The sequence below is a fragment of the Bacillus methanolicus genome (assembly GCF_028888695.1).
Taxonomy (GTDB): Bacteria; Bacillota; Bacilli; order Bacillales; family Cytobacillaceae; genus Bacillus_Z; species Bacillus_Z methanolicus_B.
Window position 1 is genome coordinate 57,672 of record NZ_PNFF01000002.1, and the last position, 57,671, is coordinate 115,342.

Annotated in this window: 51 protein-coding genes, 1 tRNA gene, 1 other RNA gene and 1 pseudogene (2 of these 54 cut by a window edge); 10 read left to right on the forward strand and 44 right to left on the reverse strand. The window is 41.5% G+C overall.

Annotated features, from left to right (window positions below; all coding sequences use genetic code 11):
* Window positions 1-1,478 (forward strand): annotated as a pseudogene (locus C0966_RS12055) (APC family permease) (it extends 360 nt beyond the left edge of the window).
* 676 nt (window positions 1,479-2,154) lie between these two features.
* On the forward strand, window positions 2,155-2,562 hold the full coding sequence (locus tag C0966_RS12060; protein ID WP_274855877.1) for an LAGLIDADG family homing endonuclease: 408 nt from the start codon (window positions 2,155-2,157) through the stop codon (window positions 2,560-2,562).
* Between the two features lie 347 nt (window positions 2,563-2,909).
* Here the strand turns inward: C0966_RS12060 and ssrA are convergent.
* From ssrA to C0966_RS12130, 14 genes are all read right to left on the reverse strand, one after another.
* Window positions 2,910-3,240: a transfer-messenger RNA gene (ssrA, locus tag C0966_RS12065) on the reverse strand.
* Window positions 3,241-3,387: 147 nt separating this feature from the next.
* Window positions 3,388-3,855 (reverse strand): SsrA-binding protein SmpB, encoded by a 468-nt coding sequence (smpB, locus tag C0966_RS12070; protein WP_274855879.1) that lies wholly within the window; start codon window positions 3,853-3,855, stop codon window positions 3,388-3,390.
* Window positions 3,856-3,951: 96 nt separating this feature from the next.
* Complete coding sequence (rnr, locus tag C0966_RS12075) at window positions 3,952-6,273, reverse strand: ribonuclease R (protein WP_274855881.1); 2,322 nt, start codon at window positions 6,271-6,273, stop codon at window positions 3,952-3,954.
* Window positions 6,274-6,304: 31 nt separating this feature from the next.
* On the reverse strand, window positions 6,305-7,051 hold the full coding sequence (locus C0966_RS12080; protein ID WP_274855882.1) for an alpha/beta hydrolase: 747 nt from the start codon (window positions 7,049-7,051) through the stop codon (window positions 6,305-6,307).
* Window positions 7,052-7,197: 146 nt separating this feature from the next.
* The gene (secG, locus tag C0966_RS12085) at window positions 7,198-7,431 is read right to left on the reverse strand and encodes a preprotein translocase subunit SecG (protein WP_274855884.1); all 234 of its coding nucleotides are present in this window, start codon (window positions 7,429-7,431) and stop codon (window positions 7,198-7,200) included.
* 184 nt (window positions 7,432-7,615) lie between these two features.
* Window positions 7,616-8,914 carry a phosphopyruvate hydratase gene (eno, locus tag C0966_RS12090; RefSeq protein WP_274855885.1) on the reverse strand — a complete coding sequence of 433 codons (1,299 nt, stop codon included), beginning with the start codon at window positions 8,912-8,914 and terminating at the stop codon, window positions 7,616-7,618.
* A gap of 21 nt (window positions 8,915-8,935) precedes the next feature.
* Window positions 8,936-10,471, reverse strand: coding sequence for a 2,3-bisphosphoglycerate-independent phosphoglycerate mutase (gpmI, locus tag C0966_RS12095; protein WP_274855886.1), 1,536 nt, complete (start codon window positions 10,469-10,471; stop codon window positions 8,936-8,938).
* The gene (gene tpiA / locus C0966_RS12100; RefSeq protein WP_274855887.1) at window positions 10,464-11,225 is read right to left on the reverse strand and encodes a triose-phosphate isomerase; all 762 of its coding nucleotides are present in this window, start codon (window positions 11,223-11,225) and stop codon (window positions 10,464-10,466) included. Before tpiA ends, gpmI begins: the two co-directional genes overlap by 8 nt.
* A gap of 35 nt (window positions 11,226-11,260) precedes the next feature.
* On the reverse strand, window positions 11,261-12,445 hold the full coding sequence (locus C0966_RS12105; protein ID WP_274855888.1) for a phosphoglycerate kinase: 1,185 nt from the start codon (window positions 12,443-12,445) through the stop codon (window positions 11,261-11,263).
* Between the two features lie 151 nt (window positions 12,446-12,596).
* Window positions 12,597-13,604 (reverse strand): type I glyceraldehyde-3-phosphate dehydrogenase, encoded by a 1,008-nt coding sequence (gene gap, locus C0966_RS12110; RefSeq protein ID WP_274855891.1) that lies wholly within the window; start codon window positions 13,602-13,604, stop codon window positions 12,597-12,599.
* Between the two features lie 44 nt (window positions 13,605-13,648).
* The gene (locus C0966_RS12115; RefSeq protein ID WP_274855893.1) at window positions 13,649-14,680 is read right to left on the reverse strand and encodes a sugar-binding transcriptional regulator; all 1,032 of its coding nucleotides are present in this window, start codon (window positions 14,678-14,680) and stop codon (window positions 13,649-13,651) included.
* A 132-nt stretch (window positions 14,681-14,812) separates the two neighbouring features.
* Window positions 14,813-15,061 carry a glutaredoxin family protein gene (locus C0966_RS12120; protein ID WP_274855894.1) on the reverse strand — a complete coding sequence of 83 codons (249 nt, stop codon included), beginning with the start codon at window positions 15,059-15,061 and terminating at the stop codon, window positions 14,813-14,815.
* A 15-nt stretch (window positions 15,062-15,076) separates the two neighbouring features.
* Window positions 15,077-16,408 (reverse strand): RNA polymerase factor sigma-54, encoded by a 1,332-nt coding sequence (gene rpoN / locus C0966_RS12125; protein ID WP_274855895.1) that lies wholly within the window; start codon window positions 16,406-16,408, stop codon window positions 15,077-15,079.
* 212 nt (window positions 16,409-16,620) lie between these two features.
* Window positions 16,621-16,692: transfer RNA gene (locus tag C0966_RS12130), tRNA-Arg, on the reverse strand.
* A gap of 289 nt (window positions 16,693-16,981) precedes the next feature.
* Here C0966_RS12130 and clpP point away from each other — a divergent pair.
* Window positions 16,982-17,587 carry an ATP-dependent Clp endopeptidase proteolytic subunit ClpP gene (gene clpP, locus C0966_RS12135; RefSeq protein WP_274855896.1) on the forward strand — a complete coding sequence of 202 codons (606 nt, stop codon included), beginning with the start codon at window positions 16,982-16,984 and terminating at the stop codon, window positions 17,585-17,587.
* An 84-nt stretch (window positions 17,588-17,671) separates the two neighbouring features.
* On the opposite strand, the gene C0966_RS12140 is transcribed toward clpP, so the two are convergent.
* The 20 genes from C0966_RS12140 to hprK all read right to left on the reverse strand — a co-directional run bounded on the left by C0966_RS12140 (window position 17,672) and on the right by hprK (window position 35,912).
* On the reverse strand, window positions 17,672-17,929 hold the full coding sequence (locus C0966_RS12140) for an HPr family phosphocarrier protein (protein ID WP_274855897.1): 258 nt from the start codon (window positions 17,927-17,929) through the stop codon (window positions 17,672-17,674).
* A 71-nt stretch (window positions 17,930-18,000) separates the two neighbouring features.
* Window positions 18,001-18,951, reverse strand: a complete 951-nt coding sequence (gene whiA, locus C0966_RS12145) for a DNA-binding protein WhiA (protein ID WP_274855900.1) — start codon at window positions 18,949-18,951, stop codon at window positions 18,001-18,003.
* 37 nt (window positions 18,952-18,988) lie between these two features.
* The gene (locus C0966_RS12150; protein ID WP_274855902.1) at window positions 18,989-19,975 is read right to left on the reverse strand and encodes a gluconeogenesis factor YvcK family protein; all 987 of its coding nucleotides are present in this window, start codon (window positions 19,973-19,975) and stop codon (window positions 18,989-18,991) included.
* On the reverse strand, window positions 19,972-20,865 hold the full coding sequence (gene rapZ, locus C0966_RS12155) for an RNase adapter RapZ (protein ID WP_274855903.1): 894 nt from the start codon (window positions 20,863-20,865) through the stop codon (window positions 19,972-19,974). The genes C0966_RS12150 and rapZ overlap by 4 nt, the downstream gene beginning before the upstream one ends.
* Before the next feature lie 28 nt (window positions 20,866-20,893).
* Complete coding sequence (locus C0966_RS12160; protein WP_274855905.1) at window positions 20,894-21,352, reverse strand: NUDIX hydrolase; 459 nt, start codon at window positions 21,350-21,352, stop codon at window positions 20,894-20,896.
* Window positions 21,353-21,719: 367 nt separating this feature from the next.
* The gene (trxB, locus tag C0966_RS12165; protein ID WP_274855908.1) at window positions 21,720-22,670 is read right to left on the reverse strand and encodes a thioredoxin-disulfide reductase; all 951 of its coding nucleotides are present in this window, start codon (window positions 22,668-22,670) and stop codon (window positions 21,720-21,722) included.
* 111 nt (window positions 22,671-22,781) lie between these two features.
* Entirely contained in the window at window positions 22,782-24,287 is a 1,506-nt protein-coding gene (locus C0966_RS12170) for a tetratricopeptide repeat protein (protein WP_274855910.1), read from the reverse strand.
* A 192-nt stretch (window positions 24,288-24,479) separates the two neighbouring features.
* Window positions 24,480-25,130: a bifunctional phosphoribosyl-AMP cyclohydrolase/phosphoribosyl-ATP diphosphatase HisIE gene (gene hisIE, locus C0966_RS12175; RefSeq protein ID WP_274855912.1), complete on the reverse strand. Its 651-nt coding sequence runs from the start codon at window positions 25,128-25,130 to the stop codon at window positions 24,480-24,482.
* Window positions 25,127-25,885, reverse strand: coding sequence for an imidazole glycerol phosphate synthase subunit HisF (gene hisF / locus C0966_RS12180; RefSeq protein WP_274856827.1), 759 nt, complete (start codon window positions 25,883-25,885; stop codon window positions 25,127-25,129). Before hisF ends, hisIE begins: the two co-directional genes overlap by 4 nt.
* Window positions 25,885-26,616 (reverse strand): 1-(5-phosphoribosyl)-5-[(5-phosphoribosylamino)methylideneamino]imidazole-4-carboxamide isomerase, encoded by a 732-nt coding sequence (gene hisA, locus C0966_RS12185; RefSeq protein ID WP_274855914.1) that lies wholly within the window; start codon window positions 26,614-26,616, stop codon window positions 25,885-25,887. The genes hisF and hisA overlap by 1 nt, the downstream gene beginning before the upstream one ends.
* Before the next feature lie 100 nt (window positions 26,617-26,716).
* Window positions 26,717-27,355: an imidazole glycerol phosphate synthase subunit HisH gene (gene hisH, locus C0966_RS12190; RefSeq protein ID WP_274855915.1), complete on the reverse strand. Its 639-nt coding sequence runs from the start codon at window positions 27,353-27,355 to the stop codon at window positions 26,717-26,719.
* Between the two features lie 150 nt (window positions 27,356-27,505).
* Complete coding sequence (hisB, locus tag C0966_RS12195; protein ID WP_274855916.1) at window positions 27,506-28,093, reverse strand: imidazoleglycerol-phosphate dehydratase HisB; 588 nt, start codon at window positions 28,091-28,093, stop codon at window positions 27,506-27,508.
* A gap of 214 nt (window positions 28,094-28,307) precedes the next feature.
* Window positions 28,308-29,582 carry a histidinol dehydrogenase gene (hisD, locus tag C0966_RS12200; protein ID WP_274855918.1) on the reverse strand — a complete coding sequence of 425 codons (1,275 nt, stop codon included), beginning with the start codon at window positions 29,580-29,582 and terminating at the stop codon, window positions 28,308-28,310.
* 21 nt (window positions 29,583-29,603) lie between these two features.
* Entirely contained in the window at window positions 29,604-30,251 is a 648-nt protein-coding gene (gene hisG, locus C0966_RS12205; RefSeq protein ID WP_274855920.1) for an ATP phosphoribosyltransferase, read from the reverse strand.
* Window positions 30,248-31,432, reverse strand: coding sequence for an ATP phosphoribosyltransferase regulatory subunit (locus C0966_RS12210; RefSeq protein WP_274855921.1), 1,185 nt, complete (start codon window positions 31,430-31,432; stop codon window positions 30,248-30,250). Before C0966_RS12210 ends, hisG begins: the two co-directional genes overlap by 4 nt.
* Window positions 31,433-31,952: 520 nt before the next feature.
* The gene (locus C0966_RS12215; protein ID WP_274855923.1) at window positions 31,953-32,489 is read right to left on the reverse strand and encodes an acyltransferase; all 537 of its coding nucleotides are present in this window, start codon (window positions 32,487-32,489) and stop codon (window positions 31,953-31,955) included.
* A gap of 3 nt (window positions 32,490-32,492) precedes the next feature.
* A complete protein-coding gene (ppaX, locus tag C0966_RS12220; RefSeq protein WP_274855925.1) occupies window positions 32,493-33,137 on the reverse strand; it encodes a pyrophosphatase PpaX in 645 nt (214 codons plus the stop codon).
* Window positions 33,127-34,077, reverse strand: coding sequence for a nucleoside recognition domain-containing protein (locus C0966_RS12225; protein WP_274855926.1), 951 nt, complete (start codon window positions 34,075-34,077; stop codon window positions 33,127-33,129). The genes ppaX and C0966_RS12225 overlap by 11 nt, the downstream gene beginning before the upstream one ends.
* A 51-nt stretch (window positions 34,078-34,128) precedes the next feature.
* Window positions 34,129-34,950: a prolipoprotein diacylglyceryl transferase gene (lgt, locus tag C0966_RS12230; protein ID WP_274855927.1), complete on the reverse strand. Its 822-nt coding sequence runs from the start codon at window positions 34,948-34,950 to the stop codon at window positions 34,129-34,131.
* Between the two features lie 26 nt (window positions 34,951-34,976).
* Window positions 34,977-35,912: an HPr(Ser) kinase/phosphatase gene (hprK, locus tag C0966_RS12235; protein ID WP_274855928.1), complete on the reverse strand. Its 936-nt coding sequence runs from the start codon at window positions 35,910-35,912 to the stop codon at window positions 34,977-34,979.
* A gap of 242 nt (window positions 35,913-36,154) precedes the next feature.
* Between hprK and nagA the strand changes: the two genes are divergently transcribed.
* The 4 genes from nagA (at window position 36,155) to C0966_RS12255 (ending at window position 39,810) form a co-directional block, all read left to right on the forward strand.
* On the forward strand, window positions 36,155-37,348 hold the full coding sequence (gene nagA / locus C0966_RS12240) for an N-acetylglucosamine-6-phosphate deacetylase (RefSeq protein WP_274855929.1): 1,194 nt from the start codon (window positions 36,155-36,157) through the stop codon (window positions 37,346-37,348).
* Window positions 37,345-38,070: a glucosamine-6-phosphate deaminase gene (nagB, locus tag C0966_RS12245; RefSeq protein ID WP_274855930.1), complete on the forward strand. Its 726-nt coding sequence runs from the start codon at window positions 37,345-37,347 to the stop codon at window positions 38,068-38,070. The genes nagA and nagB overlap by 4 nt, the downstream gene beginning before the upstream one ends.
* Window positions 38,071-38,174: 104 nt before the next feature.
* Window positions 38,175-38,864, forward strand: coding sequence for an N-acetylmuramoyl-L-alanine amidase (locus C0966_RS12250; protein WP_274855931.1), 690 nt, complete (start codon window positions 38,175-38,177; stop codon window positions 38,862-38,864).
* A 136-nt stretch (window positions 38,865-39,000) separates the two neighbouring features.
* On the forward strand, window positions 39,001-39,810 hold the full coding sequence (locus C0966_RS12255; RefSeq protein ID WP_274855932.1) for a 5'-nucleotidase, lipoprotein e(P4) family: 810 nt from the start codon (window positions 39,001-39,003) through the stop codon (window positions 39,808-39,810).
* 97 nt (window positions 39,811-39,907) lie between these two features.
* On the opposite strand, the gene C0966_RS12260 is transcribed toward C0966_RS12255, so the two are convergent.
* From C0966_RS12260 to C0966_RS12285, 6 genes are all read right to left on the reverse strand, one after another.
* Window positions 39,908-41,014 (reverse strand): DUF4097 family beta strand repeat-containing protein, encoded by a 1,107-nt coding sequence (locus C0966_RS12260; protein WP_274855935.1) that lies wholly within the window; start codon window positions 41,012-41,014, stop codon window positions 39,908-39,910.
* A 41-nt stretch (window positions 41,015-41,055) separates the two neighbouring features.
* Window positions 41,056-41,370, reverse strand: coding sequence for a DUF4870 domain-containing protein (locus C0966_RS12265; protein ID WP_274855937.1), 315 nt, complete (start codon window positions 41,368-41,370; stop codon window positions 41,056-41,058).
* A 324-nt stretch (window positions 41,371-41,694) separates the two neighbouring features.
* Window positions 41,695-44,571: an excinuclease ABC subunit UvrA gene (gene uvrA, locus C0966_RS12270; RefSeq protein WP_274855939.1), complete on the reverse strand. Its 2,877-nt coding sequence runs from the start codon at window positions 44,569-44,571 to the stop codon at window positions 41,695-41,697.
* A gap of 7 nt (window positions 44,572-44,578) precedes the next feature.
* On the reverse strand, window positions 44,579-46,558 hold the full coding sequence (uvrB, locus tag C0966_RS12275; protein WP_274855940.1) for an excinuclease ABC subunit UvrB: 1,980 nt from the start codon (window positions 46,556-46,558) through the stop codon (window positions 44,579-44,581).
* Window positions 46,559-46,874: 316 nt separating this feature from the next.
* Window positions 46,875-47,108, reverse strand: a complete 234-nt coding sequence (locus tag C0966_RS12280) for a DUF2198 family protein (RefSeq protein WP_274855941.1) — start codon at window positions 47,106-47,108, stop codon at window positions 46,875-46,877.
* A gap of 145 nt (window positions 47,109-47,253) precedes the next feature.
* Window positions 47,254-50,490: an efflux RND transporter permease subunit gene (locus tag C0966_RS12285; RefSeq protein ID WP_274855943.1), complete on the reverse strand. Its 3,237-nt coding sequence runs from the start codon at window positions 50,488-50,490 to the stop codon at window positions 47,254-47,256.
* 187 nt (window positions 50,491-50,677) lie between these two features.
* Here C0966_RS12285 and C0966_RS12290 point away from each other — a divergent pair, with 187 nt between their 5' ends.
* On the forward strand, window positions 50,678-51,538 hold the full coding sequence (locus C0966_RS12290) for a TetR/AcrR family transcriptional regulator (protein WP_274855944.1): 861 nt from the start codon (window positions 50,678-50,680) through the stop codon (window positions 51,536-51,538).
* Between the two features lie 126 nt (window positions 51,539-51,664).
* Entirely contained in the window at window positions 51,665-52,447 is a 783-nt protein-coding gene (locus C0966_RS12295) for an alpha/beta fold hydrolase (RefSeq protein WP_274855945.1), read from the forward strand.
* Between the two features lie 17 nt (window positions 52,448-52,464).
* On the opposite strand, the gene C0966_RS12300 is transcribed toward C0966_RS12295, so the two are convergent.
* Complete coding sequence (locus C0966_RS12300) at window positions 52,465-53,301, reverse strand: hypothetical protein (RefSeq protein ID WP_274855946.1); 837 nt, start codon at window positions 53,299-53,301, stop codon at window positions 52,465-52,467.
* A 211-nt stretch (window positions 53,302-53,512) separates the two neighbouring features.
* On the opposite strand from C0966_RS12300, the gene C0966_RS12305 reads away from it, so the two are divergent.
* Complete coding sequence (locus C0966_RS12305; protein ID WP_274855948.1) at window positions 53,513-54,418, forward strand: DUF2935 domain-containing protein; 906 nt, start codon at window positions 53,513-53,515, stop codon at window positions 54,416-54,418.
* Window positions 54,419-54,538: 120 nt separating this feature from the next.
* On the opposite strand, the gene C0966_RS12310 is transcribed toward C0966_RS12305, so the two are convergent.
* From C0966_RS12310 to C0966_RS12320, 3 genes are all read right to left on the reverse strand, one after another.
* Window positions 54,539-55,021 (reverse strand): DinB family protein, encoded by a 483-nt coding sequence (locus C0966_RS12310; RefSeq protein WP_274855949.1) that lies wholly within the window; start codon window positions 55,019-55,021, stop codon window positions 54,539-54,541.
* 62 nt (window positions 55,022-55,083) lie between these two features.
* Window positions 55,084-56,277, reverse strand: a complete 1,194-nt coding sequence (locus C0966_RS12315) for a PDZ domain-containing protein (protein WP_274855950.1) — start codon at window positions 56,275-56,277, stop codon at window positions 55,084-55,086.
* A 343-nt stretch (window positions 56,278-56,620) separates the two neighbouring features.
* Window positions 56,621-57,671, reverse strand: the 3' portion of a protein-coding gene (locus tag C0966_RS12320) for a S41 family peptidase (protein WP_274855951.1). The gene runs 401 nt beyond the window's last position; 1,051 of the gene's 1,452 nt are visible here — the last part of the coding sequence; its start codon lies off the right edge, out of view — the gene reads right to left on this strand; the stop codon is at window positions 56,621-56,623.

A 57,671-nucleotide genomic window follows, 5' to 3' on the forward strand; every position in this document is an offset into this window, starting at 1 on the left:
GTTGCAGTAAGTATTAGTTCTGGAGTAGCCGCATTACTGTCTGCTTTTCCTGCATTACTTCCCTATCGTGTAGAGTTAGCAGTAATACTCGTCATTGTATTAATGATTATTAATCTAAGAGGTATCCGAGAGTCTGCCAGTATTTTTGCATTTCCAACGTATATCTTTGTTGCGTCGATCATTATCATGATTGGAGTTGGAATTTGGAAACTGCAAGCTGGAAATTGGCATCATTTAGCTATTCCGCATCATGCAGAGCACTTTTCCTTATTCTCTTCGTTTGGAACAACTTTTTGTTATTACGGGCTTTTGCGTCCGGTTGTTCTGCATTAACAGGTGTAGAGGCTATTAGTAACGGGGTTCCTACTTTCCGTGAACCTAGCACTAAAAACTCCGTTATTACTATGTTTTGGATGTCATTTCTACTAGGGATCATGTTCTTTGGGATTACATTTTTGGCCAATGGATTTGGTGTTGAACCAAAAGAAAATGTAACAGTCGTCTCCCAAATCGCAAACCATGTTTTTGGAAGTGGATTCTTCTACTTTTTTATTCAAATCTTTACCATGGTCATTTTATTTCTAGCTGCCAATACCGCTTTTGCTGGTTTTCCACAGCTTGTTTCTATTATCGCACAAGACGGATACCTCCCAGGAAATCTAACAACACGAGGAGATCGATTAGTATTTTCCAACGGTATTATCTTTCTGAGTGTATTGGCTATCCTTTTAATCATCATCTTCCAAGGAGAAACGCATGCACTCGTTCCACTTTATGCAGTTGGTGTATTCTTGTCTTTTACCATAGCACAATATGGACTGATCAAGTATTATCTAGAACGAAAATCACAACAGAAGGTTTACTCCAGAATCTTTGTTGTAGGGATTGGGACGATAATAACTGGAATTGTTACGATCATAACTGCTGTAACAAAATTTCAAAGTGGTGCTTGGATGGTAGTGGTGGCCATTCCTTGTATGGTGTTTTTATTTCATAAGATTCATCGTCATTACTCTGACTTAGCAAGTCAACTTAGTCTTCAAGGACAAGATCCTAAACAGATGGTGAAGGTTTCTCCTTCTAAAGTTATTATTCCTATCTCTAGTGTAAGTCGAATAGATATTAACTCTATCGGCTATGCAAAAAGTATATCTAATGATGTAGTGGCACTTACTGTGTATTTTGATGAGAAACAAAAAGAACGGGCAGAGAAAAAGTGGAGAGAGTTAGGGCTTGATATTCCCCTTATCACTGTTCATTCACCTTATCGAAGCTTACTAATGCCGCTTCTTGAATATATAGATACACTAGAGGAAAGTGAAAGAGGAAAGTATATTACTGTTCTCATCCCACAATTTTTTGTAAAAAAATGGTGGCATATATTTCTTCATAATCAAACAGCGTTTTTCTTACGTGCCATACTCTTATGGAGAAAGGATATTGTAGTTACTACTATCCCTTATCATCTTAAAAAATAACGAATTATAGATAATGCACACAAAGTATCTCTACTCCTATACATTTTTTATCTTCTGGAAAAAGAGGTTCTTCTAAAAAGCTTAAAAAGCCGATGTTCTTTTCAGAGAAACATCGGCTTTTCACTTTATGTATTTCAAACTGTATTAGACATAGGACTTGCGAAAAGTATAAACCACCTAAAGGAACAATATACCGTATACCATTCCGAAAATCTGAACAAAAACATGCACGTGGGCAAAATATTTAGTAGCATGACAATAAAAAGTAAAAATAAACAAGGAATTCCTTCAATTTTACCAATTCCACATAGTAATCCGATGGTCGATTTCCCCATGTTATTGAAACCTCTTTCGCAAAAAATTTAATTTTAACAAAACGTATAATGCTTGTTTTTAGTTCCAAACTCTTCAACTCAATTGCTCTGCTTAATAAGATGCAGCATAAAAAACCCCCTCCCACTACAGTTTAAGAGGAGTTGACATAAGTTCGTCTAAAAGTAGATGGTTAAATAAGTTGGTAATCCCTGTTCATTCAAAAATTTATTTTGATGAAAATAACACATTTGCGATTGCAATAATAAGCTGTTATCAATAAAATTTAATAGAACATTTGTTTTTATTAACTGTTATATCTTTTCATAAAAGTCGATAAAACATTTAAGGAGGGAAAATCAAAATGAACAGTTGGGAAGCCGCTTATATAGCTGGAATTATAGATGGTGAAGGCAGTATTACTTTAACTAGAATGCATGAAAAAGAACATCGTCGTCCATGTATTACGATTTCTTCAACAAATAAAGAACTTCTCACTTATATTCAAACTTTAACCGGAGGAGTCATAAACAATAAAAAGAATTATAATCCGGGTAAGCATAAAAATTCATACACGTTAAGTATTAAGAAGAAAGAAGATGTATTCTTTACATTAAAACATGTTTTACCATTCTTAAGAATCGATCAAAAAAGAAAGCGTGCGATGTGGATACTAGACCATTATGATCACGTTACACCGCGAAACGGAAAATATAACCCTGATTCGTTAAAAACAAAACTCGAGTTTGAGGATTATTTCTTTCAAATATAAAAAAAGACTAGCGAACGCTAGTCTGATCCACCCTATCACCCTATGTATGGTGGAGACGGTGGGACGTGCTGATCCATGCTTTCGTCATGGCACTGACTATATCTTGAACCTGTTGTCGCACAGGTCCTCCGGCGTGTTATGCGAAATATATATTTACCTGTAAACTTTCAGGTAGCATTCCGCATCCTAGTACTACCATCTCAACATGGCAGCCTATGAGTCGATACACGGCTGTTGGATTGCTCCACATACCGCTCGGTGTTGCCATATCGCCAAAAGAGCGACTTAGGTTTCACCGATAAAGCCGGATTTTCACTTGTGTGTTACCACACAAGGCGACTATTTACTAATCGAACCCACGTCCAGAGATATCGGCACTTAAGCTTCTACGAGTGTAGTCGGTATATTTGCGCTTCGCTGTCCCTTATGCCTACCGACAGGCGTCCGGGCAGCTAGCCTGGTTGTTCTCTTCCTTCATCCTCAGGCGGCGGAATCCGGCGTAGCCCACTAAGTTTGAGTCCGCTACCCTACCACATGGGCGATGGAGGGGCGAACAGCTGCGCTATATTAGGCAGCTAAAGCTAATTTTTGGTTGCCAGTTATTGGCTTTGACGTTTTTTACGAGGCCGATCCCCTCGACTCGCAACTTAAGCTCGACCTATCCCTGTCGAATCCGTAGCGTCCCCATTATAGTATTAGGAAGTTCCGCTCGTTGACGTTAGGAAATCAGTTATAGATGAGCTAAAGTTTGTTGTCACCTCTAGCGACAATTATTATTATAGCATACTTAAGCACAATTTCAATTGTAATGTCTTTCCACTTCTATTACATTTTTTGTCGTTCGCGGAAGGCGCGTTCAATTTCACGATTAGCTTCTTTCCTTTTCAAGTCCTCGCGCTTGTCATATTTCTTCTTACCTTTTGCAAGCCCGATCAATACCTTTGCATAGCCATTTTTTATATACACCTTCAATGGGACTAATGCGTAGCCTGCCTCTTTTGTTTCCCCAATTAATTTATTGATTTCACTTTTGTGAAGCAAAAGCTTGCGTGTACGTAGAGGATCGTGGTTATAACGGTTTCCTTGATCATACGGGCTGATATGCATATTATATAAAAACATCTCGCCTTTATGGATCCTTGCATACGAATCCTTTAAATTCACACGCCCGGCGCGAATAGACTTAATTTCTGTACCTTGAAGAACGATTCCTGCTTCATAAGTGTCTTCGATAAAATAATCGTGGTACGCTTTTTTATTTTGAGCTATTGTCTTTCCCTCGCCCTTTGGCATATGGTTTCCCCCCTCTTATCTTGCTCCATTTTATCAAAAAATAAATCCTGCCACAATGAATGAACGGAAAAGAGAGCCCGGGTACAGGCTCTCAATTTAGCGCCGCTTTTTCTTTTTATCCCGCTTAGCTTTTGGGGCGTTTTCATAAAATTTTTTGTTCTTTTTCCCTTTTTTCGGCGCCTTTGAGTTCTCCTCTGCTTTGCCTTTACGCGATTTTTTCGATCCGTTGCTTGCTTTGATAACACGCGGTGTTTCATTCCGTTCCCGTCGGCGCGTTCCTTTCATGCCGACAATTTCAAAATCAATGGACCGTTCATCTTTATTCACATTAACGACACGAACAGTAATTTCGTCGCCAATTCGGAATACATTTCCGGTCCGCTCGCCGATCATTGCATAATGGCGCTCATCATAGCGGTAATAGTCGTCCGTCATATAACTGACGTGTACAAGCCCTTCGATCGTATTCGGAAGCTCCACAAACATCCCGAAGTTTGTAACTGAACTGATAATTCCATCAAATTCTTGGCCGATTTTATCTTCCATATATTCAGCTTTTTTCAGCTCATCTGTTTCCCGTTCTGCTTCAACTGCTCTTCGCTCCATATTAGAAGAGTGTTCCGCAATATCCGGAAGCCTTGCATTCCATTTTTCCCTTGTTGCCGGGTCCATTTTTCCTTCAATTAAGTACGTCCGAATTAAGCGGTGGACAATTAAGTCCGGATAACGGCGGATCGGCGATGTGAAATGAGTGTAAAAATCAGTTGATAACCCAAAGTGGCCGAGGCTTTCAGGCTTATATTTTGCTTGCTGCATCGACCGAAGCATCACTGTTGAGACAACCATTTCTTCAGGCTTGCCTTGAACCTCTTCAATAATTTCCTGAAGAGCTCTCGGGTGTACATGATTCGCTGTTCCTTTTACAATATAGCCAAAGTTTGTAATAAATTCAAAGAAACGTCTAAGTTTATCTTCTTTTGGATCTTCATGGATCCTGTAGATAAACGGTACATCAAGCCAGTGAAAATGCTCGGCAACAGTCTCATTGGCCGCTAACATAAATTCTTCAATTAGACGCTCGGCAACAGAGCGTTCTCTTATCACAACATCAGTCGGCTTGCCTTCTTCATCGACAATGATCTTTGCCTCTTTAAAATCAAAGTCGATGGCTCCCCGCTTCATCCGTTTGTTCCGCAATATAGAGGCTAATTCCTCCATCATTTCAAACATTGGAACAAGCGGCTCATAACGCTGTCTGAGTTCTTCATCCTTATCAACAAGAATTTTGTTTACATCGTGGTAGGTCATCCGCTCGGTTGTTTTAATGACGCTTTGAAAAATTTCGTGGTTCACGACTTCCCCATCAGGAGTAATTTCCATAATACATGAAAGAGTCAGCCGGTCAACTTTTGGATTTAACGAGCAGATTCCGTTTGATAAACGGTGTGGAATCATTGGAATGACCCGGTCGACTAAATAAACGCTCGTCCCTCTTTCTTCCGCTTCCCTGTCAATTGGCGTGCCTTCCCGCACATAATAGCTGACATCTGCAATATGAACGCCAAGCTTATAGTTGCCGTTTTCAAGTTTTGTAACCGTAACAGCATCATCTAAATCCTTTGCATCTTCGCCGTCAATCGTGACAATCATTTCATCGCGTAGGTCTCGCCGATTGGCAATTTCGCTCTCTTCAATCGTTTCCGGTGTTTCGTTTGCCTGCTGAAGCACTTCTTCAGGAAATGATAGAGGCAATCCGTACTTATGAATGACGGAGAGAATGTCAACTCCCGGGTCATTTTTATGGCCAAGAATCTTGATAACTTCCCCTTCTGCACTTTTCCTTCCTTCAGGATACGTTGTCAGCTTCACGACAACCTTATGGCCTTCCACCGCACCTTTAGAAGCCGATTTCGGGATAAAAATATCGCTTGCAAACTTTTTATCATCCGGAATAACAAATCCAAAATGTTTGCTCTCAGAATACGTTCCAACAATTTGTTGGGTTCCTCTTTCAATAATCCGGACAACCGTGCCTTCTCTTCTTTGTCCGCTGCTTTCCGTTGAAACGCGGACGAGCACGGTATCGCCATGCATGGCATTATTCGTTTCGTTCGGCGGAATAAAAATATCATCCATGCCGGGTTCTTCGGGGATCACAAAGGCAAACCCTTTTGCATGCCCGGATAGTTTACCGCGGATAAGGTTCATCTTCTCCGGCAATCCGTAGCGGTTGCTGCGTGTTCTGACAACGAGGCCTTTTTCCTCCATAACAACAAGCGCCTTGACGAATTCTTTAAATGTCGTTGAATCTTCGATGCCAAAGGCTTGCTCAAGCTCCTGCACCGTCAATGGCTTATAGGCCTCATCTTTCATATATTGCAGCAGCCTGTCGATGTGCTGCTGAATCGATTCTTCCATCTTGTTCCCTCCCTTGCAAACATGTATTTATTTATTCCTGCCAATTTAGCTGTTCTAAAAACTGATAAACATCCTCGTGCAGCTGGTCTTTTTCTTTATCAAGCGTGATGACATGGCCGGAATCTTCATACCACTTAATCTTTTTGACATCTGATTGGACTTTGTTGTAGATGATATTGGCGCTGTCAATATTGATCATCTTGTCATGGCGGCCCTGGACAACAAAGGTTGGCGCATATATCATATCAACATGATTCCTTACATCCGCAATCAATTCCTGCAAGGATTTTAATGTTTTCATTGGTGTTTTCGCAAACTCGGCCATTTCCTGTTCAATTTGTTCTTCCGATTTTCCCTCCCGCTTTTTAAATTCGCGAGCATACTCTAAAACTCCTTTATACATCACTTCTTCACTTTTAATATACATGGGTGCACACATCGGTATGATTCCCTTTACAGGCACAGTGTAACCCAATTTTAACGAGAAAACCCCTCCTAAAGACAAACCCGCTACTGCGATTTCATCATGTCCGCGTTTTTTCAAAAATTCGTATCCCTCCAGCACATCTTTCCACCAGTCTTCCGGACCCGTATGAACCAATTCTTCTGGAGGAACGCCGTGGCCTTTATAATGAGGCGCATGGCATGTATATCCTTTTTTTTCAAGAAAACGGCCGAGCATACGGACATCTGCGGAATTCCCGGTGAATCCGTGCAATAAAAGGACGGCCCGTTTTCCCCCTTCAAACGTAAACGGCTGCGGCATTTTGATTCTCATTTATCTGAAACTCCTTTTTTATACCTTTGATTAATTTTTTATTATAGTAAAAAAATATCTTTTTTTATTCTTAATAATCCCGAAATCAACTATACGGGTAAAAAGCACAAAAAAACCTGACCCGCAGTGGCCAGGATTCTCGATCATTACAATTGAAAATAGGTTACGGCGATTGACAAAACGAAAAACAGAACAGATAAAACAATCGTAATGCGGTGGAGCACTAAATCGATTCCGCGTGCTTTTTGCTTGCCAAATAAATGTTCTGCGCCTCCGGAAATCGCACCGGACAAGCCTGCGCTTTTGCCAGATTGAAGAAGAACGACAATAATAAGGGCGATACTTACAATAACCAATAGTGTGACTAATAGTGTGTGCAAGAAAGTCCACCTCCGTAAAACGTGCATCCACAGTATTTCTAATGTATCATATTTCCTTATTATTAACAATAGATTGTTTTTTTTCGCAGTAAACAATAAATCTCAGTTTTTGAATAGGAAGGAATTTTCAAATACGACTATAAAAGAAAGCGCCGGCTCACAAGCCGGCACTTTCCGTCAGAAATTATTTCTTTAAGTTGTAAAAAGATTTGATTCCCAAATATTGAGCAGTGTCTCCCAATTGGTCTTCGATGCGAAGCAACTGGTTGTATTTTGCAACGCGGTCTGTACGGGAAGGTGCACCTGTTTTAATTTGGCCTGCATTCGTTGCAACAGCGATATCAGCGATTGTACTGTCTTCTGTTTCACCGGAACGGTGGGAAATAACAGCTGTGTAGCCGGCGCGTTTCGCCAATTCAATTGCGTCAAATGTTTCTGTTAAAGTACCGATTTGGTTTACTTTGATAAGGATTGAGTTCCCTACTCCTTTTTCAATCCCTTGCGCAAGTTTCTTCGTATTCGTTACGAACAGGTCGTCGCCGACAAGCTGAACTATTTTACCAATGCGCTCCGTCAACAGCTTATGGCCTTCCCAGTCGTTTTCATCAAGGCCGTCTTCAATTGAGATGATTGGATATTTTGAAACCAGCTCTTCATACCATGCAACCATTTCTTCCGAAGTTTTCACAACGCCTTCACCTTCAAGATGGTACTTGCCGTCTTCTTTGTTGTAAAGTTCGGAAGAAGCTACGTCCATTGCAAGCATAACTTGCTCGCCAGGTTTATAGCCGGCTTTTTCAATGGCTTCAATAATGGTTTGCAATGCTTCTTCATTTGATTTCAAGTTTGGCGCAAATCCGCCTTCGTCACCAACTGCAGTATTTAGGCCTTTTGCTTTTAATACAGCTTTCAGGCTATGGAAAATTTCTGCACCCATGCGAAGTGCTTCCTTAAAGCTTTCAGCACCAACCGGCATAACCATGAATTCTTGAATGTCTACGTTATTGTCAGCATGTGCGCCGCCGTTTAAAATGTTCATCATTGGAACAGGAAGCTGTTTCGCATTAAATCCGCCGAGATATTGATAAAGCGGTATATCTAAGTAGTTTGCAGCAGCTTGGGCAACAGCCATTGACACACCTAAAATTGCATTGGCGCCAAGTTTACTTTTGTTTTCAGTGCCATCAAGCTCAATTAACGCTTTATCAATAGACACTTGATCAAGTACGTTGAATTCTTCGCCAACAAGCTTTGGAGCGATAATTTCATTCACATTCTCAACTGCTTTTAACACACCTTTTCCAAGATAACGGCCCTTGTCGCCATCGCGAAGTTCCACTGCTTCATATTCGCCTGTAGAAGCGCCGCTTGGAACTAAAGCGCGTCCGAATGCACCTGATTCAGTAAATACTTCAACTTCAACCGTTGGATTACCGCGGGAATCTAACACTTCTCGAGCATATACATCTGCAATAAATGGCATGTAAAATCTCTCCTTCAATGGTTATTTTTTAATTAATGATGTTCCGGTCATTTCAACCGGTTTTTCTAAATTCAACAAATCAAGAACTGTTGGGGCAAGATCGCCAAGAATACCGCCGTCACGGAGTTCAATTCCTTTTTTCGTCACAATGACAGGAACCGGATTTGTCGTATGGGCTGTCATTGGCTTGTCTTCTAATGTTACCACTTCATCCGCATTTCCATGGTCGGCAGTAATAATGGCTGTTCCGCCTTTTTCGATAATCAAGTCGACTACCCGGCCAAGACATTCATCAACTGCCTCGACTGCTTTAATTGTCGGTTCAAGCATGCCGGAATGCCCGACCATATCCGGATTAGCATAGTTTAAAATAATGGCATCAAACTTATCTGCTTCGATTTCTTTTATAAGTGCATCGGTTACTTCGTAAGCGCTCATTTCCGGCTTTAAGTCATAAGTTGGAACTTTCGGAGAATTAATTAAGATTCTTTCTTCTCCCGGGAATTGATCTTCGCGTCCTCCGCTCATAAAGTATGTAACATGAGGATATTTCTCCGTTTCCGCAATGCGCAGCTGCTTTAACCCGTTTTGGGAGATGACTTCACCAAGAGTGTTGTCAAGGTTTGTCGGCTTAAATGCCACATATCCGTCAACCGTTTCGCTAAAATGGGTTAAGCAGACAAAATGAAGGTTTTTCGGATGCTTCGGTCCTCTGTCAAACGAGCGGAAATCCTTGTTCGTGAACGTATTTGAAATCTGGATTGCGCGGTCAGGGCGGAAGTTATAAAAAATGACTGCATCTTCATCTTTGATCGTTGCCACCGGCTCACCGTTTGGCTTTGTCATTACAGAAGGAATGACAAATTCATCAAAGATTCCGTTCTGATAAGAATCCTCAATAAGCTCTAACGGATCTGAGTAAGTAGGACCTTCTCCATATACCATCGCTCTGTATGATTTTTCAACGCGTTCCCAGCGTTTATCCCGGTCCATTGAATAATAGCGGCCGGAAATCGTTGCAAATTCGCCTACGCCGTACTCCTTCATTTTTTCCAGCGTTTCTTTAATATATTTTGGCGCTGTTTGCGGTCCTACATCACGGCCGTCCAGAAATGCATGGACGTACACATGTTTAACGCCTTCTTGCGCCGCTAAGCGAAGAAGCGCAAACATGTGGTCAATGTGGCTATGAACGCCTCCGTCAGAAAGAAGGCCAAAAAGATGCAGGCTCGTACCTTTTTCTTTTACGTGGCGAATCGCATCCAAGAATGTTTCATTTTTCTCAAATTCACCTTCACGAATAGCAATGTTTACTCGCGTAAGACTTTGATAAACAATTCGGCCGGCGCCGATATTTAAGTGACCTACTTCTGAGTTTCCCATCTGTCCTTCGGGAAGACCTACTGCTTCCCCGGAAGCTTTCAGCTTCGTATGAGGATACGTATTCCAATAACGGTCAAAGTTCGGTTTATTGGCTTGGGCAACAGCATTCCCTTTCTTTTCCTCCCGAAGAGCAAAGCCGTCTAAAATAATCAATGCAACAGGGGCTTTACTCATTTAAACCTGCCTCCAATAATTGCAGGAATGATTGAGGTTCAAGGCTTGCTCCTCCGACTAATGCCCCGTCAATTTCCGGCTGGGCCATGAAATCTTTAATGTTGTCCGGTTTTACACTTCCGCCGTATTGAATCCGGACAGCATCCGCAGCTTCCGGTGAAAACTGTTCTGCTATCGTCTTGCGAATATGGGCACAAACTTCATTGGCATCTTCTGCAGTAGATGATTTTCCTGTTCCAATCGCCCAGATTGGTTCATAAGCAATGACTGTTTGTTTCACTTGTTCTTCTGTTAAGCCATTCAGTGCGATCTTCACCTGGGATTCCACTAGCTCATTTGTTTGGCCGTTTTCGCGCTGTTCAAGCGTTTCACCGACACAAACAATCGGGATCAAATGATGTTGAAATGCTGCTAACGTTTTTTTGTTGACGGATTCATCGGTTTCATTGAACATTTCCCGGCGCTCGGAATGTCCGATAATCACATATTGGACGCCAATGTCAGAGATCGCTTTCGGGCTGATTTCACCGGTAAATGCACCGCTCTCTTCAAAGTGCATATTTTGTGCGCCAATTGCTAAATCAGAATTTTTAGTCGCTTCTACTAGGCGTTCCAAAAATAAAGCGGAGGCACAAACGACTGAATCTACTTGATCTTTTGCCGGAACGGACCCTTTTACCTCTTCAATAAAGGCTTTCGCTTCCGCTAATGTTTTATGCATTTTCCAATTCCCTGCAATAATGGGCTTGCGCATGCTGGCACATCCTTTCAAACTAAATTTTTTTGTAACTACTTATCATTTAAAGCAACAACACCTGGAAGTTGTTTCCCTTCCATAAACTCAAGGGAAGCCCCTCCGCCGGTAGAGATGTGGCTCATTTTATCAGCAAGGCCAAATTTTTCAACCGCCGCCGGCGAATCGCCGCCGCCGATCACCGAATATGTATCATTTGCTTCAGCAAGGGCTCTTGCTACAGCTCTTGTTCCTTCTGCAAACTTGTCAATCTCAAATACTCCCATTGGACCGTTCCAAATGACAAGTTTCGACTTTTGTATAACGTCTTTGTAAATTTCTCTCGTTTTAGGACCGATATCAAGCGCTTCCCAGTCTGAAGGAATTTCTTCAATCGACACCACTTTTGTATTCGCATCTGCTGAAAAATCGTCAGCGACGATCGCATCTACAGGCATATAGAACTTGACGCCCTTTTGCTCTGCTTTTTCCATAAACGATTTTGCAAGCTCAATTTTGTCTTCTTCCAACAGCGATTTTCCAATCTCATGCCCCTTTGCTTTTACAAATGTGTAAGCTAAACCGCCGCCGATAATAAGGTTATCTACTTTTTCCAACAAGTTTTCAATAACGCCGATTTTATCTTTTACCTTTGCACCGCCAATGATAGCTGTAAATGGACGATCTGGATTCGAAAGTGCTTTCCCAAGGACTTCAATCTCTTTTTCCATTAGAAATCCGGAAACAGCAGGCAGATAATGAGCAATTCCTTCTGTTGAAGCATGGGCTCGGTGCGCAGCTCCGAACGCGTCATTTACATACACATCTGCCAATTCCGCAAAAGCTTTGGCAAGTTCCGGATCATTTTTCTCTTCGCCCGGATAGAATCGAACGTTTTCCAGTAAAAGTACATCGCCCTCGTTCATGCTGTCAATCACAGATTTTACTGTGTCACCGTAAGCCTCATCTGTTTTCTTCACTTCTTTTTCAAGCAATTCTGACAATCGTTTGGCTACAGGTGTTAAACGCATTTCTTCGTTTACCTTGCCTTTTGGACGGCCAAGATGGGAAGCTAAAATGACTTTTGCTCCTTGCTCGATTAAATATTGAATCGTTGGCAAAGCAGCACGGATTCTCGTTTCATCTGTTATTTGCCCATCTTTCATCGGCACGTTAAAATCAACTCGGCAAAACACTCGTTTTCCTTTTACGTCCACATCTTTTATGGACTTTTTGTTCATGGCAAAAGGACCTCCTTTAGGCTCTAATTAAATCTCAAAAAAAGGGAGAGGGGAATGATCCCCGCTCCCCTTGTATACCCATTTACAATATAGCAGTTTACAGTACAAAAATTCAATAAATCCTTGTAAATGAATAAAAAATGTTTTGCGATTAAAGGCCTTTTTGTCCAATGTAATTAATAAGGTCCACTATACGGTATGAATAGCCTGTTTCATTATCGTACCAGGAAATAACTTTTACCATGCGGCTTTCCATAACCATTGTAGAAAGGGCATCGATTGTTGATGAGTTTGTATTTCCCATATAGTCGCTGGATACAAGCGGCTCTTCACTGTACCCCAGAATGCCTTTTAATTCACCTTCAGCTGCTTCTTTTAAAGCTGTATTAACTTTTTCTACTGTTACATCTGTTTCAAGTTCAGCAACTAAATCAACTAAAGAAACGTTAGGTGTAGGAACACGAATGGCTCCTCCGTTTAATTTTCCTTTTAATTCAGGCAATACAAGTGATACTGCTTTGGCAGCACCTGTCGTAGTCGGAATAATGTTTTCAGCTGCTGCACGTGCACGACGGTAGTCTGCGTGCGGCAGATCAAGAATTTGCTGGTCATTTGTATAAGAGTGGGCAGTTGTCATCATACCGCGTTTGATTCCGAACTTATCATGTAACACTTTCGCTAACGGCGCCAAGCTATTTGTTGTGCAAGAAGCATTAGAAATAATATGATGATTTGCCGGATCATATTTGTCATGGTTTACTCCCATAACAATAGTGATATCTTCATCAGAAGCCGGAGCAGAGATGATCACTTTTTTTGCACCTGCATCTAAATGTTTTGCAGCATCAGCGCGTTTTCTAAAACGTCCGGTAGATTCCACTACTACTTCAACACCCAGGTCTCCCCAGCCGAGTTGAGCAGGGTCGCGTTCAGCCAGCACCTTTACTTTTTTACCGCCGACTACTAAATTGTCTCCATCTACAGATACTTCTTGATCTAATCTTCCATGTACGGAATCATATTTTAAAAGGTGTGCAAGCATATTTGCATCTGTTAGATCGTTAACAGCAACTACCTCTACGTTAGGGTTATTTAATGCCGCACGAAAAACCATACGTCCAATTCTTCCAAAACCATTAATTCCAACTTTTATTGCCATGATTTTTCCTCCTAATAAATTGGTAAGGATGATATTTTTATATATTAAAGGTTTAACTCTTTTACCAACTGTTTTGCGACCCCTTCATCGGTAATTAAAATCGTCGATGACGGCGCTTGTTTCATGTAAGCACGAATTGCTTTAGCCTTTGAAGCTCCGCCTGCAACTGCAATGACATTATCAATAGTCGATAAATCAGCCAGCTGCAATCCAATCGTTGATACTTTATGGACAACCTCTCCGGCTTCATTAAAATAATAGCCGAAAGCCTCTCCCACCGCTTTCCGCTGTTTAATTAATTGTAAATCTTGTTCACTCGTTTTGCGGCGTTCCGCCATTGTAATGGCGTCTCCAATTCCATGCACTACCATGTTGGCTGATTTTATCAAACCGAGCACTTCATTAATTAAAGGATCTTTCATAATAGAAATGTACATTTCTTCGCTAACTTGATCAGGGACGTATAAAACACGGTGCCTTGTGCCTGTATTCTCTGCCATTTTTGCGCAAATGGTGTTGGCTTGGTTTTTTACATCTTCGCCAATTCCACCGCGGGCAGGCACAAACAAAATGTCTTTTTCACCAAAATCAGGCGTCAGCATGTCAGCAACTGTCGCCATGGTTGTTCCTCCGGTTACTGCGATGATATTCTTGCCTTCAAGCAATTTTCTCATGCAATTCGCACATGCCCGGCCAAGCTCGGTTTTGACCCATGGCGATTGATCGCTGTCACCAGAAACGATCACTACTTTTCGGATCTTTAACTGTTGTTGCAACTGTTTCTCAAGTTTGTCAATACCTATTACCCCTCTCATGATGCTTTCAAGTTTCTCAAGAAGATTTTTTCCATCAGCGGTCAAACTCATTCCAACACCGGTTACGGAAATTAAGTTTTGGTCTTTCAGAAACTCAACTTCTGAGCGCAAAACTCGTTCTGTCATCCCAAGGCTTATTGCCAGGCTTCTCCTGCCGACAGGCTGCATCAAATTTATATAATGCAGGATATGGTATCGTTTTTGCATAACATTGAGAAGATCAGGCAATAATCTTTTTTGAATATCAAGTAAAGAGTCCATGGGAACATTCTCCTTCACGAATAGGTTGGTCACAAAATGTCCCGGTGTGACATATTATGTCCCGCTTGTTGCAAAAAAAATCACCCCTGATTCATTTTCATTTTAACAGGAGCAAAAAGTAAATTCAACTTATTAATCTGATGTTTTTTCTTGTAAACGGTTAAATATGAACATTTTATCAACATGACCATATTGAACTGCTTCTCCGGCAATTTCAACAACAGGGATCATAAGGCCGTATTTTTCAGTCAGCGCATCGCTTTCGTCGATATCGACTTCCTCAAGTTCGAACGGATACTCATTTTGAATTTCCTGCAAAACACGTTTTGCTTTATCACATAACGGACATTTTTTTCTCGTATAAAAGACAATTTTTTGCACAATGATTCTCCTTTTCTATTCATACCTTTTCCTTTTGGATGAAGAAGGAATTCCGAGCCGGTCTCGATACTTTGCAACTGTGCGCCGGGAAACGATAATCCCTTCCCGATCTTCCAATATTTGAGCGATTTCCTGGTCCGAAAGGGGGTTTTGTTTATTTTCTTCGGCAATATATCGTGAAATCATGCTCTTCACTTGGCTCGACGATGCACTTTCATTTGAAACAGTTTGTATCGTACTCGTAAAAAACGATTTTAATTCTAACATTCCGTATGGTGTTTGGGCAAATTTTCCGCGCACAGCCCTGCTTACCGTTGATTCATGTATACCAAGCTCATCAGAAAGCTCCTTCATTGTCATCGGTTTTAAAAACTGTGGCCCTTTATGAAAAAAATCCTGCTGCTTTTCTGCAATTTTTAAGCCTACCTTTAAGAGAGTTTCTTTTCTTTGTTCAAGGCTTTTTATAAGCCAGTGATAATCCTGCTGCTTCTCCTGAAGAAAACGGCTCACTTCGGGGTTCTTATAGGTAACCAATTGTTTATAATACGTTTCATTAAAACGGACTTTTGGGACGGCATCATCGAAAACCTTAACGGCAAGATTATTCCCTTCCCTGTCAATAATTACATCCGGAATTATATAAGCCGGCTTTTCATGATGGAAGATCGCACCTGGTCTCGGATTTAACGATTGCAAGCAATCAAACACTCTTTGAATTTCTTTTATATCGACTTCAAGTTTCTTTGCTAAATCCTTCCATTTCTTGTCCGCAAACAAAAGAAAATATTCATCTACAATTTTTTCAGCTAACAGATCTTTTTGTTCTTTCTTTCTAAGTTGAATGAGAAGGCATTCTCTTAATGATCCGGCACCGATTCCGTCAGGCTCTAGATCTTGTAATAGATTAACACATAATTGCACTTCTGCGGAAGAAATTTGAAAGTGTGCCGATACTTCTTCCAAATCCGCTATTAAGTAACCGTTTTCATCAATGCATTGAATAAGATAGCTGATGACCTTTTTCTGACCTGGAGTCACTTCTTTCATGTTTAACTGTGAAAGCAAATATTCATCAAGCGCCACAACTTTTTCCCCTATTTGCTCTATCCAGTTTTTTTCGTCTTTGTCGATTTTTTTCCCTTTCGGTTTCCACCGGTCAACCTGGGGATCTATCGCTCTAATGTTGTTGTCTTCTATTTGCAAAAGGGGATTTTCCATTTCTTTAGATTCAAGAAAAGCCGAAAGTTCATGGGCAGAATATTGTAATAGCGCAATAGCTTGTGTAAGCTCTTGCGTCAATGCCAATTTCATCGTTTGCTGCTGCCAAAGCCCGGCTTTTATATCCATGCTCATCCCCCCTCCGAGATTTCAGGGCAACTTATCCATCCCTTTAGAAAGCGGTTACAAAAAAATCGAACTTTTATCGCACTTTTTCACTCTACTCTTATTTTATAATAAGGAAAGCAAATGTAGTATGATAAAATAATGCACTTTTTTGGACATACTAATTTAAGAGAAAATAAAAACCCCTTCCCCAAATCAGGAAAGAGGTTTGCTAGCGCCCTCGGCAGGAATCGAACCCACATTTCAAGAACCGGAATCTTGCGTGCTATCCGTTGCACCACGAGGGCAGAATTAAGAAGGTTTGTCTTATTTTCATTAGCGTTACGATTACATATTATATGACATGTTTTCATACTTTGCAAGTACAGATTGTGTTTAAAAAGTTATACATTGGGTATGATGGAATACGGAGGTTTTTCAAGAGAAGTCTGTCGAATGATCCGCAAAGATGTGAATGCGAATTGTTTGACCTTTATTGACCATTAATGTATGATAACAATACATACTATTTCTTCTGTTGGAAGAACCTTGAACAGAAATGTATGTCATAGAGAGATTAAAGGAGGAAGAGCAAATATGAATTTAATTCCTACAGTTATTGAGCAAACTAACAGGGGAGAGCGTGCATACGACATTTACTCCCGCCTTCTAAAAGACCGTATTATTATGCTTGGAACCCCAATTGATGATTATGTAGCAAACTCAATTGTTGCCCAGCTGTTGTTCCTTGAAGCTGAAAACCCTGAAAAAGATATTTCCATCTATATCAACAGCCCCGGCGGAAGCATTACTGCAGGTATGGCCATCTACGATACAATGCAATTTATTAAACCGGACGTGCAAACGATTTGTATCGGAATGGCTGCTTCTATGGGTGCATTCTTATTGGCAGCAGGTACGAAAGGAAAGCGTTATGCATTGCCAAACAGTGAAGTTATGATCCATCAGCCTCTTGGCGGTGCCCAAGGTCAGGCAACAGAAATTGAAATCGCCGCAAAACGGATCTTGTTCCTTCGTGACAAGTTAAATAAAATTCTTTCAGAACGTACCGGACAACCGGTTGAAGTCATCGCAAAAGATACTGACCGCGATAACTTCATGACTGCCCAACAGGCGCTTGAATATGGATTAGTCGACCACATCATTTCAAGAAATTCTCTTGAAGATAATAGCAAAAAATAATATGAACAGCGGGAGCTCCTGCGGAGGACGGACGCTGAAGCTTGGCAAAACGGAAAAAAACCTCGCAAAAGAAGCGAGGTTTTTTCATTCTTCTTGCTGAATATAGTTGGCCAGCTCTTTAATGGCCTCCTGTTCGTCATTGCCATCTACAATGAGAGTAACAACAGATCCGCTAGTTACCGCGAGGCTCATCAGCCCCATGATGCTTTTTGCATTCACCTTTTTCCCGTCTTTCTCCAAATATATGTCTGATGAAAAACGATTTGCTTTTTGAACAAACAACGCTGCCGGGCGTGCTTGTAAGCCCGTTCTCAACATGACTTTCACCTGTTTCTCCACCATCACAATTCCTCCCTTTAATTAAACGTTTAACCACCAGTCCTTTCGCGTTAACGCTGCAGGGGCCTGGGCCTTTACAATTTGGATATCGGCTCACCCGCACGCAATTTTTCGGCGATTTCATCGATTTTTCTTAACCGGTGATTAATGCCCGATTTACTGATTGTTCCGCCAGAAACCATTTCCCCTAATTCCTTTAGCGTTATATCCTGATGGGCAATCCGAAGTTCAGCTATTTCCCTCAATTTTTCTGGCAACACGTGTAGCCCGACTGTTTGGTCAATGAAACGAATATTTTCCACTTGCCTAAGAGCGGCTCCGATTGTTTTATTTAAGTTAGCTGTTTCACAATTGACGAGGCGGTTCACCGAATTTCTCATATCCCTGACGATCCGGATATCCTCGAATCTTAATAAGGCATTATGGGCGCCGATAATGTTCAGAAATTCGGTAATTTTTTCTGCTTCTTTTAAATACGTAATAAATCCTTTTTTGCGTTCAAGTGTTTTGCTGTTAAGGTCAAACGTATTCATCAGTTCAGATAATGAGTCATTATGCTCTTTATATAATGAAAAGATTTCTAGGTGATAGGAAGAGGTCTCAGGATTATTCACCGATCCTCCGGCAAGGAAAGCCCCTCTCAGATAAGAGCGCTTACAACATTTCTTTTTTACAAGTTCTTCGGATATATCATGAACAAATGTAAAGCCTTCTCCTAATATTTTTAAGTCTTCTAATATGTCTTTTGCCTTGTCCGATAGCCGAACAATGTATACATTATTCTTTTTCAAACGCATTTTCTTGCGGACAAGAAGTTCGATTTGAGCATTGTAGCTTCGTTTGATTAATATATAAATTCTTCTTGCGATCGCTGCATTTTCAGTTTGAATATCAACTACGAGCTTTCGATTGGAAAAAGAAAGTGATCCATTCATTCGAATTAACGCGGATAGCTCCGCTTTTGCGCAGCAATCCTTTATTTCAAGATTGGTTAATTCTTTTTTCGTTTCCGAAGCGAAAGACATCCCCTTCACCTCCATTACAGACAAGCGGTCGCACTATCTAATACGCATTAATTCTCTTTTTAGTTTCATCTATTAATATTGAATATAATATTTCTGCCACTTTTTTCGTGTCATGGCGGATGACACCGTTATCAATGCTTACAATTTTACCGTATACAACTTCCAATCCAAGTTCATACAATTTTTGCAAATCGTAGCGGACCGGCTGTGCAAGTTCTTCTTTATATCGTTTTTGTATATGAATTGGAATATCTTCATTGTTCACAAGAATGGTATCAATAAAAGAGCATTTCATGTGCTCATATATTGCTTTTACATGGTCGCTTGCCGTAAAGTCATGCGTTTCGCCCGCCTGGGTCATAAGATTGCAAATATATACTTTTTTCCCTTTTGATCGGCATACTTCATCGCCAAGCTCCGGAACAAGCAAGTTTGGCAGAATGCTTGTATATAAGCTTCCAGGTCCAATGATGATCATGTCAGCCTGCCTTATTGCCTGAATCGTTTCCGGCAGCGGTCTTATATTTTCCGGTGTTAAAAAAACCCTTTTAATCCGTTTACCTGAAAACGGGATTTTTGATTCCCCGGAAACAATTGTTCCGTCTTCCATCTCAGCATGCAAGACAACGCTTTGATTGGCTGCCGGCAACACTTTTCCGCGAACATTTAATACTTTGCTCATTTCTTGGATGGCATGTACAAAATTGCCTGTAATAGATGTCATTGCAGCAATGATTAGATTACCAAGTGAATGCCCGGAAAGCTCATTTGATGTGTTAAATCGGTGCTGGAACATTTTCTCAATGAGCGGTTCAACGTCTGATAAGGCCGCAAGTACGTTCCTTATATCACCCGGCGGTGGAATATGCATGTCATCTCTGAGACGTCCGGAACTCCCTCCGTCATCCGCGACCGTGACAATTGCCGTTATATCAACAGAATATTGTTTTAGTCCGCGCAAGAGAACCGGCAGGCCTGTTCCACCGCCGATGATGACGATTCTGGGCTGTCTATTCTTGATCATGTTTTTTTATCCTTTCTCATATCAATATCTCGGTGCGTAATGCGTGTATTGTACTCTTTTTCAAAATATTGACCAATGTATTCCGCTATTGCAACCGATCGATGCTGCCCGCCGGTACAGCCAATGGCTACGACAAGCTGCGCTTTTCCTTCCCGCTTATAATGAGGAAGCATAAAACCGAGCAATTCTGTTACTTTTTCTAAAAACTTTTGCGTTTCACTCCATTTGAGAACATAGCTGGAGACATCTTCGTCAAGCCCCGTTTTTGGCCTCATATGATCAATATAATGTGGATTTGGCAAAAAGCGGACATCAAATACAAGATCTGCATCAATCGGAAGTCCGTGCTTAAAGCCAAAAGACATGACATTTACCGTAAAGATCGTCTTTTTATTTGCGGAAAACTCGTTCAAGATTTTCTCCCGAAGCTCCCGCGGCTTCATTTGAGACGTATTATAGATTATTTGGGCCCGGCCTTTTAATTCTTCTAACAAATTCCGTTCCAGCTTAATACCTTCAAGGGGAAGACCGGAAGGAGCAAGCGGATGAGAGCGCCTTGTTTCTTTATAGCGCCTCACTAATGTAGAATCGTCGGCATCAAGGAACAGAATTTGCGGAGTGACCCAAGATGTTTCAGCCAGATCATCGAGCGCTTTAAAAAGATGGTCAAAGAATTCTCTTCCTCTTAAATCCATCACAAGCGCCACTTTATTCATCTTATTCCCTGATTCCTTCATTAGTTCAAGGAATTTCGGCAGTAATGTCGGAGGCAAATTGTCGACACAGAAGTAACCAAGATCTTCAAAGCTATGAATCGCAACTGTTTTTCCTGCTCCTGACATTCCCGTAATGATGACCATTTGGATATCGTTTGTCGCACCGGTACTCATTTTTCTCTCCCCTTTTATCGGTGTGGTTCTAGCTTGGATCAAGCCGATAACTGATCAGCTCGAAATCCGGAGTGTATGTAAATGTTCCAAAAATCACGCCTTTACCATGAATCAAATATTCAAGAATATGATAATCACCTGCTGCCATCGGGAGATTCTTAATATTATCAAGTTCGTGCCAGGCAAGAATTCCTTCTTCGCTTTGATCTAAATTTACACCATCTGCTTCTGTAGCAAGAAAACTAAACATCATCCACTCAGACAACACCCGGTCGCCTTCTTTCATAATAAAAGTGAAAATCCCTTTTATTTTAGGGTTCCGTAAATAAATGCCTGTTTCTTCCCGATACTCGCGTATACAAGAGTCTTTTACCGATTCACCCGGCTCCATTTTGCCTCCGGGAGCAACCCACCAGTTGCGGCGGGGTTTTTGTAAAAGAAGAACTTTATTATCTTTTAACAGCACGCAATTTGTCACCCGCTGCACTTTCGTCACCTCAATTAAGCCGTACGCCTTTATATGCAATACTTCAACATACTAAAGTTATTTCCTTCTTTTCATTATACTATTTTTGTAAATCAGCCACAATGAATACAAATGCTATAATTTCACCAAAAAAAAACAGAACAAAAAAAGAGCACAGGATCACCTGTGCAGGAATAAAGGATTATATTTTAAAAGGGGGTCAATTTCTACTTTTATCATACCCAAAGATTATTTCACTTCTGTTACAGGAGAATTAAAACGCAATTACTTTTTTCGGTGCCTGGCCCCTATCGCGGCAACGCGTTAAAGCAGTCGGGGCCAGACCCTCATCGCGTTAATGCGATGAAGGAGTGGCCCCGTTTGGTTTTTATGCTTTTATTTTTAGTTCTTCTTTAAGTTCTTCTATATAATGCTGGGCACTTTGGGCTGCGATGCTTCCATCGCCTGTTGCTGTCACAATTTGGCGCAGCGATTTCTCACGGATATCGCCTGCCGCGAAAATGCCGGGCACTTTAGTTTCCATTCTGTCATTTGTTTCAATATAACCATTTTCATTTGTAATTCCGAGTTTTTCAAATGGCTTAGAGAGCGGCACCATGCCGATATATACAAAGACACCGTCTGTCTTAAATTCTTTTTCTTCACCTGTTTTTGTGGAAACAAGGGTTACACTGTCGACTTTACCGTCTTTTCCATTGATTTCCTTAACTGTATGACTCCAAATAAAATCAATTTTATCATTAGCAAAGGCACGTTGCTGAAGAATCGCCTGTGCACGAAGCTCGTCACGGCGGTGAACGATCGTCACTTTCGACGCAAATCTTGTTAAATATACGCCTTCTTCAACTGCAGAGTCCCCGCCGCCGACAACAACAAGCTCTTTTCCTTTAAAAAAGGCTCCGTCACAAACGGCACAATAAGATACGCCGCGTCCGCCAAGTTCTTTTTCACCCGGAACGCCAAGCTTTTTAAATTCAGCACCGGTCGCAATAATGACCGCGCGGGCTTTGTATTCTTTTGAACCGGCTACAACGGTTTTATACTCTTTCCCGTCAATCACTTCTTTTATATCACCGTAGGCATATTCTGCACCGAATTTTTTCGCATGTTCGAACATTTTTGTTGATAATTCAGGACCAAGAATATGATCAAAGCCAGGATAGTTTTCAACATCTTCGGTATTAGCCATTTGCCCTCCCGGCACGCCGCGCTCAATCATTAACGTTGAAAGGTTGGCACGGGAAGTATAAACGGCAGCTGTCATTCCGGCAGGACCGGCTCCGGCAATGATGACGTCATAAATTTTTTCTTCTGACACTTTTTACACTCCTTTAAAGTAATAGGGTCGAAATTAATAAGATCATGATCCTTATTATTTCCTATCTACACCTATCCTATAAGACCCAAGTGTTAATGTCCAAAAAATTGCTCACCGGAGACAGCTGTTCACCAATTTTATATATTTTTGCAACGTGGACAGAGAAACCCCATACTGGCTGGCGATTGATTGCTGCGATTCTTTCTCATCCCGCAATTTATGCCAAATATACTCGATGGCGCCTGCCCATGCTTTCGTATTTTTAAGACTAATGTTTGTTTTTGCAGCTTCTGCAAAAACAGAAAACCACAGTAAATAAAGACCGGCTTGTTTTGTTCCAATCGGCTGATGTATTTCATATAAAACTTTTGCAGTTTCATGAGCCATTTTTACAAACCGTCCGCAGGAATGTTCTTCCCTTTCTTTAATAAAACATAAATATTCTTGTTCTAATTCGGACAGTTTCGCGTTTGAAACTACTTGTCTAGATGAAAGAATTTCATCTTTTTGGCCGGAAAGAGAAGTTAGGAAAATGGCAAAAAGCCGCTCTTCGATAAAATCACTTTCATATTTTTTCAGGATCGAGGCAATATGGTCTTCAAAACCGCTGACCGAAGGCCTTTCCTCATTCCACGGTTCAAGGCCGGCTTTCTCAGGATTGAACTCCAATACCTTTTTCCATATATTGCGGGCTGCTTGTTCTCTCCCGGTATAATACGAAGAGATTGACAGCCAATAGTAAAATCCGCCGTCCCCGTCATATCCTTGCTTATAAAGCTTCTTAAGCCAGAAATAAGCCAGTTCATATTCGCCGATTAGCGCAAAAGTAGCCCCAAGCTTAAACTGATGCTCACTTGAAAGCGGTTTAATTTTCGCCAAAACTTCTTTCATTTTTTTTACTTCTTTTGTTTTGCTCTGGTAAAAAGAAAATACTAATTTATTGCAAAGAGCATGTAAATTGCCCGGATTTAAACGCAAAACTTCATTTAATATATCCTCGGCTTTTTTGATTTCTCCGAGATAAAAGTATGCGAGCGCAAGGTTATTGTACGCTGACCAATATTCCGGATATTCTTTAATTACCCCATTTAATAATTCAATTGCCTTTGGAAAATGGCCTGATTCAAGCAATTCACGAGCCTGTTCTTGTTTAATGATAAGGTCATCCTCTTCATACAGCTCTTCTCCAAGCCCTTCCGATTCCAAATTCAACAGATAGAGCAAGTCCTCTGCATCTTCCGTAAACTCTCCGTCCTGATCTAATTCTAAATAGAGTTTAGCATGGTAGCATGCATCTTTGAAAAATCCGAGATGGGCATAATTATTTGCAAGAAAATAGTGGCATTCCACCATTTCTTCGTCCAATTCTTCGAGGATAAAGTGCAAAAGACGATTTGAATTTTGGTACTCTCCTAACTCTGTATACACAATCGCCAACTGGCAGGCAATCATCGGCTCGCCCGGTTCCAGTTGCATGGCCCTGTGCAAATATTTTTTTGCTTTTTGAAAATCACGTCTCTGGTATGCTTTTATCCCCTTTGAGAAATAATACTCCCCTGTTGGAATAAACGAAAGCAACATTCCCTTTTGATGTCTTGCTTTTGAATCTTTCCCCATGCAATCCTCCAATAATCATTATTAACTTAAATAGTATAACATAAGAGCAAGCCGAAAGAGAAGAGGGTGGGCTCGATGGCTACGCACTCCATCGCTTTATTGTTTTACCGCTTTAACGTGTCGCGGGCCAGACCCTCAATGCGTTAACGCGTTAACGGATCGAGGGCCAGACCCTCGTTGAGGGTCCGGCCCCTATTTTTCGTGCCGTTTGGACAATACTTTGAGGATTTCTTTGAACGGAAGCTGCTGTTCTCTTAAAAGCACCAGTAAGTGATAAAGCAAATCAGCGGCTTCCCATTTTAACTCATCCGCATCGCGGTTTTTTGCGGCGATAATGACTTCTGAAGCTTCTTCACCGACTTTTTTCAGTATCTTATCGACGCCTTTTTCAAACAAATAAGTCGTATAGGCACCTTCCGGGCGTTCCAGCTCCCGCTCTTCAATCACCTTTTCAAGAGTTTGCAAGATTTGATAATCCAGCAGACTTCCTTGAGTTTCTCCAGACTCCGCTCCGATTTCCTCGCCTTGATAAAAACTTTCTGAAAAGCAACTGACAGACCCTGTATGGCATGCCGGCCCGTCAGGTTGAACGAGGACGAGAATGGCGTCTTGATCACAATCATACTTCATTTCGACAATCTTCTGCGTATTTCCGCTCGTTTCCCCTTTATGCCACAGCTTCTTGCGCGAACGGCTGTAAAACCATGTCTCTCCCGTCTCCATCGTTTTCCTGAGAGATTCGCGGTTCATATAAGCCAGCGTAAGAACCTCTTTCGTAGACGCATCCTGGACAATCGCCGGAACAAGCCCTTGTTCATCAAATTTAATCGATTCCATGTTCATCGAACATGCACCCCATTCTTTCTTAAAAAGTCCTTCACTTCACTTACAGACGTCTCTTTATAATGAAAAATCGAAGCCGCCAAAGCAGCATCAGCTTTCCCTTTCAAAAATACTTCGACAAAATGTTCTGCGTTTCCCGCTCCGCCTGATGCGATCACTGGAACACTGACTGCCTCGCTGACTGCTTTTGTTAACGATAGATCAAAACCATTTTTTTCGCCGTCACTGTCCATGCTCGTCAGCAAAATTTCACCGGCTCCACGCTCAACCGCTTCCTTCGCCCAGTCAACTGCTTCCCATTCGGTCAGCTTTCTGCCGCCGTGCGTGTACACCCGCCATGAGCCTAATTCAGGATCATATTTTGCATCAATCGCAACGACGATGCACTGGGAACCGAAAAAGTCCGCTCCTTCCGTAATTAGAGAAGGATTCAATACAGCCGCGGTATTAAGTGAAACTTTATCAGCACCGGCCCGTAAAATACGCTTCATATCTTCTAACGAGTTAATGCCGCCACCGACTGTAAATGGAATCGCCAGTTCCGAGGCAACTGCCTTTACGACTTCGACCATGGTTTTCCGGCCTTCGTGGGATGCACTAATATCAAGGAAAACAAGCTCATCCGCTCCCTGCTCGTCATAGAACCGAGCCAGTTCGACAGGGTCTCCCGCATCACGGAGTTGAACAAATTGAATCCCTTTGACAACCCGCCCATCTTTCACATCCAGACATGGAATGATTCGTTTTGTCAGCATCATCCATTCACCTCTTTCAGCGCTTCTCTAACGGAAAAGCGCCCTTCATAAATGGCTTTGCCGACAATCGCGCCGCATACACCTTTCATTGAAAAAGCTTTCAACTTTTGCAAATCCTCAATGGAGCTGACACCGCCTGAAGCAATGACACTTTTTCCTGTTTCTTCAGCCATTTCCCGTATGGCATCCAAATTAGGTCCTGATAGCATTCCATCGGTTGCAATATCGGTAAAAATAAACGTTTCCGCGCCGGCATCAGCAAACCGTTTTCCCAGCTCGACCGCTTTTATTTCGCTTGTATTCAGCCAGCCGTGAGTAGCAACATATCCATTTTTCGCGTCGATGCCAACGGCAATGTTTTCACCGTATTTCCGAATCATTTCAATTGCAAACTCCGGATTGGAAACCGCCACGCTCCCGATGATGACTCGCTCCACGCCGTTTTCCAAATAATGAACAATGTCATTTTCCGTCCGTATGCCCCCGCCTATTTGGACTTTTACCTCCAGTTCACGAGCCGCTTTTATAACAAATTCATCATTAACTCGTTTTCCATCCTTCGCGCCGTCAAGATCAACCATATGTATCCATTCCGCACCTTCAGCAGTAAACCGGGCCGCCATTTCAAACGGAGAATCGCTATAAACCGTCTCTTTTTCATAATCGCCTTGAAGAAGCCGAACGCATTTTCCGCCGCGCATATCAATCGCGGGATAAATAGTAAAAGCCATTACACCGCCATCCTTTCCCCTGCCAGCTAAATAAGGTGAAACTTTCACCAATGAGGACTATTTCCCACTAGTTATTACTAAAAAAACACACTGCGGACAGTTAACCCACAAAGCTTAAAGACCCGTTAAGTGTGACAAAATTGCGCAAAAGCTGCATGCCCAATGCCCCGCTTTTTTCAGGATGAAATTGCATTCCATAGACATTCCCTCTCCCTACTACCGCGGGAACCTTCACGTCATAATCGGTTTCCGCAATCACAACGTTCCGCTCTCCCGGACTGACATAATAAGAGTGGACAAAATAAACAAAACCACCTGTTATATTTTCTAAAATTGGAGACGGGGCAGCCAGATTTAGCTTGTTCCACCCCATATGCGGAACTTTATACGTCTCCCCCTGTTCAGTCATTCCAGGGAAACGGTGGACTTTTCCCGGAAGCAGCGCCAGCCCTTTCGTCAAGCCGTTTTCTTCACTTTCCTCAAAAAGAAGCTGCATGCCAAGGCAAATGCCAAGCAGAGGCCGGCCGGTTTGGACATACTCTTTTACCAGTTCGGTGAGACCCGACTCATTCAGTCTGGCCATCGCATCCCGAAAAGAGCCGACACCCGGTAAAATTAACGCACTCGCTTCACGAAGCTCCTGCCGGTCCTCCGATATAAAATAAGATGCACCTAACCGTTCAAGCGCCTTGCTGACACTGAACAAATTCCCCATTCCATAATCAATGATGCCGATCATATATAAAACCCCTTTCGTAAAGCTCCCGGCTTACTTTAACGCATTAACGCAGTGCGGGTCAGACCCTCAACGATTTAACGCGTTAACGTAATGCGGGTCTGGCCCTCAATGATTTAACGCGTTAACGTGAAGATGGAGCCGCTGATTCATTTATAACATCCCTTTCGTAGACGGAATCCCTTTTATCCGGGGATCAATCATTGTCGCCTCATCAAGAGCGCGGCCAAGCGCCTTAAAAATCGCTTCGATCATATGGTGCGTGTTTTTCCCATAGTGTACAATCACATGAAGATTCATCCGTGCCTCAAGCGCAAGTTTCCATAAAAACTCATGTACGAGCTCTGTATCAAAACTTCCTACCTTTTGAGAGGGAAACTCAGCGCGTATTTCGAGATGCGGCCGGTTGCTCAAATCGACGACAACTTGAGCGAGAGCTTCATCCATCGGAACAAAAGCATTTCCGTAACGCCGAATCCCTTTCTTATCGCCAAGTGCTTCTCGGAGAGCCTGTCCTAAGCATATGCCGATATCTTCTGTTGTATGGTGATCATCAATTTCAATATCACCCTTAGCATCAACTGTCAGGTTAAACTGGCCGTGTTTCGTAAACAGGTCGAGCATGTGGGTCATAAACGGCACACCAGTTTCAATGTCCGACTTTCCTTCACCATCGATTGCAAACGTTAGCTTAATATCCGTTTCGTTAGTTTTTCGATATACACTTGAGGTTCTTTCCATTCTTTTGCCTCCATCACGATTGGTCCTTCGATCTTTTTTCAACTTCCAGCTAAGCCGCTCGATTGCCAAAAATATTTGTTCCCGACCGGTTGGTCCTTCAATCTTTCTTCAACAACCAGCAAAGTCGCTCGGTTGTTAAAGGTATTTGGTCTCGACCAGTTAGTCCTTCTATCTTCCTCTTCCCGGAAAATTAAATCTGACTGCCACTATTAAATCATGACTGATCCTTAAATCTTTCTTCCACTGCCCGAGCATGTGCTTCAAGCCCTTCTAAACGGGCAAACGCAGCAATTTTATCTTTATTTTGCTCGAGAGCTGTTTGACTGTAAGCAATAATGCTTGATTTTTTCTGGAAATCCTCGACACTGAGCGGACTGGAAAACCGAGCCGTTCCATTTGTCGGCAAAACATGATTCGGCCCGGCAAAATAGTCGCCGACCGGTTCAGAGCTGAATCTGCCGATAAAAATGGCTCCTGCGTTACGGATTTTTCCTAAAAGCTCCATCGCATTCTCTGTGATGATCTCAAGATGCTCAGGTGCCAGAGCATTAATTGTTTCAACTGCTTCGTCCATATTTTCCGCGACATAAATCGCTCCGTAATCCGCAATCGATTGAGCCGCAATTTCTTTGCGGGGGAGTCCGGAAAGCTGTTTTTCCACTTCAAAAGAAACATCCTTTGCCAGTTGCTCTGATGTTGTCACAAGGATGCTGCATGCACGACTGTCATGCTCCGCCTGCGATAATAAGTCGGCAGCTATTTCATGTGCTTTTGCAGTATCATCAGCTAACACGGCAATTTCACTTGGTCCGGCGATCATGTCAATGTCGACATCGCCAAACACTTCTCTTTTGGCCAGCGCTACATAAATATTTCCGGGGCCGGTAATTTTATCGACAGGTTTGATTGTTTCTGTTCCGTAGGCAAGCGCCGCAATGGCCTGCGCTCCCCCGACCTTATAAATCTCCTTCACTCCTGCAATCCTTGCCGCCACTAACACGGCTGATGGAAGTTTTCCATTTCGGTCAGGCGGCGAAACCATTACAATCCTCTTCACGCCTGCTACTTTTGCCGGAATCACATTCATCAGCACCGAGGAAGGATAGGCAGCCGTTCCGCCAGGTACATAAACGCCGGCAGAATCTAACGGCGTTACCTTTTGACCGAGAATCGTCCCCGTTTCATCAGTTGTCATCCAGGAAGGGCGCAATTGTTTTTCATGAAAAGTGCGAATATTTTCAGCCGCTTCCTTGATAATCGAAACAACTTGTTCGCTAATCTCATTAAATGCCTCGTCTATTTCTTCTTCTGTTACGAATAAAGAAGATAACCGGACCCCGTCGAATTTCTCTGTATACTCAATCAACGCGGCATCGCCTTTTTCACGAACTTCACTGATGATTTTTTTTACAGCAGCCCGCTGTTGTTCTGTTCCGCTGTCAACCGTTCTTTTAATCGAAATAAGATCCTTGACCTTTAATATTTTCACATCTTTCATCCTTTCAGACGATTACGGCTGCCTGACAGCCTCGCCCTCAATAACAGTACTTAGCCGTTCCACAAGCTCACTGATCCGCTCATCTTTCATCCGATAGCTTACCGGGTTGACGACAAGCCGCGATGTAATATCGACAATCCGTTCATATTCAACCAGGCCGTTTTCCTTCAATGTCCGCCCTGTTGAAACAATATCTACAATTCGGTCGGAAAGTCCGATCAACGGCGCCAATTCAATCGATCCGTTCAATTTAATAATTTCTACCTGTTCCCCTTGCTCACGAAAATAGGCAGCGGCCACATTCGGATATTTCGTCGCTATTTTTGGAGCGACATCGTTCATTTTCGTGTTTGGAAGGCCGGCAACGGCAAGATAGCAATGGCTGATTTTCAAATCAAGCAGTTCGTAAACATCCCGTTCTTCTTCAAGCATGACATCTTTTCCGGCAATCCCAAGGTCTGCTACACCGTGCTCCACATACGTCACAACATCCATCGGCTTTGCCAGGATAAAGCGCATCTGTTCTTCTTCTACATCAATGATTAGTTTCCGCGAATCTTCAAATTCGGGAGGCAAACGGTAGCCGGCCATTCGCAATAGTTCAACAGCTTCTTCAAAAATCCGGCCTTTCGGCATTGCAACCGTTACTAACTCACTCATGACGAAGGCCCCCTTCCTGCACTTCCTAATAAAAAGATCGTCTCAGCATACTTATTGGTACAGGCGTCCACATTGTTTACGCCGTTTATATCCTGAAGAACGACCCTCATACCGTCCGCCCGTTTCGCTTTCGCCATTTCAAACGCCTCTTTTCGGCGTTCGGAACTGAATAAAATACAAGTGATGGGCTCGCTTTTTTCAAGTGTCCCTAGTGCTTCAATCATCCGGTCCAGCCTTAAGGCAAACCCTGTTGCACCGGTTGTTTTGCCGAATTTTTGCATCAAAAGATCGTATCTTCCGCCATTTCCGATTGGAAAGCCAACGCTTCCGGCATACACTTCAAATAAGATTCCCGTGTAATAGCTCATATGGCTGACAAGCGTTAAATCGAATTTTACCGATGCTTCTTCACCATAAGCGGAAATCGTTTCCCATAGCTGCCGCAATTGATGAACGGCTTCTGCACCGTACCCGTTTTCGATAAGCTCGAGAGCCCGGTCAATAACTTCTTCTCCGCCCCTGAGCTGCAAAAACTCCAACAAACGCTGCTTATCGATGGAAGAAAGGCTAAGTGATTTTACATGCTCTCTGTACCCGACATAATTTTTTTCATATAAAAATTTCATCAACGCATTGGCCCGTTCTTCCGTTCCGAGAATTTGCCGGAAAAATTCCTGAACAAAACCAATATGGCCGACGGAAACTTGAAAGTCTGCCAAACCTGCTTCTTTAATCGATGAAATCATTAAGGCGATGACTTCCCCGTCAGCACTTACCGTTCCGTCACCGATACACTCAACCCCGATCTGTTCAAATTCTGCCGGGCGGCCGCCTTCCCGCTGCTGTGCTCTGTATACATTCGCTGAATAAGCAAGGCGCAGCGGCATATCGTCTTTTAACAGCTTGGAAGCGGCCACACGCGCGATCGGTGCCGTCATATCAGGTCTGAGCACAAGCGTATGTCCTTGCTGGTCTAATAGTTTAAACAACTGCTGATCCAAAATAGCGGACGCGGCTCCGACCGTTTCATAATATTCAAGCGCCGGAGTCTCAATAAACTGATAGCCCCAGCGTTTCATTTCTTCCTCAATGGAGGACCGCACATGATCCTTCGTTTCATATAATTCCGGCAGTGTATCTCTCATGCCAAGCGGCTTCTCAAACATAAATAACTGGCCCATTCTTTTCACCCTTTTTTAAGTAAACAAATCAAAAATACATGCGACTGCGTGTTCAATCAGCTGAAAAATCGTATAAATCTGCTCGTTTTTGTCTTTATTTTTATAAAAGTTCTGAATCCTTTAGTTCGCTAATATGGTAGCAAAGTGAAGTTATATGTAGTTTATCGCTCATTTTGACTATAGTCAACAGAAAATTTTTATAAATTTAGTGTTGGTGAACATAGTGAAAGCTCATAAATTCATATAAAAGCTAATAAATAAGAATAAAAGCTTATATTTCAAAATAAGGGCTCATAAATGAAATCAAAGGCTCATTTCTAAAAATGACGGCTCATATTTTCAAATAAAGACTCATATGACCCGTCTAACGGCTCATATCATTCACAGGTCTTAAAAAAGAGTCCGCACCCGTTCAATTCTATTTTAAGAAATTCCTTCAATATGAATTTTTTCCTTCTTTCAAAAATAAAACCATGATCAAAAACTTGTAAAAAAGCCTGAAACGCAACGTTCCAGACTCTTACTCTTCTTTTTTTCCATAAATCGGATCATCTGCCCATCGTTTCTCCAATTCTTCTTTCGTGTAAATTACTTTCATCGGGTTTCCCCCGACAAATGCACCGGGCGGCACATCTTTATGGACAAGCGTGCCTGCCGATACAATCGCTCCGTCTCCTATCGTGACACCGGGCAAAATGGTTGTATTCGCACCAATCATGACCTCATTGCCGATCTCTACATTCCCGAGACGATATTCTTTAATTAAATATTCATGTGCCAAGATTGTCGTATTATAGCCGATCACCGTATTGCGCCCAACACTTATTTTCTCGGGAAACATCACATCAGGCATCACCATCAATGCAAAGGATGTTTCCTCCCCGATCTTCATTTTTAAAAATGTCCGGTACAGCCAGTTTTTCATTCCTAGAAACGGAGTGTAGCGCGCAATTTGAATGACGATAAAATTTTTGACTACTTTCCAAAAGGGAACCGTTTGATAGACGTGCCGCAATGAATTGGCACCTTTAACAGGATAACGGGTCGTTCTTCTCATGTTTTACACTCCAAGAATGGATAATAAATCGGCCATATTGTCCAACATATAGTCCGGTTCAAATCGTGCTAAATAATCTTTGCCCTTCAGCGACCAGGCAACACCGGCCGTTTTCGTTCCGGCATTTTTTCCTGCCAAAATATCGTGGTGGTTATCCCCGACCATTAATGTTTCTTCAGGAACAGACTGTAACTGTTCTAATGCAAGCAGAATCGGTTCCGGATCAGGCTTTGGTTTTTTTACATGGTCAATGGCAACAAGACAATCAAAAAATTCATCGAGTTTTGTAAGCTTGATCCCTTTTAATGCAACATCCATGCGTTTTGTCGTCACGATTCCAAGCTTAAAGCCGTTTTCTTTTAACACCCGAACGGTTTCATACACTCCATTAAATTCTTTTACAAAAAGATCATGGTTGGAGATGTTGAATTCGCGGTATGTTTTCGCCAAATCCTCCGCCAAATCTTTATTAATCCCTTCAAATGTTTCCTCTAAGGTAGGGCCCATAAACGGGATCACATCAGCCCGCTTATATTGGCCTGGAAAGTACTTTTCCAATGTATGTAAAAACGAAGAAATAATTAATTCATTTGTATCAATCAATGTGCCATCTAAATCAAATAATATAGTGTTTAATTTAGTGTTCATATGATGCTATTCCCTTTCTTTTTGCAAGCTCAGCCCGATTCCAGAAAAATCCGACGATAAGCGTCAGCAGGATGGCAGTGCCCAGACGGATGAAGAAAAGCGGCAGTACAGAAATTCCGAGCGGCACAAAAATTAATGTATCCTCAACAACAGCATGGCAAGCTGCAAGGAAAATAAACGCCAGCGTTACATCCTTTTTGCTGACGCCGTCCTCCTTAACGGCTTGGATCATAACTCCCGCGCCATACGCAAGACCGAACAAAAGGCCTGCTGCCAAAGTGGTTGATGTATTTTCTTTCATACCGAGGATCTTTGTCACGGGCGCCATCCATTTCGAAAATACATGAAGCCATTTTAAATCCTTCAATATTTGAATACCGATCATCAGCGGAATGACAATGATAGCCAGCTGTAAAATACCGATTCCCGCTTTCTGAAGACCGTCCATTATAATGTTTGCCCAGCCGCTTACCTGATCCTCTTTTGGAGGAATCAAACCGTACTTTGCCAGTTCGGAGCCGCCTTGCCAAATGAGGTTTATCACAATGGCAGACAGAAAGGCAAGGCCGAGCCTGACGGTGGTGATGATCCATAATTTTACCCCGACTTTAAGGGCGACACTTGATTCCACAAGAATGTTATGTGAAAACGAAAGCATGACGACAACGATAAAAACTTCCTTTACCGTTAAATCAAGAGATAAAATCGCGCCAATGGCGGCATATAAATTTAAAAAATTTCCGATTACGATTGGAATCGCGGCATCCCCTGACAAACCAAGTACATTCATAAACGGCGTAATCAGGCCGATCAACCACGGTAAAACAGGTGTATATTGAAGCAAAGAAACAAAAAGTGTAATCGGAAAAATAATTTTCCCTAGAGACCATGTTGTTTTTAGCCCGATGATACTACCCCTTTTGAGTGACCCAATCAGCATTTTATTTATTCTCCTCTGCTCATCCAATTCCACCAGGAAATGTTTTCTATATTACTCATTGCTTTTATCTAAATAACGTGCAGCCGAATTTCGATTCATCCTCCTGTAAACCATTAATACAGTTGCACCGATAATTAGAACAATTGAGATCGTTTGTGCCATCCTTAAATTTTCCGTAAGCATTAAACTATCTGTCCTCATACCTTCGATAAAAAACCGACCGATTGAATACCAGATAACATACGTCAAAAACAGTTCGCCTCTCCGCAAATTAACCCGTCTTAATAAGATCAGTACGATAAACCCAAGAAAGTTCCAAATCGATTCATATAAAAAAGTCGGATGGTAGTAAGCTCCGTTAATATACATCTGGTTAATAATAAATTCCGGCAAATGCAAGCCTTCAAGAAAAGAACGGCTTACCTCTCCTCCGTGTGCTTCTTGATTAATAAAGTTTCCCCAGCGGCCGATCGCCTGGCCAAGAATAATGCTAGGTGCAGCAACATCCGCCAATTTCCAGAAAGAAATGCCTCTATTTTTAGAAAAAACAGATGCGGTAATAACTGATCCAATCAGGGCGCCGTGAATGGCAATTCCCCCATTCCAAATCTTAATAATTTCACCCGGGTTCCGGGAATAATAATCCCATTGGAAAATAACATAATAAATGCGTGCGGAAATAATCGCAATCGGAATCGCCCAAAGCATTAAATCAGCGAATAAATCCTTTGGCAGGCCGCGCTTTTCCCCTTCTCTCATGGCAACCCAAAGAGCGAGAGCAATCCCGAGGCCAATAATCACACCATACCAGTGAACTTGGATCGGCCCAAGCGTGAAGGCAATTGGGTCAATCGGCTGAATGTTCTCTTCCATTATTTCACCTCAAAACTGAATTTCTGTTACACGTCTTCATGGTCACCGTCTTCAATCGCATCTGACAAACGATTTGTAAATTGCAGTGCAGCGTTTACTCCCATTCGTTTTAACCGGAAATTCATCGCCGCAACTTCAATGATGACGGCAAGATTTCTGCCGGGTCGCACCGGAACCGTAATTTTTGTAATTTCTGAATCCATGATATTCACTTTTTCCTCATCCAGCCCAAGCCGGTCATACTGCTTGTTTGGATCCCACAGTTCAAGATCAATGACAAGATTAATTCGCTTATGACTGCGGACTGCACCGGCTCCAAACAAGGTCATAACATTGATAATCCCGAGTCCTCTGATTTCAAGCAGATGCTCAATGAGTTCAGGAGCACTTCCGATAAGTATATCCTGGTCTTCCTTCCGGATTTCAACACAATCGTCAGCGACAAGACGGTGTCCGCGTTTTACAAGCTCAAGGGCCGTTTCGCTCTTTCCGACCCCGCTTTTTCCGGTGATCAGTACACCGATACCGTAAACATCCACAAGAACGCCGTGAACGGCAGTAGTCGGAGCAAGTTTCCCTTCCAGAAAGTTCGTCAGCCTGCTTGAAAAACGAGTTGTTTTTAACGGGGAGCGAAGCACTGGCACCGATTCCCGTTCAGAAGCTTCGATCAGCTCCTTTGGAACCTCCATCTCTCGTGTAATAATAATGGCCGGAGTGATATCTGTACATAATTTTTCCATCCTTGTTCTTCGGGCATCTTCATCTAATTGTTCAAAAAAAGAAAGTTCTGTTCTTCCAAGCAATTGAATCCTCTCAGCCGGATAATAATCAAAATACCCTGCCATTTCAATTCCGGGGCGAGAAATATCACTTGTTGTAATCGGGCGGTCAATTCCCTCTTCTCCACTAATCAGCTCCAGTGAAAACTTTTCAATAATGTCCCTGGTTCGTACTTTCGGCAATCTTTTTACCTCCTTTATCACGGCAATCCTATACAATCATTATTTTTATTTTAGCATTTTTTAGCCTTGAACCAAATTTCATTGGACAAAAAACACTGCGTTTACGTTTATATAAAGTATACAATTGTTTGAATACTTTTTGTTCCTAATTTAATTGAAAAATATTTTTCAAATCGTATAAGCAACTTTACAAAATGTACGGTAAACTATCTAATGTCAATGATTTACAGGGTGAATAAACAATGAAAAAAACTCTTTTAAAAAATGTTGAAATTTACACAGGCGAGGAAGTCATAGATAACGGCTATCTTCTTTTTGAGGATGATAAAATTCTCGCTATTGGTTTTATGAAGGATCTGGTTGTCCCGGAAAACACCGAGGAAATCAATTTGGACTCAAGTCTTAAAGCAGCTCCGGGTTTTATCGATCTTCATATTCACGGGGCCGGCGGAGCAGATACGATGGACGCCACCATAGAAGCATTGTCAACGATGGCAGGCATCCTCCCGGCTGAAGGAACGACAAGTTTTTTAGCAACAACCATTACACAGGAAACAAAAAGCATTGAAGATGCCTTAAAAAACGCAGCAAACTACCGAAAACATCATAATAAGCCCGGAGAAGCTGAAATTCTCGGCATTCATCTTGAAGGTCCGTTTATCAATGAAAAACGGTCCGGGGCCCAGCCTGTCGAGCATATACGCGAGCCGGATATTGACCTTTTTAAACAATGGCAGGAATTAGCTGAGAACGGAATTAAGCTTGTAACACTGGCACCAGAAAAAGAAAACGGCCTGGAATTTGTCAGCTATCTGGACCAATCGGGAGTCGTTGCCTCAATCGGCCATTCAGATGCGACATATGACGAAACAATAAAGGCTGTAGAAGCCGGAGCAAAGCATGTCACTCATCTATTTAACGGAATGAGAGGATTGCACCATCGGGAGCCTGGAATTGCCGGCGCCGCTCTTCTGCTGAAAGAATTGTTGGTTGAAATCATAGCAGATGGAATCCATGTCCGTCCGGAAATGATTCAGCTTTCTTTACAAACAAAAGGAATTGACCGAATGATTTTAATTACAGATTCTATGAGAGCGAAATGCTTAAAAAACGGAACATATGACCTCGGCGGACAGGATGTGACCGTGAATGACGGAAAAGCTCTGTTAGAAAACGGAACCCTCGCCGGAAGCATCTTAAAAATGAAAGATTCGATTCAAAATATAATAAAATTCACAGGGATTTCACTATTAGACGCGATTCAGCTGGCAAGCGTAAACCCGGCAAAACAAATGGGTGTCTATGACCGTAAAGGAAGCCTTGCACCGGGAAAAGACGCTGACATTGTCATTCTTGACGAAAACTATGAAGTGTTTTCGACTTTCTGCCGCGGAAAAATAGCTTATAAAAGAGGAGGAGAGAACTCAACATTATGAATATTATAAAAGCTGAAAATTATGATGAAATGAGCCAGATGACCGCGAATAAAATCATTGAAATAGTACGGACCAATCCAAAAGTAACAATTGGACTAGCGACAGGAAGCACTCCTAAAGGTGTTTACAAAAAACTAATTGAAGACCACAAGGCGAACGGAACGACATACAAACAAGTTACAACCGTCAATCTCGATGAATACATCGGCATCTCCCGGAACGACCCAAACAGCTATCATTTTTTCATGCGTGAACAATTGTTCAATCACATTGACATTCCTCTTGAACAGACATACATTCCGGACGGGATGGCAAAAGATCTTCAACTCGAATGCACACGATTTGAGAGTGTGATTCAAGATCTTGGCGGTGTGGACCTTCAACTTTTAGGAATTGGCCATAACGGGCACATCGGCTTCAATGAACCGGGAACTTCGTTTGAAAGCCGCACCCATGTCGTAACACTTGCTGAAAGTACAAGAAAAGCAAATGCGCGATTTTTTCCTTCACTAGAAGAGGTGCCTACCCACGCGATCACAATGGGAATTGCGACAATTATGGAAAGCAAGGAAATTATTTTGCTTGCATCAGGTGCATCAAAAGCAGAAGCGATTGCAAAACTGGTACATGGCGAAGTAAATGAAAATTTTCCGGCATCCGTTCTTAAGCTTCATAAAAATGTGACGATCATTGCTGATAAAGATGCCTTACAATTCATTTAGCCTCAGAACAAGGAGGTTCATCATTTACGGCTTGCGCCATGTCCAATATGAACCTTTTTTCATATGTAAAAAGTGAACAAGCTGTCTTGAAAAGAGGTGAAAAAATGAAGATAATGCTTGATGCGGGCCACGGGTATTCTACAAAAGGCAAACGCAGCCCTGACGGCTTACAGGAGTACGAATTCAATCGGGCTGTTGCAAATTTTGCAAGAGATTTGCTGCAGGAATTTGAAAATGTTGCCGTTTATTTTGCCCATTCCGACCAGAGGGATGTTCCATTGCAGGAGCGTACTGACAAGGCTAACAGTTTGAAAGTGGATTGCTATGTGGCGATTCATGCGAATGCATATGGAAACACATGGAATGATGCAGGCGGGATTGAAACATATGTTCATATTTCAAAACCTCTTGAAGCAACTAAACTGGCCGAAAAAATTCAACAAAATTTAGCGAACTCGACCGGTCTGCGGGATCGAGGCGTAAAAACCGCTGATTTTCATGTTTTAAGGGAAACAAAAATGACGTCAGTACTGGTCGAATGCGGATTTATGACCAATCGTGAAGAAGTGAAGCTGCTTCGCTCAGATAATTACAGAAGAACATGCGCTGAAGCGATTGTAAAAGCCATAGCTGATCACTATAAGTTAAAAAAGAAAATTGTACAACCCCCTCCAGCCGCTAAAGGAATTTATAAAATCCAAGTCGGAGCTTTTAAAGAATTGAAAAATGCAGAAGAACTCGCAGAGCGGCTGAGAAAAGACGGTTATAACCCGTTTATTTACTTCGAAAAGTAAAACATGTGCTGCATGCTTGGATGAACGCGATCCAAGCATTTTTTTATTGAGGAGCTTGCAAAAAAATAAAAACTTTGGAGTGAAGTTATTGTTTTTTCACATACTAACCTCGAATTTAATCAAAGGAGGTTTCCGTATGAAAAAAATGACAACATTATTCACAATAACTGTTCTATCCTTTTTGCTTATCAGTGTTAGCGTGAATGCGATGGAAGGAGCAGCCGGACCGGCATGCAACCTGCAAAAACAAAATACAATGTCTGTTCTTTGGTTCCAGACAGCCGGAGAAGCAAAAGCATTATTTCATCAAGGGTACAACATAGGAAAAATGAGACTCGATGAAGCTTTAGAGAAAAAGGCGAAAAAGCCTGCTGTTGTGCTTGATCTCGATGAAACGGTATTAGACAACAGCCCATACTTTGCATGGACGATAAAAACCGGAATTCGAAATCGCGAAACATGGAAAGAGTGGATTAATCGGGCCGAGGCAAAAGCACTTCCTGGAGCAGTTGAATTTTTGACGTATGCCGACTCAAAGGGAGTGGAGATTTTTTACATATCGAACAGAAAAGAAGCCCAAAAGGAAGCGACGATTAAAAACTTGCAGCAGATTGGTGCACCGCAGGCAACTGCAGAACACGTTCTGTTAAAACAGCCCGGTGAAAAAGGCAAAGAAACACGCCGTCAACATGTAGCAAAAACACATGACATTGTCTTATTATTTGGGGATAACTTATCAGATTTCAAAGGATTTGATCGATTATCTGCTCCAGAAAGAGTCCAAAACGTTGAAAAACAGAAAGATGAATTTGGCAAAAAACTTATTGTCTTCCCGAATCCAATGTATGGTGATTGGGAAAAAGCCATCTATAATAATAATTTCGGCATATCAAACAGTGAAAAAGCAAAATTAAGAGAAGGAAGCTTGCAGCCATTTACACCTTAAAATAATATTGTTATGGAAGGCCAAAATAATAATCATAAACAGTAAAGACCAAGCCGCAAGTTATGCGAATTGGTCTTTTTTCTCGTCTTTGGACAGCTTAAAACTCCTGCACGTTTTTTAAGTGTATTGATCCGGTTTTTGAATCAGCGAACACTTTAACTACTTTTTTCTCGTCATTTACCGGTTTAAAGCGGAGCATTTTTTGAATCTTTTCCGTTTTTTCTTCTACAATTTGAATGCCCTCGAGCTCAACAGAAAAACCACCTAGATTTGTTTTTAGCTCGCCTTCAGCAGAAACAGATTCTGGAAGGAAAATATCGATGCTGCCTGTTGTCGCTTTCGCAACGATCGACTCTGTCCGGTTTTTTAATGAACAATGAACATCGCCATTAAAAGTTTGAACATCTGCTTTTACAAAATCTCCATCCAATTGAATGGCTCCGTTAATTGATTCAAGTTCGATCTCATCTGCCGTACTGTTGGATAATTGAATATGACCATTGGCGATCTCAACTTCCGTTTTGCGGGAAATAATGGCATCGAGATTAATTTTTCCGTTAGCTGCCTTCACTTTAAGGTTATTTACTTTTAAGTTTTTGCCTTCAATCGGGCCATTAAACATTCGGACTCTCACATAATCATAGTCTTCCTGAGGCACATAAATTTTTGCATCAACTTTCATCCATTTTTGCTGAGTGCTGAACCGCATTTTGCCCCCTTCAACCGCAAACAAAACTTCCTTTATAAAGGATTGCCTCGCTTCTTCCTGAGAATGAACCCGATAGACTTTCGCATTGCATTCAATCCGGACATCGCGCTGATCCCATGGCACGAGTTTGACTGCCCCGTTTGCCACGTCCACATCTATTTCTTTTACAATAGCTTCTCCATGATGGAAAATATGCGAAACCTCGATCGACCGGCCAAAATTAAGGTCTAAATCAAAATCCTTAATCTTTTTCAAAGCAGAATCAACGAAGTCAAAAATTTTATCTTTCACAGATTGAAATTTGTGATGGACAGAATCTTCCTTTTTTGCTTCTTCATAGTTTACGGCCTCGGATAATTCATGAATGATTTCCTCCTGCTTCTGCTCCATCGTTTTGCTGCTTTTATCGAGCTCTTCCAGTAAGGTTAACGCTTCATTGACGGATAGTTTGCCCTCTTGGACCATTTTTAAAATTCGCTGACGTTCCTCTTTCATCATTTTCCCTCCAAAGAGTTTTTGAAAACGCAAGACCTGAATTAACGCAAAACCTTAATGCCTTTTACAATGTTCCACACTAGTACGATACAGCTCAAAATGATCATTAATACGAAGGAAGTGAAAAAGATGACCGGAAAGGTTGTTGTTAGCTCCTCGATGATTATTTCGGAAAAGACTGAAAATAAAAGGATCGGCAACGGGATGAGCGGAATTAAGTGTGAGAAAAATGCTTTTTTTGCGTGACCCTTTACTTCTTCATCTTCGGCTGCCAGCCAGACGATTAACGGAAAAAGAATTCCGGCAAACAATACACTGAAATAACTTAAACTTGATAGAATTTTATTCGTTTCCACTTTCATCAGCTCCTTTGTATGTATTTACGCAAGGAGTTTTTGAAAGTTTCATATTTCCGGACCAATTCCGGATAAAATAAGGCTATAAAAAAGAGGTGCCTTTTTGCTTCAATTGGAGGCTTGGCTCTTAAAATGAACGAAGGCTCATAAATTAAAACGAAGGCTCATATTAAAAATTAAAAGCTCATAAATAAAAATGAAGGCTCATATATAAATTTAAAGGCTCATTAATCGAAAAAACGGCTCATAAGTACTTAATAACGGCTCATAAACCTGGAATGTTAACTTAAAAAAGCAGCTGCGATACCACAGCTGCTTTTTCATCTATTGATTTGTGACTTTTTCCTTCTGTTCAATCAGCTTTTTCATCCGTAGCCTGTCTCGCTCAAGAATTGGCTTTAAATATTTTCCTGTATAAGAACCGGGCACTTCCGCTACCTCCTCCGGTGTACCTTTTGCAACGATCGTGCCGCCCCGGTCACCGCCTTCCGGACCAAGGTCGATAATATAATCGGCAGCTTTAATCACATCAAGGTTATGCTCAATCACTAATACTGTATCCCCGTTGTCTACAAGCCGCTGCAAAACAGTAAGAAGGCGGGAAATATCGTCTACATGAAGCCCTGTTGTAGGCTCATCCAAAATATAAAAGGAACGGCCGGTCGAGCGGCGATGCAGTTCGGAAGCAAGCTTCACGCGCTGGGCCTCTCCCCCTGAAAGCGTTGTTGCCGGCTGACCCAATTTGATATACCCTAGTCCGACATCGGCAATCGTTTGCAGCTTTCGTTTAATTTTCGGGATATTCTCGAAAAATACGAGAGCATCTTCAACGGTCATATCCAGGATTTCGGAAATATTTTTGCCTTTGTATTTCACCTCAAGCGTTTCACGGTTGTAGCGTTTTCCGTGGCAAACTTCACAAGGAACGTATACATCAGGCAAAAAATGCATTTCAATCTTAATAATTCCGTCGCCGCGGCATGCTTCACATCGGCCGCCTTTCACGTTAAAACTGAAACGGCCTTTTTTATAACCGCGCACCTTCGCTTCATTTGTAGCCGCAAAAACATCGCGAATATCATCAAACACTCCTGTATAAGTTGCCGGATTGGACCTTGGAGTCCGGCCTATCGGCGACTGGTCAATGTCAATGACTTTATCGAGATACTCAATCCCTTTAATTTCTTTATGCTCACCCGGTCTGCTTTTTGCATGGTTAAGCTTTTGGGCAAGTGATTTATGAAGAATTTCATTAATCAATGTGCTTTTTCCTGAACCGGACACGCCTGTAACCGCGATAAAAGTCCCCAGCGGAAACTTGACATTTACATTCTTAAGATTATTTTCTTTCGCCCCTTTAATTTCTACATAGCGGCCGTCAGGTTTTCTGCGTTCAATCGGAAGCGGAATAAATTTTTTCCCGGAAAGATACTGGCCTGTCAGCGAGTTCGGGTCATTCATGACTTCCTCCGGAGTTCCCGCAGAAACAATTTGACCGCCGTGGACTCCTGCTCCCGGACCAACATCAATTAAATAATCTGCAGCGAGCATCGTATCTTCGTCATGTTCGACGACAATCAGCGTATTTCCGATATCACGCATATTTTTCAACGTATCAATCAACCTGTCATTATCACGCTGATGAAGCCCGATTGACGGTTCATCCAAAATATAAAGAACGCCTGTCAGCCGGGACCCGATTTGGGTCGCCAGACGAATGCGCTGTGCCTCTCCTCCCGACAGCGTACCGGCCGCACGGCTTAGCGTTAAATAATCCAACCCTACATTGATCAAGAAGCCGAGTCTTTCCTTAATTTCTCTTAAAATGAGATTGGCGATCTTAAACTCTTTTTCTGTTAAGTCAAGGTTTGTAAAGAACTGGTGGGCTTCTACGATCGAAAGTTCGGTGACCTGCCCGATATGCCTTCCGTTAATCAGAACGGAGAGGCTTTCTTTTTTCAGGCGATGCCCTTTGCATGTCGGACACGGCTGATGAGCCATATATTTTTCCATTTGTTCACGGACATAATCAGAGCTTGTTTCTTTATAGCGCCGTTCTACATTGTGAAGAACTCCTTCAAATTCAATATAGTTTTCTCTCATTTGGCCAAAATCGTTTTCATAACGGAAATAAATCCGCTCACCTTTTGAGCCGTATAAAATTTTATCGAGTAAATGCTCCGGCAAGTCCTTAACCGGAACATCCATATCAATTCCATAGTGGTTGCATACCGATTCAAGCAGCTGCGGATAATATTGCGAACTTGATGGTTCCCACGGAGCAATTGCATGTTCTCTTAAAGTAAGATCCTTATTCGGAATAACTAGGTCGACATCAACTTCAAGCTTTGAGCCGAGACCGTCGCAGTCAGGGCAGGCGCCATAAGGGCTGTTAAAAGAAAACATCCGCGGTTCAAGCTCTTGAATCGAAAAACCGCAATGAGGGCATGCATGATGCTCGCTGAAAAGCAGCTCCTCTTCACCAATCACATCAATGATGACTTTTCCATCACCAAGACGTAATGCTGTTTCTAACGAATCCGACAGCCGGGGCGCAATTCCGTCTTTCACGACGATCCGGTCAATGACGACTTCAATCGAGTGCTTTTTATTTTTCTCAAGCTCAATTTCATCGCCCAGGTCATGCATTTCACCGTCAATTCGGACACGGACGTACCCTTGTTTTTTAATTTCATCGAGTGTTTTTGCATGGGTGCCTTTCCGTCCTGATACAACGGGTGCAAGAATTTGCAGCCTGGTTCTTTCCGGGTATTCCAAGATGCGGTCCACCATCTGTTCAATTGTTTGTGAGGAAATCTCAATTCCGTGCACCGGGCATGTCGGCCGTCCGACTCTTGCAAATAAAAGCCTTAAATAATCATATATTTCCGTTACTGTTCCAACCGTTGACCGAGGATTCCTGCTAGTTGTTTTTTGGTCAATGGAAATGGCCGGAGACAATCCTTCAATTGAATCTACATCAGGCTTATCCATTTGACCGAGGAACTGGCGGGCGTAGGCGGAAAGAGATTCCACATATCTGCGCTGCCCCTCTGCATAAATCGTATCAAAGGCGAGCGACGACTTTCCTGAACCGGAAAGCCCTGTTACCACAACAAGCTTATCTCTCGGAATGGTGACATCAATATTTTTTAAATTATGAACTCTGGCACCTTTTACAACAAGTTTTTCCATCGCCATGTAATCGTCATCCTTCCGCTTTTAACTCAAGTATTAAATCACGAAGCTCGGCGGCCCGTTCGAAGTTTAAAGCTTTTGCCGCTTCCTTCATTTCTTTTTCCATATCGGCAATTAATTTTTCCCGCTCTTTCTTCGTCAATTTGCCAAAGCTTTGAGCCGGTTTGTATTCTTCCTGTTCTTCAGCCGCATATGTGGCACGGATGACATCGCGAATTTCTTTCTTAATTGTTTGCGGTGTAATTCCGTGTTTTTTATTGTATTCTTCCTGAATCGCACGGCGGCGCTTCGTTTCATTAATTGCAATTTCCATTGACTGGGTCATCCGGTCAGCATACATAATGACATGACCGTTTGCATTCCGGGCTGCCCGGCCGATCGTCTGAATAAGAGAACGCTCCGAACGAAGAAAGCCCTCTTTATCAGCGTCAAGAATCGCAACAAGAGAAACTTCGGGAATATCAAGTCCTTCTCTTAACAAGTTGATCCCGACAAGAACATCAAACTTCCCGAGGCGAAGGTCCCGGATAATTTCAATCCGCTCAAGCGTTTTTATCTCTGAATGCAAATATTGAACCTTAATCCCGATTTCTTTCAAATAGTCAGTTAAGTCTTCCGCCATTTTCTTCGTCAGCGTCGTTACAAGAACTCGTTCATTCCGTTTAATCCGGTCCTGAATTTCGCCGATCAAATCATCAATCTGCCCTTCAATCGGACGGACATCAATCGTCGGATCCAGCAGGCCGGTCGGCCGGATAATCTGCTCAACCATTTCGGGAGAGTGCTCCAGCTCATAAGGTCCCGGAGTCGCCGAAACATATACAATTTGATTAATATGTTTTTCAAATTCTTCAAATGTCAGCGGACGGTTGTCCAGTGCTGAAGGGAGCCGGAAACCGTGGTCGACAAGAACCTGCTTCCGGGCACGGTCGCCATTATACATTCCACGGATTTGCGGCAAAGTGACATGTGATTCATCAATAACAATGAGAAAATCGTCAGGAAAATAATCCAGCAATGTATAAGGCGTTGAACCCGGAGGCCTTAATGTCAGATGCCTCGAGTAATTTTCAATTCCTGAACAAAAGCCCATTTCCCTCATCATTTCAAGATCATATCGGGTCCGCTGCTCAAGGCGCTGCGCCTCCAAAAGTTTGTCTTCTGCGCGAAGCTTTTTAAGCTGCTCTTCCAATTCTTTTTCTATATTTTCGATGGCGATTCGCATTTTTTCTTCACGCGTAACGAAGTGGGAAGCCGGAAAGATCGCAGCATGCTCGCGCTCCCCTAAAATTTCTCCTGTTAACGCATCGACTTCACGGATTCGGTCAATTTCGTCTCCAAAAAACTCAACACGGATGCAGTGTTGATCCCTTGAAACAGGAAAAATTTCCACAACATCCCCGCGCACGCGGAATGTCCCCCGTTTGAAGTCAATGTCATTCCGTTCATATTGGACATCAACGAGGCGGTGCAGCAGCTGGTTTCGTTCAATTTCCATGCCGACACGCAATGAAACGACGAGTTCACGGTATTCTTCAGGCGAACCGAGGCCATATATGCATGAAACGCTGGCAACGATGATCACATCCCGTCTTTCAAACAGAGCAGATGTAGCCGAGTGGCGCAGCTTATCAATTTCATCATTGATGCTTGCATCTTTTTCAATATAAGTATCTGTTTGCGGAACATACGCTTCAGGCTGATAATAGTCGTAGTAGCTGACAAAATATTCGACCGCATTATTCGGGAAAAATTCTTTAAACTCACTGTAAAGCTGTCCGGCAAGCGTTTTGTTGTGGGCAATTACAAGGGTCGGTTTATTCACCTCTTTAATCACATTCGAAATCGTAAATGTTTTCCCTGTTCCCGTTGCCCCTAAAAGTGTTTGGTGCTTCTTCCCATTCTTTATGCCTTCCACAAGTTTTCTTATCGCTTCAGGCTGATCGCCTTGGGGCGAATATTTCGAAACTAATTCAAATTGCTCCGTCACAAAAAAACCTCCTGTTCCGCAATGGTATGAACCCAAAAGTGATTCGAGCTATTTACTTTTATCGCAATCAAATATGGATAAAAACCACCACTGACAAAGTTTCACATTATCCGTCTTCAAAAACTCATATCAACATTCTACCACAAAGCACTCAAAACAAACCAATAAAGTGCGAACGAATATTCGATTTTTTTTGATCTTAACAAAGACCTCAAATTGCCCGAGGTTCTTCAGTTTTTTCTTTTCAAAGCAAAAAACCTGTCGAAAAAAGCAGACAGGTTTAACAAAGGTTATTTCGATTTTCGTATTAAATCTGTTAAGCGCTCCTCCGGATTCTGGCGATCATTCTTCTTGCAAACCAAAAACCTAGTGTTAAAGAAAACGCATCAACGACAATCAGCCCGAGTGAATTCGTGTACCCTTTATAGACCGAGGCGGCTATCAGCGCGACTGTAAGAATAAGCCCGATTACATGATGATACGTTACCCTTGTAAACAGCAAAACTAACAGGCATGGCAAAAATAAAGCCGAAAAATATTTAATAACCATAAGGACACCTTCTTAAAAAATGCAGATTTTTCTACCACTGGATCATTTAACGCTTATCAATAGAATATATCTTCTTTTCAGCGTATACAAGTTTTTTACAACGATTCCGTCATCATTCATTGCTAAAAGGGTAGGGGCCAGACCCCTACCCTTTCTTTCTTCTTAGCTTGCTTATGCTTTCAAAAACGATTGGAACAATTAAGAGAGTAAGCAGGGTTGAACTTGTTAATCCGCCTATTACGGTAACGCCAAGCCCTTTGGATATCAATCCGCTTCCTTCCATGCCAAATGCGAGCGGCAATAATGCTCCGATCGTCGCAATCGCAGTCATTAAAATCGGGCGCAAGCGGGTTGCCCCTGCCTCAAGCAATGCTTCCCTTGTACTGAGTCCTTCGTTTTCTTTTCGAATAACCCGGTCAATCAGAACGATTGCATTTGTTACTACAATACCGATTAACATTAAGGCGCCGATCATTGCCGACACACTGATTGTCTCACCGGCAATCAGCAGGGCAACGAGCCCGCCGATAACCGCGAACGGCAATGAAAACAGAATCGTAAACGGTGCAAGAGCGCCGCCGAAAGTTACGACGAGGATAAAATAAACGATAGCAATGGCAGCGAGCATCGCCAATCCTAATTGTGTAAAGGTTTCCTGAATATCTTCCGTAACCCCTCCCATCGAAATTTCCACATTTGAAGGCAAGTCAATCTTATCCACTTCTTTTTGAAGTTTTGCAGACGCTTTGGCAACATCATCTGTTGTCAGCTCGGCGCTGACTTCTGCATAAATCCGGCCGTCACGGCGCGTAACGGTGTCCGATGTTTTTCCTTTCTTGATTTCAACCAATTCACTTACAGGAACTTCGATGCCAAGCGGTGATTGAATCTTTTCTTCGATCATATCATTGACACTTTCATAGCTTTCTTCTTCAACTTGAAGATAGACATTCAGCTCTTCCCCGTCTTTTTCAATTGTCGTCAGAACGGGGCGCTCCCTTGTCTGAGAAAGTTCCATGCCGATTTGTGCAGCCGTTAATCCGAGCTTGCTCAATTTTTTCTGATCAGCGACGAGTGTAAATTCATCATATGATTCGGAAATGCTCGAATCAATTTTCGTAAAACTTTTGTCCTTTTTCATAATGTCTTGAATTTCTTTTACAACCGGTTCGATATCTTCCCGCTTTTCACCGTATACATAATAGACAATTTCATTGCTGCCGGCTTGAGAATGAAAATCTTGAGAAGCCCATTCACCTTCTGCTGTTTTTTCCTGAAGATCCTTAATCACCTTTTCCTTTTCCTCTTCAAAATTAGGTGTATCATCTTCATATGCAATAAACATGATCGCGCTGTTCGTATCACCCGGATTCATAGGGTTTTCGCTTCCAAGCGACAATTGAACCGTCTTTACGTTATCCCTCTCAAGGAAGAATTTCTCTGCATCTGACGTGTATTTTTTCACTTGCTCCAATGTTTCCCCCGGGGCAGGTTTATACGTAACAACCATCATTTTCTCTTCTTCAGACGGCAGGAAGCTGACCCCGATGACAGGAACAAGGAATAAGCTTCCGACAAGGAGGAGCAATGCCATTAAGCTTGTCACAATCTTATGGTTTAACGACCAGTTTAAAATTTTCCTATAAGCTTGAGCCAATCTTCCAGGCTTATCCTCGTCGTGATGGACTCCTTCTTTTAAGCCTTTTTTAAATAGAGAATGAGCCATCATCGGTACAATCGTAATCGCAACAAGCAATGAAGCGAGCAACGAAAAGACGATGGTTAAGGCAAACGGCATGAACAGCTCGCCGACCATTCCCTTCACAAGTGCAAGAGGAAGAAACACGGCGATCGTTACGATCGTTGATGACATAATCGGAATAAACATTTCTTTCGTCGCTTCGCGGATCAATTCCATTCCTTTCAGCTTTTCGTCCTTCAGCGACATTCTCCGGTATATGTTTTCAATTACGACGATCGAATCGTCGATCACCCGGCCGATTGCGACGGTCATCGCGCCTAAAGTCATCATATTCAGCGTAATATCCATCTGCTTTAGCAATAAAATGGCAATCAAAAGCGACAGCGGGATCGAAATAACCGCAATCAAAGTAGATCTGATATTTCTCAAGAATAATAGAATGATGACGACCGCAAACGCTGCTCCGAACAGCGCCTTGCTTAACATCGTCTCTACAGAATCTTCAATCGGCGTAGCCTGGTCAAACGTTGTGACTACTTCCAGACCTTCAATTTCGTCTTCAAATTTTTTCAACTCTTCTTTTACTTCATTCGCGACCGTAACGGTGTTGGCATCAGCCGTTTTTACAATTTGAAGGCCAATCGCTTCTTTTCCATTCGTTCTCGAAATCGATTCTGCCTTGCCAACCAATTTAATATCAGCAATGTCTTCAAGTTTTACAGTCTGAAGCACTAAACCTTGCTGCGGCTGTCTTTGGATATTTCCTTGGGAAGTTCCGTCCAGAGATATTCCAGCTGCATTGTTTTGAGATGCTGCTGCGAAACCTTGTGAACCTGCTGCAGGATTTCCCTGAGGCGCCGCCATGGAACCGCTCTGCGGACCTGCAGCAGGATTTCCCTGATTGACTGCCTGCGAATTGTTCCGGCTTCCGGTTGAAGGGATCACCGGAATTTCCAAAGCTTTTAATTCTTCGATTGTCGTAACATTTCCATCCACAACAACCGATTGCTCTTTATCTTTAAATGTATAAAGCCCTAAAGGAAACGTAATATCTTCGCCTTTTATGTAATTTTTTACTGTTTCCTGGTTTAAACCGTATTGAGCCATTTTCTCATCGTTAAAAACAAGTTGAACCTCTTCGATCTGCTGTCCGGAAATTTGTACGGATGATACACCGTTAATCCCTTCCAAAGCAGGCACGATTTCTTCTTCAACTTTTTTTGTAAGCTGTGCAAGCGACTCTTTTTCATTCGAGATACTTACAGCCACAATTGGGAAGTCATTTATGCTGACCTTTGAAATTTTCGGCTTATTCACGCCATCCGGAAATTGAATCGAAGATAAAGCTTCTTCTAACTCATTTTTTGCCTCGTCCATATCCTTTTCATATTCATATTCGATTTGAACAGATGAAGCATTTTGAAATGAATTAGAACTGACTACATTCACCCCGTTAAGATTTTGGGCCGCTTTTTCAATCGGCACGGAAATCTTATCTTCTACCTCTTCAGGTGTAGCTCCGGGATAAAAAGTGGTAACACTGATAACCGGAGTTTTGATATTCGGAATTGTTTCAAGCTTCATGTTCAGTCCGGAATATAAGCCTGCCGCTGTAATAATGATGGTAAGCAGCCAGACCGCGAACTTATTTTTAAGGGAAAAATTTATTATTTTATCCATTGTTTCCTCCAGCTCCTGTAGCTTAGAAAATTTCACTTGACCGACTGGTCATGATAACAAATAATATAAATGACCAGTCGGTCAGCAGTCAATATAGACTTTAAAAAATTTACAATAAATTAAGGGTTTATCTTTAATGACCAATCGGTCATAATTAGGATAATAGGTTCGGACGGGAGAAAGGAAAATGAAAGAAAAAGAAAAGCTGATTATCGATGCGGCGATGAAATTGTTCGCAAATAAAGGGTTTGACGCCACTTCAATTCAAGAAATAGCGAATGAAGCAGGAATTTCTAAGGGAGCTTTTTATATCTATTTTAAATCGAAAGAATCACTGCTTATTGCAATTTTTAAATATTACTATGAAACAATCAAAGCGCGAATGGATGAAATAAAATCATTAGATTTGCCTCCAAGAGACATGTTTGTTGAACACATTGTCTGCCTTTATTCAGAGATTAGCAAACATAAAGAATTTATTATCATGCAGACGAGAGAACAAGCCATTCCCTTTAATGAATCCATTGCTGAATTTATCAACAGCATGCACATTGAAACATATCAATTTTACAAAAAATCAATGACTGCAATATACGGGAAAAACATTGTTCCATATCTTGGCGATCTTTCGATCATTTTACAAGGCATCTTTCAATCGTATTTACAGCTGATTCTTTTCCAAAACAATCCGATAGACTTTTATAAACTAGCCGGATTCATACTGCGGAGAGCCGATGATTTAGCAAATGGATTGATGAAATCTGAAGAAGAACCAATCGTGCCGCCCCAATTGCTGAATCAGGCACTTTTTGACAGCCGCTTTTTCCAAAAAAAGATGAACAAGAAAGATCTCCAACTTTTAATCAAGAAATTTAAATCTGATTTGGAAAAATCAAGTGACTTATTTGTTACGCTTGATGTGCTTGAAGCTGAAATCAACAGTGAAGCACCAAGAATTCCGTTGATCCAAGGGATGCTCGCGAATTTAAGAGATGTCAAGGAAATGAAAGAATTAAAGCTGCAAATTGAAAATTTCTTTGGACTTTGAGAAAGAACGCAAACGATGAATAGATGATATTTACATAATTTTAACTGTATTCAAAATTATGTTTAACAATCTCCCGTTACTGTTTTAATATGAAGAACAATAAGTATCTTGTACGCTGGAGGAAAAATGAAAGAAAAAATCGTATTTATACATGGCCTGACGGGCAGAAAACGTGCGTTTCATAAAGAAATCGATTACTTTAGTCAAGCGTATCATACGTATGCATATGATTTATTAGGCCACGGAGAAGATCGAGGAAAACCAGTAGAGTTTACATTAGATAATTTAGTTGAACAGTTGGAAATTCTTTTTGATCAGGAAGGAATTGAAAAAGCTCATATTTGTTCTTTAAGCTATGGATGTTATCCTGCTACAATTTTTGCGAATAAATGGAAAGAAAATGTATTAAGTCTATGTTATATTGGAGGCCATTATAACTCTCCATCTCCTTTATTTGCTGTCTTCCAGCATTATTGGGATACAAGCAGCGAAAATTATTCGACATGGCTAAAAAACTATGCCCGGGATTTATTTCCAAAAGAAGGGGTCGTTGATCCATATTCATTAGTTTCATCGAAGGTATACTATAAATACGGTCTTGAGTTGGATAAAGGAATTTTAAAAGAAGCGATCGGACATAGGCTTTTTTATGATTTGCGAAGGGATCTAAAAAACATAAATGTTCCTGTTCTTTGGGTGATGGGGGATCATGACTTTCTCTATAAGTCTAGTATTGCAGATTTAAAGAAAGTAATTCCACATGTGCAATATAAGGAAATTCCACATGCAGGCCATACAGCTAACTTATTTCGTCCAAAATCCTTTAAAAAGATATACGAGGATTTTCTAAATGGAATTCAACGAACAAAATCAGAAAAAGTTCCAGTATTGAAAGGGAAAACCCTTTAAATGATAAAGGGTTTTGTTCATTTTAATGAAATCGACCGGTTATAAAGCAGAGTTTGAAAAACATTCAGAATGTACGCAGTTATTAAATGAACAACGATAAAAATCATAAATACCACGAGTGATTTTACTGTTAAAATGTGATATTTGATTAAGAGACCCTCAACCACCCCTACAAAAACAAGGATGAATAAATATTTTATCCTAGAGTGAATCTTTGTTATGAATAAGCTCATGCCAAAAGAAGTGATAAACAACGTTGGTACCGAAGCCGCAAGATGATCACGAAATGAATTTGAAAAAAGACCTATCGAAAATTTAATAAAACCGGGTGCTCCTAAAAGAAAAAAAGACAATACACTGCTTATACTTACTGCAGAAAAGGAGAGTAGCAAAAAACTGAACCGTTTTGTCATTTTATCATTCCTGATGTGATACCATAAACGTTTTGCAATCCAAAAATGGATCGGTAACAGAAGCCCGGTATAGTAAGGTTTCCACCATATCTGATGGTAAATATGAAGATTTAGAAAGATTAATTCAATCCCCATAAAAATGAAAGAAAAAAAGATAGACCATCGGAATTTTAATTGGTTTGCCGCAATCCACAAGCCCACTGCCGGAACAGCTAATAAATTTGATGCAAAGTGTCCTACTACGCTATCTTTGTAAATATTTTTAAACACTCCTACCTCATAAAAATAACTTTTAAAATACACAAAGATCGCAGTCTCCAGTGGATAAATAATTCCTGCTATTGCTAAATAGAATACAAAAAGTCTAGGATCTTTAAACTTCCATAAAGTATAAACAATGAAAGCGATACTTAAAATTGATAAGCCAATATACCAAAACAATTTATTTTCCCCTTACATGAAGTTGTAACCTTCCAGCACGCTCCTAAAGATTAATATGTACACCCAGCTCCTATATTAAAGTATCCAAATTTGTCCAATGTCATAACAAAAAAACCTGCACATAACATAAAGTATAAGTACTTTTCATGCGCAGCGGTTGCATGTCAGATAAAACAAAAAAATTATTTCTAAATATGTGAGGAGGCAGGGTATGAGCAGTTCTGAAACAACTCCTGATTTTCCCGGCAAAGACAGAAATAATCAGATGTTGCTCCCCCCTGAAAAATTTGCCGCTCTACCGGAATCTTTAACAGAAAGTCTTTTCATTGAGCGTTCTTTAACGGAGAATAAGTTTTGGTTAAGGATCATGAAAGAACATGCTTTATTTTTAGGCGAAGGTTTTAACAAAAATGACAAACAGCTTATTCAGCAAACCGACCGATTTTATCATTATTTTGAGCAGCAGGAAAAAAGGGCCTATCAAACACCCAATAATGTAACGCAAGTCAGGAAATTAAATGAAGACTCAATTCAATTAGTGTATGGGTTTCGAAATTTCAAGAGGAACCTTCTCATTTTGATTATCAATTGTAAAGTAAGCGGCTTTAACTTCCCCCTCCTTGTCGATCACATTGCACGGGAAGCAGAATATTTTATTAGGACATTAAAAAAGTTTAACAAGGGGATTTTAGACCCCATTCAAGATGCCATCATTAGTGAAAATGTCTTTTGGCTCCGCATAATGATGGAACATTCAAGATTTATCTCGTCTTTGCTTGATCAGTCAGAACGCAACCTCGTCAATACAGCCAGAAAATTCGGAGATGATTTTGAAGTGCTTCTTAATCAGGCCAGAGATGTTGAGTCGATGCTATATAAGAAAAGTCCGACATACCCTATTATCGGAAAACTAAATCAAGATAGCGAAAACGCAACGGTTGAATTGCGAAACTTTAAACAAGCAGGTTTAGATTTAATCAAAAGCTGTCAGATTCGAAGTGTCATAAACCCGTTATTAGCGGATCATGTCGTACGTGAAGCGGATCATTTCTTATATATGATTAATGTACTGGAAGAACGATTAAAAAGGAAACAAGCAACCGAGCAGCTGCAGTAAAAGCGGGATCAGAAATTTTCCCGCTTTTCTTCTTTTTCAATGAACATAAGACAGCTTTTGAAATAGTTCATAATATAAAGAATACAGCTGTTACAATGGAAATTTTGCAGTTTTCATCCTTTAAGTATCCGCTATAATTCCTTTTTCCCTTAAATAAATGATATAATCAGTTGAAATTCCTCTCTCACCGAGTTGCCTTAACATAGCGGTTATATTTCCTCTATGATAGGTGCCATGATTCACTATATGAATGAAAATATCCCATAATTGGTTGCAAAACGTTTGTCCTTTAGTGTTTTGATAGTATATTCGTTTATTTTCCTCTGCATTACCAGCAGCAAGATATTGACTGTGTACTTCGGAAAATGCTTCTCTTGCTTGAGGGACATTTTGAAATGTTATTTCTGGTAATGCACTTAAATTTTGCCCTTGAATTCTTTGAATCCACATACTTTCCACTGCATATAAATGTTCTAATGTTTTTAAAATACTTGGAAAGACACTCGGAATCTCTTTGCTCAGTATTTCTTCAGGGAGGGTTTCCAAATGATCTAAAAGCTTATTTGTTGCCCAATAGTGATAGTCAAGGAAATTTTTAATCATTCTTACCTCCAAGATCGATTCATATATTTTTAATTGAGTCCGGGGGATTTTGATAAATTACATTAACCAACTGCACTGTCCTGCTTTTTCTCATCCTGGACGAAAAGGATTCCCAGTTCATGATGATCGCCTTCGAATAGAGCCCGTTGGACAAAACGGACTTCTCCGTTTACATCCAGTACTTCAAGCTTGCAATGGGCTCTGTTTCGCTGCAAAGCTTCGTAAAATTCTTTTTCGTTTTGGACGCGTACTCCGTTCACTTTTGTCACCATTTCTCCGACCTGCAACGCCATTTTGCTGGCAGGCGATTCCGGGATGATTCCAAGAATTATTAAGCCGTTGTTTCGTTTGGAAAAATAAAAAGGAAGATTCTCTTCATGCAGTCTCTGGTGCAGCGTAATGGCCTCCCTGCCAAGAATCGCAAGCGCTGCTGCTGCAATGGACGCGATCGGCCACCAATAGCCCGCTGTCGAAACAATGAAAGTAATCGCTCCCAGCACGATGACTCTTTTTCCAACAAGCTGAACAGCTTCTTTTGGCAGCAAACCTTGAATTTGCTGATGAAACCCTATGGAAAACGGAACCAATAAGAGAGAATATGACTGCTCACCAAATGAAAATGCGGGCCACCATTCAGAAGGGGGATGGATTGCTCCTCCCGGCAAAAGCAGGAACACCGGAAGCATCCAAAGACGCTTTACTTCATGAACCCCAACTGTCAATCCGCGCTTGCTTTTTATTAATTTCGGCGAAGTGCCTTTCGGTCCGTTTTTAATAATAACAATTCCTTCACCAATGATTAAGAGAGCAAGCAAAACAATGATCGATGGGTAAATTTTTTCATTAAGACTTGTAAAAAGATCAGGCATAAATGGAAATGGCCAACCTTGCTGCGCGGCAAAAATGAGGGCAAAAAATGCCGCTCCCAACGTATAGGCCGGAGCAAGCAGCCGAACTTTTGTCGTAAGGCTCCACAGAAATGTAAACAGCGCTGCCAGAACAACCGCTGCAAATGGAATAACTATACCGGCTGCTATAGCAACTAAAGAGAAGACGAGTCCAGTTACAATTCCAAGCGGAAACAGCTGCCTCAGTTCGAAATACGCATCCTCTACGCGGATATGAAAATTCCGCCTTTCCCTTTTAACCCGGGAGACTCCTAATATTCCGGCCAAGAAGACAAGATAATAAAACATAGGGTGAAGAAATAACTTACCTGTCCCTTTTAACAATTCAATAATCCATGCTTGAGCCACCCTTGTCACCAACCTCTATAAACAATTCTCACAGAATTAATATTTAGTAATCTATTAATGACTATTTTACCAAAACCTGACCATAAAACATATGCTAGTTTTTACACAAAAAACGTGCACGAGTTTTAAACTCACAATCCTAACATGGAAATAGCTTTCATTTTAAATCAGAACCAACATAATAAGGCGGTGTGAGCGAAGCAAAGCTCTAAATATTTTCAAAGCTTAACATGTATCTTGCTAAAGATAAATTAGCATTTCTATCTTTGTTTGCGTAGCTCCGCCCCTTTACCAAAGAAAAAAGCAAGGATAACCCTGCTTTCGACAAAAATTAGGATGCCTGTCACCTTGCTAACAACCGCAAGGCGGTTTGCAGCTGAAGATCATTTTCTTCTTTTTTCAATTCTTCCATAATCGCTCCTTGAAGTGCGGACGCTGTCTCTCCATCAATGATACCTGTTGGTTTTATGTCATGTTTCATTTGAAACGCTTTAACTGCTTTTACAGTCGATTCGCTGAAGTAGCCATCGGTCCGGCCCGGTTCAAAACTTAATTCATCAAGCATTTCCTGGGCGTTTTTTACTTGCTCATTGTTCATTTCTTTCTCAAGAGGTTTTTCAATTTTTAAAGGATGGGTATGGAAAATATCAGGCTGGCTGACTTTGATATCCGGTTCAATTCCTTTCTTGTGAATCCAGTTTCCATCAGGTGTAAGCCATTTAAACAGTGTTAACTTAATATTGCTGCCATCTTCCATCTGAACAGGCTGCTGAACGGTTCCTTTACCAAAAGTATGCTCCCCGATCAACGGGTATCCTTGTGCTTCTTTCAAAGCACCTGCCAATATTTCCGAAGCAGAGGCGCTCCCTTTATCAACAAGGACAGCAATCGAATATTGTTTTGGTTTTTTTAGAGTGGAAAAGTAGCGGTCTTTTTCTCCATTGCGTTTTTCAATTTGCACATATGGCTTTTTGTTTGTCACAAGTTCTCTCACTATTTCTTCAACGGTCGAAAGAAGGCCCCCAGGGTTGCCTCGTACATCAATCACAAGTCCATCAATCCCGTCTTTTTCCATTGACTTCAGTTGTGTTCTAAACTCCTCTGCTGTATTCTCGGAAAAAGAAGTTAATTCAATATAGCCAATGTCTTTTCCATTTACGTTTTTCACTTCTGAATAAACCGTGATTTGCGGGATTTCATCACGTTTAATTTCAACGGTTAAAGGTTCTTTCAATCCCTGGCGAGAGATTTCCAGTGTTACCATTGTACCTCTTTCACCGCGGATTTTTAAAGTTGCTTCGTATAAATCGAGTCCCTCAACACTTTCTCCATCCACTTTTAAAATTTGGTCATTCGGCTTTAAACCTGCTTTTTCCGCAGGCGAATCTTTAAAT

Bases quoted from the DNA above. Each gene is read 5' to 3' on its own strand.
- C0966_RS12060 (WP_274855877.1), top strand. From the start codon at position 2,155: ATGAACAGTTGGGAAGCCGCTTATATAGCTGGAATTATAGATGGTGAA.
- smpB (WP_274855879.1), bottom strand. From the start codon at position 3,855: ATGCCAAAGGGCGAGGGAAAGACAATAGCTCAAAATAAAAAAGCGTAC.
- rnr (WP_274855881.1), bottom strand. From the start codon at position 6,273: ATGGAAGAATCGATTCAGCAGCACATCGACAGGCTGCTGCAATATATG.
- C0966_RS12080 (WP_274855882.1), bottom strand. From the start codon at position 7,051: ATGAGAATCAAAATGCCGCAGCCGTTTACGTTTGAAGGGGGAAAACGG.
- eno (WP_274855885.1), bottom strand. From the start codon at position 8,914: ATGCCATTTATTGCAGATGTATATGCTCGAGAAGTGTTAGATTCCCGC.
- gpmI (WP_274855886.1), bottom strand. From the start codon at position 10,471: ATGAGTAAAGCCCCTGTTGCATTGATTATTTTAGACGGCTTTGCTCTT.
- tpiA (WP_274855887.1), bottom strand. From the start codon at position 11,225: ATGCGCAAGCCCATTATTGCAGGGAATTGGAAAATGCATAAAACATTA.
- C0966_RS12105 (WP_274855888.1), bottom strand. From the start codon at position 12,445: ATGAACAAAAAGTCCATAAAAGATGTGGACGTAAAAGGAAAACGAGTG.
- gap (WP_274855891.1), bottom strand. From the start codon at position 13,604: ATGGCAATAAAAGTTGGAATTAATGGTTTTGGAAGAATTGGACGTATG.
- C0966_RS12115 (WP_274855893.1), bottom strand. From the start codon at position 14,680: ATGGACTCTTTACTTGATATTCAAAAAAGATTATTGCCTGATCTTCTC.
- rpoN (WP_274855895.1), bottom strand. From the start codon at position 16,408: ATGGATATAAAAGCCGGGCTTTGGCAGCAGCAAACGATGAAATTGGCA.
- clpP (WP_274855896.1), top strand. From the start codon at position 16,982: ATGAATTTAATTCCTACAGTTATTGAGCAAACTAACAGGGGAGAGCGT.
- C0966_RS12140 (WP_274855897.1), bottom strand. From the start codon at position 17,929: ATGGTGGAGAAACAGGTGAAAGTCATGTTGAGAACGGGCTTACAAGCA.
- whiA (WP_274855900.1), bottom strand. From the start codon at position 18,951: ATGTCTTTCGCTTCGGAAACGAAAAAAGAATTAACCAATCTTGAAATA.
- C0966_RS12150 (WP_274855902.1), bottom strand. From the start codon at position 19,975: ATGATCAAGAATAGACAGCCCAGAATCGTCATCATCGGCGGTGGAACA.
- rapZ (WP_274855903.1), bottom strand. From the start codon at position 20,865: ATGAGTACCGGTGCGACAAACGATATCCAAATGGTCATCATTACGGGA.
- C0966_RS12170 (WP_274855910.1), bottom strand. From the start codon at position 24,287: ATGGGGAAAGATTCAAAAGCAAGACATCAAAAGGGAATGTTGCTTTCG.
- hisIE (WP_274855912.1), bottom strand. From the start codon at position 25,130: ATGAACATGGAATCGATTAAATTTGATGAACAAGGGCTTGTTCCGGCG.
- hisF (WP_274856827.1), bottom strand. From the start codon at position 25,885: ATGCTGACAAAACGAATCATTCCATGTCTGGATGTGAAAGATGGGCGG.
- hisA (WP_274855914.1), bottom strand. From the start codon at position 26,616: ATGGCTTTTACTATTTATCCCGCGATTGATATGCGCGGCGGAAAATGC.
- hisH (WP_274855915.1), bottom strand. From the start codon at position 27,355: ATGATCGGCATCATTGATTATGGAATGGGGAATTTGTTCAGTGTCAGC.
- hisB (WP_274855916.1), bottom strand. From the start codon at position 28,093: ATGGAAAGAACCTCAAGTGTATATCGAAAAACTAACGAAACGGATATT.
- hisG (WP_274855920.1), bottom strand. From the start codon at position 30,251: ATGAGTGAGTTAGTAACGGTTGCAATGCCGAAAGGCCGGATTTTTGAA.
- C0966_RS12210 (WP_274855921.1), bottom strand. From the start codon at position 31,432: ATGGGCCAGTTATTTATGTTTGAGAAGCCGCTTGGCATGAGAGATACA.
- C0966_RS12215 (WP_274855923.1), bottom strand. From the start codon at position 32,489: ATGAGAAGAACGACCCGTTATCCTGTTAAAGGTGCCAATTCATTGCGG.
- ppaX (WP_274855925.1), bottom strand. From the start codon at position 33,137: ATGAACACTAAATTAAACACTATATTATTTGATTTAGATGGCACATTG.
- C0966_RS12225 (WP_274855926.1), bottom strand. From the start codon at position 34,077: ATGCTGATTGGGTCACTCAAAAGGGGTAGTATCATCGGGCTAAAAACA.
- lgt (WP_274855927.1), bottom strand. From the start codon at position 34,950: ATGGAAGAGAACATTCAGCCGATTGACCCAATTGCCTTCACGCTTGGG.
- nagA (WP_274855929.1), top strand. From the start codon at position 36,155: ATGAAAAAAACTCTTTTAAAAAATGTTGAAATTTACACAGGCGAGGAA.
- nagB (WP_274855930.1), top strand. From the start codon at position 37,345: ATGAATATTATAAAAGCTGAAAATTATGATGAAATGAGCCAGATGACC.
- C0966_RS12250 (WP_274855931.1), top strand. From the start codon at position 38,175: ATGAAGATAATGCTTGATGCGGGCCACGGGTATTCTACAAAAGGCAAA.
- C0966_RS12255 (WP_274855932.1), top strand. From the start codon at position 39,001: ATGAAAAAAATGACAACATTATTCACAATAACTGTTCTATCCTTTTTG.
- C0966_RS12260 (WP_274855935.1), bottom strand. From the start codon at position 41,014: ATGAAAGAGGAACGTCAGCGAATTTTAAAAATGGTCCAAGAGGGCAAA.
- uvrA (WP_274855939.1), bottom strand. From the start codon at position 44,571: ATGGCGATGGAAAAACTTGTTGTAAAAGGTGCCAGAGTTCATAATTTA.
- C0966_RS12280 (WP_274855941.1), bottom strand. From the start codon at position 47,108: ATGGTTATTAAATATTTTTCGGCTTTATTTTTGCCATGCCTGTTAGTT.
- C0966_RS12285 (WP_274855943.1), bottom strand. From the start codon at position 50,490: ATGGATAAAATAATAAATTTTTCCCTTAAAAATAAGTTCGCGGTCTGG.
- C0966_RS12290 (WP_274855944.1), top strand. From the start codon at position 50,678: ATGAAAGAAAAAGAAAAGCTGATTATCGATGCGGCGATGAAATTGTTC.
- C0966_RS12295 (WP_274855945.1), top strand. From the start codon at position 51,665: ATGAAAGAAAAAATCGTATTTATACATGGCCTGACGGGCAGAAAACGT.
- C0966_RS12305 (WP_274855948.1), top strand. From the start codon at position 53,513: ATGAGCAGTTCTGAAACAACTCCTGATTTTCCCGGCAAAGACAGAAAT.
- C0966_RS12310 (WP_274855949.1), bottom strand. From the start codon at position 55,021: ATGATTAAAAATTTCCTTGACTATCACTATTGGGCAACAAATAAGCTT.